This window comes from Pseudomonas sp. GM_Psu_1 (assembly GCF_026544185.1).
GTDB lineage: Bacteria > Pseudomonadota > Gammaproteobacteria > Pseudomonadales > Pseudomonadaceae > Chryseomonas > Chryseomonas oryzihabitans.
Genome location: NZ_JALNUX010000012.1, coordinates 1 through 56,473 on the forward strand (window position 1 = coordinate 1; position 56,473 = coordinate 56,473).

Consider the following 56,473-nt stretch of genomic DNA (forward strand, 5'->3'; position numbering starts at 1 on the left):
CGAGGAGGCGATTCCCGACCGGGTGCATGCCTCTCGGCCCGACCTGCTGGTGATGGGCGCCTACAGCCATTCCGCCGCCAGGCGCTTCCTGCTGGGCAGCCAGACCTCTCACATGCTGCGTCACACCGACATCACCACCCTGGTACTACGCGCCTGACGCTTAATCAGATGGATACCTTTGACCTTCATGAGTCAAACTGGCTACTAAATCGACCGACAGCGTCCACTACCAACTTCGCTGCATCTTTAATTTCAACAATCACCTCGCCCGCTTGACTTGCTAGCCTCAGGCCTTCCTCTACTTGAACACGGCTAGCTTCCATGTCTTTTACTGCATCTCCAGCCAATATCTGATTTTTATCTACAACGGCGACAATATCGTCAGCCGATTTGCTCGCGCGCGCGGCTAACTGACGAACTTCATCGGCAACAACCGCAAACCCTCTACCCTGCTCTCCCGCCCGGGCCGCCTCAATGGCTGCATTTAGCGCTAGTAGATTAGTTTGCGCGGCGATACCGCTGATCGTTCCAACAATTGAGCTGATGAGCTTTGACTGAGCTCCTAATGCCTCAATGCCATTCGAAGCAGAGCTCACACTTGATGCAATGGCTTTCATCGTTTCGACAGTATCGCTAACCACAGCAGTACCACGTATTGCACTATCGTCCGTGCGCTGAGATATTTCGAACGCCACCTTAGCAGCCTCGGTTACCTCACGCTCCCTTCCAACCTGATCTGTAATAACAGTAGCGAACTTAACAACTTTATATAATTTATTACGGCTGTTTCTTACTGGATTATAGGATGCCTCCAACCATACGACCTGGCCGTTTGCATCTATACGTTTAAATCGACCAGTGACAAACTCGCCTCGATTGAGTCGCTCCCAAAAATTGCGATACTCTACAGAAGACGATTCCTGTGATTCGCAAAAAATTCGATGATGCTGACCTATAACCTGTTCGTATCTGTAGCTCATAGCCTGAAGGAAACGATCATTCGCCGCTATGACGTCACCCGCCAAATCGAATTCAATTACGGCCGTAGACCTAAGAAGCGCCGCGATTACGTCTGAATTCTCTTTAGATTTTTCTACCGCGCTTGTTACGTCAGTTCCAGTAAAATCGACCCTGAGCAGACCACCCTTAAGATCCTTTATCGAATGCCAAGCCCCACGAATCCAAGCGTCGCTTCCGTCGCCTCTACAAAAAAGATAAAGATCACTAGCATGTGAGCACGAATCAATTGCCGAGAAAAGCTTCAGATAAATATCTTGCGTCTTAACATCGCTTGGAATAATAAATCCCAGATCTTTTCCAATCAGATCCTTAGACGAATAGCGCATTATTTCCAAAAAATTTGCGTTGACAGATATCACTTTTTTCTGCGAATCCAAGGAAAGTGTCATAGATTCGGACTCTATGGCATCTACCTTTTGCTCGAGAAGCGCAATCTTCGCAAGCGATTGGCTAAGTGCGGCTTTTATTTTCGAAAGGAACATAAAGAATCCAACCCATAGGGACCTGTCGAAACGGTTTTCGGCTCCTTTTCGTCGGACTTTAGGATCCTTCAGCAGGATTTTTCGAGCATCCGACTAAAGTCTAGGAGCAGACTCGACGCATGGCTTGGTGCTTACCGTTCGGACGGCCCCTCCGACGGTGCCGCATTCCGCTGGATGAGAATATCTCTCGATAAACCAGTCTTTTTTTGCGCGGTAGCAGCTACCCAAAGCGACAGTTAGGGATATCCGTCCGCCCAGCCGTTGGCGGCTTTAGATACCGTCGTATCCAGAAGTCCTGGACCTGAAGGGCTTTCACCTCTCCTACTGCATATCGAGCAAGCTAATAGTCGCAGTGGCCTCGTGGCCAAATGCCGGATCCGGCGATTTGACGGTGGAGTGGCGAAAAACGTGTAGTCGGGCACCTACATACTGGAGGTTTGGCTTAAGTGGTATTCCCACATACCGCTTTGGTAGACGCTCCCCACGGAGCGTTCCAGGTTGATTACTCAACCACTTTCGAGATGGACCTCCAGCAATGCGCTCGCATCACGAGGTGGGGCGCGATGATGCCGCAGGGGGTCAAGATAGCCGACAGCCAGTCGTCAGACGACACAGGGTTACGACTACAGATTACGGCTCGTCAAGGGGAGTGACACTCGACTACAGATTCCGGCAAGAGGAACAGCCGTAGGAAATGAACTCGCCGACCACCCACTTGTTGCCTATCACACCGGACACCGTGAAGATGCCCAGCGTCTTGAAAGCGGGCCGAGTACAGACGCTCCCTTCAACGTCCTGGACAGCTCGCGCATAGCCTCTAGGCGACACCAATTTGTGACAGCGTATTAATGGACACGTAGTCATTCGGATCAACGAGTAGCCAAGGGAAGGCCAGCTACACAATTGCCTCATGACGGACGGTGAATGAAGCAGCAGGACGCTCTCTTACCGTTGCCGCTTTTCAAAGAACTTATAGGACAACGGATTACCTGGTCTTGGTCGCCTCAGGGATCAAATTGACGTACTGGACGGCTACGGCTTCTATTCGGAGTCTGGTTATACTCCGGTAAAATGTGCACGGCGTCGCATTGCGAGGTGAGTGCATAGTTTTAGCAATCCAGAAACGGCGCCCCGCCTATGACAAATGTTGTGCCGCTTAAGCCGTGGGTCCGACATGGAATGCCCCTACTGGCGTTCCTTTTTTTTGTCTTACTCGGTTGGGGAGTGGTCGAGCGGCTCGACGCTGAGATCCGCAAGATGGAGAATGTACGTACTGGCGAGGTTGCCACGACGTTCGCCCTATCGGTGGAAAAGGTCCTCGAGCGGGCACTATCCGCTCCTCGAACCCTGGCAGTCATGGTGTATCAGGGCAAAGGCCAGGTCCCTGACTTTACTGACCTCGCCCGTTTTCTTCTGCCGCTGTACAAGGGTGCCTATGCCCTATCACTGGCACCAGATGCAGTCATTCGCCAGATCGAACCCTTGGATCAAAATCTGCTGGTACGTGACCATGACCTGTGGGAACACCAAGACCGAGACCAGCTGCGCCAGCTTATCAACCATAAGGATTCGCGAGTTCTATTTATGGGGCCATTCAGATTGATCCAAGGTCCTATTGGAGCAATCGGCATGCTTCCGGTATTCCTTCCGGATCCCCAGGGCCAGACGCGTTTCTGGGGTTTTACCGTAGTGACCCTGACTTTCCCGGATGCCCTTGTAGATGCCAACCTCGCTGCCATTGAAGCTCAGGGGTTTGGCTATAGATTGACAGGTGTTGATCCTGAAACCGGTGAGCTAAGGGTATTACAGGAATCGACGGTGCCTACAGTCGACGGTATATGTCGAGAGGTACGGATTGAGGCGACGACCTGGACACTTTGCGTCGCTCCACTGCCCAGGTGGCAAAATCTGGCACGTCGCTATGTTGATTTCTGTCTTGTCGTTCTTGGTAGCGCCTCGTTAGCTTGGCTGGTCCACTCGATACTCGGCCGCCGTGAACGTCGAGCTGAACTTATGCGCCAAGCGCTTTTTGATCCTCTCACTGGCCTGGCTAATCGCAGACTAATGGCAGAGCGGTTGGCAAAGGTCCGAGAGCACGCCAAGAGGCAGGGGACTACCTTTATTGTAGCGCTCTTGGATCTGGATGGTTTCAAGGCCATCAACGATTGCTTCGGTCATGCGCAAGGTGATCAGGTACTGGTCACGACGGCTAAGCGCTTGCTCAAGGAAATCCGTAGATCAGATACGCTAGCACGCTTGGGCGGTGATGAATTTGTATTGATTATGGAAGACGTTCCGGAGCGCGAAGCATACGAGCGGATGCTGGAAAGACTCCTGTGTGTAGTTCGCGAGCCTTTAACGCTTGACGGCGGCGTAGGACAAGTCTTTGCTAGTATTGGCGTTGTGATCAGTGACAACATCCAAGCCGATGATAGCGACAGCATTCTTCGCCAAGCGGATGCTGCCATGTACAGCGCCAAGCGTCTCGGCAAAAATCGCTATGTCTTCGCTGAGGATCTATCCGTGCAGGCAGATGCTTTTCCCTCATCGGCAGACATCTAAAGGAGGGAAATTTGCTTACGGAGCTATGGGTGGTGCCAAACGCTGGCAGGCTTTATCGCGATAGATAGCTCTCACTAAAAACCGTCTTCGCGTCACCCACTTCTTAAATACAGATCGACCATGCGCATTAGCTAGGTCCTCTTGGTAGTTTAGTTCAAGTCCCCCTTTAACAGCTATTTTCCGCGACCTTAAACTATTTGCTCAGTACTCTGCCTAGATTTTCTAATCAATGCTATTCTCCTCTTGCCCTGACTTGACGGACACAAAAATTCTCCTAGCGCCACTCCCCTAGAGTCGCTGGCACAATCGATGCCGTGAGATGGATTGAAGACCTGGACGGACGAGATGGTTGCCCTGCCCGGCGCCGAGAGCGATACCGCTCTGGACGACCGGTGGGGTGACCGTGGCGCGCAAGCGGCATTCCTTTGCCATTGAGCCCTACGATCTCAAGCAGGGCGGCTTCCAGCGCGAAACACTGTTCCGGTGGAGCCCAGAGAGCCTCGCCCTCCTTGGACAGGAGACCGATGCGACCGTCGCCAGTCAGCTAGGGATCACCCGGTGCTCGGTCTACAAGATGCGCGTACAAATGCGCCTTCCACTCGCGAAGTGGGCGCTACGGGTGTACTTCCTACCCTCTGAGGCAGTGACTCTACTGGTAAATTGGGCGACGCCGAGCTAGCTAATCAGTTTGGCATCCCTGGCGATTTGGTTTACCGCGAACGAAAGCGGCGTGGCATTCCAAAGCTGAAGGTCGACCATCCTTCAAGCGAGGCGCTACTGGCTGAGCTGGGTACTGATAGCGACTAGGTAATCGGGTGGAGGCACGGCGCGCACTACAGTAAAGTGAGAGCGCTGCGCCTGAAGCGCCAGATCGTTGCATATAAGCGATCCAGCCACACAAAGATAATCTCCGGCAGCAGCACCACTAACGGTGGCCACGATAGATAGCCAGCCGCAACTCATAGCTGCCCACCGCAGCTCTGTCCGCTTCTACCCGCTCAGAGTCTACTAGCTATCCGAGCTACCGCTACACCCCCCAGCGGCGCCACTCACATCGCGGATATACGGTAGTCAGTGCTCGTTTAGGTGATATCAGACCTCCCTCTGAACAAGCGATCCGAGACCTCTATACTTCGGCAGCTAGCAGTAGCCCTTGCGTTGTCCCTCCCTACCCTCTTCTTTGCCGATACGATCAACTGCCGCGATTGGAAGTGCTTGTCGGGGCAGATTGGTACCGCTTAGGACGGACAGCCCGTAGTTGGATAGGATCGTCGGTTCTCATAGACCTGACGTTTGGGGCGGTTGCATATGGTTCAGGCATCCCTACTGACTTTTAACCATTCAGCCATAGCGCTATCTTCTAACGCGTATTCACCGCGGTTAGCCTTCCAGATCAGCTCCCGCTCACGTAACACTTCGAGCGCCTTCTGCACGTTGGGCTTCGAAGCATTTGGCGCCTCCTGCTTATGTTCGAGCTTGCGGTTGATCGCCTCAAGTGTCTCTGACGAGAACGGTGCAAAGGGTTGCTTGCGCAAGGCCCGATCCGCAATCACCTCCAAGACGGCCCGTTGCAGCGGTGATAGATCGTTGCAGGCGCTCTCGTAGTCGCTCCAGACGCCCTGCTGGTGGTTCAGCGCGCCCTCGCGCAGCAGCTCGCCCAGGTTGCCGGCTTCGCCCAGGATCACACGCGTGTCGGAAAGGAGAGCTGTCAGCATCTCCGGCCGGCGGCCGACTAGCTCGAAGGCATACTCCACGTCCTCAATCGCGAACTGGTTGTGCGCGGCGAGGCTGCCATTCCACAGCTCGGTAACGAACGCAACGTAGTCACGGCCCAGACGGGGGAATTCGGAGACCCGAGCCCCGTAGAAGGGCTGGCCGTTCTTAAGCACCAGGTTGGCCAGCTTGTCTCGGCTGGAGCCGGTGAAGAGCATCCGGACGCCGTCCTCCTCCTCGCCGCTGTTGAGCTGGTCGCGGGCCGCCTTGAGGGCGAACATGGCTGCGACGCCGGCCTCGCTGTTGAGCGCATGCTGAGCTTCGTCGATGATCAGCACGATCATGCGGCCTGATACGGTGCGCAGTACATCCAGTGCCTTCGCCAGGGTGGTACCTGCGGGTAGCTGCGGCCGGGTGAAGTCCCAACTCAGGGTGCGCAGCAGGTTGAGCTTTTCAACGCCGGCCTTCTTGGCCACCTTGCTCAGGCCAGACTCGTATTCAGCCAAGGCCTCGCCGATGGCGCCCGCGATCATGTCGGCGGGATCGGTCTGCTTGTCCGCCCATAGGTCGACATAGACAGCGAGCCAGCCACGGGCTTCGCATGCGGGAATAAGGTCGTTCTTGAGGAAGGTGCTTTTGCCGGTGCGCCGCGGCGCCGCCAGGAAGAGTCCTGAGCTATGATCGTGGAAGGTCTCGCCTGCCAGCTCTCGAACCAATGACTCCGCCAGAGCGGTGCGTTTGAAGAGTGGACGTCTTACGGCCATGGCCAGTATCCCGAAGTATCTGCTTTCGGATAACGTATACCTATGAAGATACTTTAGCTATACCGGCCGGCGCTTATCGTCGCTTGGGAAGTTGCGACAATAGCGCGACGCCTGCGCACACTGACGCGGCGCCCGATGGATCTACTGGCCGGGAGTGTTCTCGTACTCGCCCGACCACTGCCATTCGCGCGGCGCCCCTGCCTCCCGGTAGTTAGCGCCGAGCACGTCTGCAAGGTGAGATGGGGTGCAGGGCGTGTCGTACGTTGGCGCAGCCATCCAGTGCTCCAAGGCACCCTGTAGCTCGGCAAACTCATCGGCGCCGATGCCGTCGAAATCCTCAGGCCGGAAAATATTCCCGTCGACGGCTGTTGGACTGAGGTCTGCGGACAGGAACATCGCAAGAGCACCACCCACCGGCGCAACGAACAGGGACTCACTGTCGACTTTGGCAATGGTGCCGGCCGGCGCCGCAGCGAGGATCGGCGCCATCTGGTTCCAAACCACAAGCAGCTGCTGGAAGGCCGGGTCTTCGGCTCTGGAGTAATAGCGGTGGACGCACAGCTGTAGCGCCAGAGCCGGAGTCGAGGAGGTGTTGGGGGTCTGCATGAGGAAGCTCCGTCAGCATCGTTGAGTGATGCCGACCAACGTCCCATAGGTCTTCAGATACGCAAGCCGCGAGGGGCTCAGCAGCTGGCGCACCAGGGTAGCCTGACTCGCCTACTGCGACCGCTTTCAGATTCCGTCGAACCCCGCGATCCCGGATCTGAAGGGCTTCCACTCTTCCTCCGGTGCACCCAATTTGCAGATAGCCACGGTAACCTTCTGGCCAATGGCCGGGTCCGGCGGTTTGACGGCGAGGTAGCGGTAGGGGGTGTAGTCGGGCACCCACACGCTGGAGCTCTGGCTCCGGTGGTATTCCCAGATACCGTACCCGTTGACGGTACTCACCGAGCGCTCCAGGTTGATTACTCGACCACTTTCAAGATGGATTACCAGCATTGCGCACGCCTCACGAGTTGAGGCGCGATGATACCGCGCAGAGCCGGGATGGCCGGCAGCAGGTCGTCAGGTGACGCAGGGTGCGACTACAGATTACGGCTCGCCGGGCGTTGGGGTACCGCGCCGCCCGGTGCTGGCCGCTATCCGCCAGGCAGCAGGCGTTGCAGACGACTACAGATTCTGGCCGGCGGGACAGGCGTAGGAAAGGAACTTGCCGCCCACCCATTCCTTGCCCATCTCGCCCGGTACCAGGGGGATGCCCAGCGTCGCGAAAACCGGCCGAGCACCGACACATTCCTGGACGTACAGGACGGTGTACGCATAACCCTTGGCGTCCGCGATCTGCGCCAGCTCATTGATGGACACAAAGTGGTCAGACTGGAACGAGTAGTCGAGGCAGGACCAGCCATGGCCATCGATCTTTCGCGGCCGGGCGCCGGGCGCGGCGAACCGCTTGAAGGCGGTGGCCAAGGTGTCGTCCCGGGCAACCCTATCCTTGAAGTCGAGGTAGCACAGGAGCGAACAATTCCCGTACCAGAGCGCCTTAATCTGGAAGCCCTGGCGCCAGTTGACCCAGCCTACCTGGCTGGTGATCTGCGGGCTCCACTTCGGAAGTTGTTCCACCGCGGCTTTGAGCTGTTCAACCGGTACCATGTTCGGGTCTCCATCAGGTGATGGCCTACCCTCTCACCGATCCGGAAAACGCAAGGCTTGCCGTGGTCCGCCTGGTGCCATGCCGCTAGACTGGCTGGTGCTGCAGATGCTGTGAGTTGCGATGAAGACCTGGACGGACGAGATGACTGCCTTGCTGGGCACCGAGAGCGATACCGCCCTGGGCGACCGGTGGGGTATGTCGCGCATGACCGTGGCGCGCAAGCGGCAGTCGCTGGCCGTTGAGCCTTACGACCTGAAGCAGGGCGGCTTCCAGCGCGAGACGCTGTTCCGGTGGAGCCCGGAGAACCTCGCCCTCCTTGGACAGGAACCCGATGCGACCGTCGCCAGGCGGCTCGGCATCAGCCGGCGCGCGGTCTACCTGATGCGCCTGCGCCAGGGCCTGGCCCCGGCGAAGAGGGCGCCGCGGGTGTACAGTCTGCCCCCGGCGGCCGTGCCGCTCTTGGGCAAGTTGCGAGACGCCGAGCTCGCTCACCGGTTCGGGATTCCTGACGACCTGGTGTACCGCGAACGCAAACGGCGCGACATTCCAAAGCTGCAGGACGAAAAGCCGCTGAGCGATGCGCTACTGGCTGATCTGGGCACCGATAGCGATCGAGCGATCGGCCTGAGGCACGGGGTCCACTACAGCAAGGTGAGACAGCTGCGCTTGAAGCGCCAGATCCCCGCGTATAAGCGCCCGAACCGCAAAAAGCTGGCCGCCGGCGGTAGCGCCACTGACGGTGGCCACGGCCGCTAGCCCCACCGCCGCCCATAACCGCCTTCCACGCCTCTGTCCGCTTCTACCCACCCAAGGTCTGCCAGTTATTCGCGCCGCCGCTACACTCCCGAGTCGGCGTCGCTGGCAGTACGGAAACGCGGCAGCGCCCGCCCGGTGATAGCGGACCTCCCCTCTTACAACGGATCTGAGACCTCATATGCTTCGGCAGCTAGCAGTAGCCCTTGCGTTAACCCTCCCTACCCTCTCCCTCGCCGAAACGATCGACTGCCGCGTGGTGGGCGTGCACGACGGTGATACCCTGACGTGCCTCACCACCGCCAAGCAGCAGATCAAGGTCCGGCTTGCGGAAATTGACACCCCGGAGAGCAAACAGCCCTACGGCAACCGCGCCCAGCAATCCTTGGCGGCCATGGTGTTTTCGAAGGATGTCCGCCTGGAGGTGCAAGACACTGACCGTTACGGCCGGCGGGTGGCCCGCGTGTACCAGGGCATTACGGACGTGAATGCCGAGCAGGTGCGCCAGGGCGCCGCGTGGGTCTATCGCCAATACCTGAAGGATCGATCGCTGCTGGACCTGGAGGCGCAGGCTAAGGCGCAGAAACGGGGCCTGTGGGCGCTACCGGAACCAGAGCAGGTACCGCCGTGGGAGTGGCGCCGCGCCGCGCGTGATCAGCGTCAAGGCGCGCAAGCTGGAGAGGGCGAGCCGCCGGCGACAGTGCTGCCGAAGCGAACCACGTCCTTTATCTCAGTTTGGCGGATCGGAGGGCGCCAGCACCGCGGGATCCTTCAGCTGCACACCGCTGAAGGCCTGCAGGCAGATGGCGAGCTGTGCGGAGGCGAAGTATCAGCTGCAGCACTGTGGCAACGGCCGGATCGATGGCGACCACGACGGGGTGCCGTGCGAAGCCATCTGCCGGTAGCTGGTAACTAGCGGGCCCGGATGGGGCCTTCTGCCGGATGCTTCGCGGTATGGGCCGCGATGAGCTGTTCGAGGAGAGCGACGACGTCCGGACGACTGAACAGCTCACGCCCCACGACCGCTGCCGGCTTGAACACGAGGCCGGCCTTGCAGATGTTCCAATCGCTGATCGGCTGGCCGACGGCGACTTCACCCAGCGCATCGACCCTGAAGGCCATGATGAGACCGTCGCCCCTCTGCGCGCCATGGACGGCCTTAACCAGCGTCTGTCGCAGATCATCACCGATGTCCTCAGTGGCTCCGGTACCAAGCTGGGGCCTGCATCACATCCTCACGCTGAGCGCAGCCTAACCTGAGCATACTGTGTGTCTGTTTGCGGCCGTAGAAGCTGGCACCAGCAGAGGCTGGTGCAGCGAGCTCGACAACTCGTAAACGGCTAGCCGGGCAGCCTTAAAGCCTGCGCCTCTGAGCGATTTCACAGCACTTCACACCTCTCGCCCACCGATCTGCCCGATGCTTAACCGTGAAATTTGCCGGCAGAGAGGGCACGTCGCCACGTGCTCCCGCGTAGTTCCTGCTTTAGCACTTACTACTAACCAGAAGGAGCCTGAGCATGTCTTTAACAGTCAACAACGTGTCCACGGCTGATTCCACGGGCGGGTCCAATGCCTTGTGGGGCGATTCGGTAGAGCGGGCCAAGGCCAAGGAAGCCGGCATTGAGTGGGAACGTTCCGAAGGTGATAACCGCTCCGCTCAGGACATCATCAATGACACGCCACTGCTGAAAAACCTGGGTAACCAGAGCGGCGTCAAAGACAAGCTCAAGGAGCGAGTGGGCGACTTCGAACATGATGCTGACGCGGCCTACCGTGCCAAGCAGGTCCTCGAACATATCGAAGTGATGGACGAAAGTGGTGGACGCCTCGCCGGCAAAGACGTGAACAACGGTCGGGTGGACGGCTTCACCAAGAGCGGCGAGGCCAAGCACGGTACGGAAGCGGGCCGCCTGCAGGACTTCGGCAAGTACGGTTTTGGCGACCTGAAGGGTGAGCTAAAGCATATCGAAGCCGTGGGCGACGACTCGGCCGCCAAAGAAGCGGGCGAAGCCGCAGGTATTGTGTGGCAGCGCCCTGAAGGCGATGAGCGTTCCGCCCAAGACATCATCAACAACAATCCGCTGTTGAAAAATCTGGGCAACCAGAGCGGCGTCAAGGACCGACTCAAAGAGCAGGTTGGCGACTTCGAAAACGACGCCGACGCGGCCTTCCGCGCCGCCCAGGTGATGGACCGTATCGTCAGTTACGATGAGAACGGTAAGCTGCTGACGGGCAACACGGTCTCTAACAGCAGTGTCGACGGGTTCACCAAGAGTGGCGAAGCCAAGCACGGGACCGAAGCTGGTCGCCTTCAGGACTTCGGCAAGTACGGGTTCTCGGCGCTACCCAAGGCGCAGGCCGCTTCCGACATCGCCAGCTACAAGGATTTTCTCAAGGCCAACCCAAAGGCCGATGAGGGTTCCAAGAAGATTGCGCAGTATGCTGCCATCCTCGATCAGCAGTACGACGTGATCCGCGCCAAGACGGGCAACGAGGGCACCCTCACCGAGCAGGATCTCAAGAACTACCTTAAGGACAATCCTCCTGCCAGCAAGGAGGAAAAGGAAGCGCTGACCTTCTGGTCGCAAAGGGGCGCATTCAAGCTGCTGGACACTGCCAGTAATCCCCTAGCCAAATCGGCCGATGGCAAAATCAACCGCGCCGACTTGCAGAGCTGGTTGAAGACTCAGGCTCCTTCCGACGCGACCGGGCTCGCGAGCCTGCTGTCCAGCGTGGTGTCGGGCAACCTTACCAGCAAGGTCGATACCAGCAAGCTCGACAAGGACGTGTTCGAGCACCCGGAAAGATACACCGCAGAAGAAAAAGCGGCCGTGCTGCTGGACCTTCAGAACGCGCAGAAACTGGTGGTGGACGGTGCGAATGCCGGCATGTGGGGCGATGATTACGGCAAGGTCTCGATTGCCAATCGTTCGGGTGCCTTCTGGGAGCCGGACAAGGTGTTGCAGGACATCAATGACCACATCAGCCTGTTGCAGAAAGACCCGGACACGGCTGAGTTCCTCGAAAAGAGCAGCGCGGACGCCATGAAGTCGCTGTTCGACACCACGCCGGGCCTCAAGGATGCGGTCACCAAAACCTACGAGGATCAGATCAAGTCCGGAAAAGCCCTGGACGTGGCCTGGGACGCCGCTACCAAGGACGGCAAGACCGATCAGACTGCCGCGCTGACCAGCTTCTACGCTACCGCGCAAAGCCTGCAGTCGATGCTGGGCATCAACAGCGCGGCAGATATCCAAGGCGCAGTGGGCAAGTCCTCGCATGGCGACGCGTTGAAGACCTATTACAAAGATTCCCTGGCGTCGGGGGAGCGCCTGCGCGAACTGCTCAAGACTAATACGCCGGAAGCGGCCGCCAGCGCCTTCAGCATGGAAGTTGCGCTTTACAACGCCACGCTGGATCCGAAGTTCACCGCCGAGCTGGACAAGCAGCTCAACGACAACTTCTCCACCATTGCCCAGGAAAACCTGTTTAAGGGCGCCACCTTCGACGACATGAAAGCCGCCTTCGGCAAGAATGGTGGCGACGAACTGGACGAAGACAAGGTGCGCACGCTGATCGACCAGATGCGCAAGGAATCCCCTGAACTGCTGATGAACAAGGACGGCACGGTCGCTACCACTGACCAAGTGCTGTCGGGCTTCCGGGGCAATTGGGACATGTTCCGCCAGGGCACCAAGGCACTGGACAAAATGGGCTCGCTGGCCGACTTCGACCTCAGTGGCAATGCCAAGGGTGCCTACGACAGCGGCACACTGCACGGCGTGAGCGGCCTGTTCCTGGCCGGTATGACCATCGCCCGCGGCGCGCAGAGCGGCGGCAAGCTGACAGACCGCAACATCGTCGACATCTCCACCGGTTCGGTACAGGCGGCGACCGTGCTCACTGAGGGTGGCACCAAGGCCTACCAGCAATACCTTGATACCGCCATCAAGAACGGTGAGCAGTCCCTGACCGACATGAAAAACGGCAAGCTGCCCAGTGACCTGCTCGACCAGATAAAGGACAACGTCAAGGACGGCAAAAATTACAAGGTGGTGGCCAAGAAGTTCGAGGAAGGCGCCAAGGGCTTGGGTGGGTTGGCAGGCATTGCGGTGGGAGCCTATGGCATTTTTGACGGTGTGGCCGCCATCCGGCGCGGTGATCCGCTCACTGGTGGCTTTGGCGTTACCGCGGGCTCTCTGGGTGTGCTTGCCGGTGCTGCGTCGTCCGTGGAAGGGACCTTGGGCCTGATCGGCGCCAACCTGCCACGCTTCCTGCCGGCCCTGGCCAGCGCTGCGGGAGTTCTGGGCTTCCTGGGAGCTGGCGTCGCCGTACTAGGCGCGATAATTCCAGGGCTGGTTAGAGAAGGCCAGCAGCAAGCAAAAGCTGATGACTTCGGGCAAGTACTGGGCGACAGCCTGGAGCGCTACGCTGTGGATGGCGTTAAGGACGGCACTATCGACGACATTCCCACGAGGGACTGGCCGGGGGGCGAGGACTCAACCGTGGCGTCTTGACAAAGTCTTTAACGCTCAGCCTCTAATGCGATCAACCTGGCGATCAGGTTGATCGCGCTCATCTATTAACTCGACAGCGCGCTCATTACGCCTACCCTCGCTTTCCCAGCAATCATTGGTAGGGAGGCGAGGTGTGACCTGCCAGATGCCGCCTGCACTGACGTATCAAAGTTACCGCTCACCGAGCGTGAGACCAATGACATGGATCCAGCCCCGCTGCGCAGTGAAGCATACTGGACTACAGGAAGATTATCGTCGGCGTTTCCCAATCGCGGCGAGCCGACGCGCTGGTCGCGGCTCGGCTCATCTAGCCCGAGCTGCAGCGACAGTCAGATGGGGCGGGTGGCTATCTCGTTCTCGGGGCACCGGCAGGCCGAGTACCGCGTGACTCAGTTCATGGCCTACCGCTGGATCGCCTTGGACGGAGCAGGCCCAGGTCAAAGCCGAGCGCACGGTATCGCTTTCAGCTCCATAGACGCGTTGCCACAGCTCGGGAGCAACCTGCTGCATATGACTCGCAGTTAGTCTCACCACATCCATGGCAAAGGCGGCGCGCCGACTTTGCAGCGTGGCCATCAAGCCGGTCTGTTCAAGGAGTTCGCGGGAAAAGATGCGCTGGCTATGCAGTAGGCGATACAGCCGTTTGGTAGAGTCGGACTGGACGATGAGCATGGATTTCTCCACCAGGCTATCGATTAGCGGCAGATGTTGCTGGGCGAAGCCAAATTCGTCGGCTATCACAGATCGTGCCGCGTCCAGGGTAAAGCTACCGTCGAACACCGACAGCAGCTGCAGCATTCGTTGCTCATCCTCGTCGAGAGCGGCATAGGCTAGACTGAGCGCGGCTCTCAGAGAACGATGCCGTGGTGCTGCTGTGCGCAGGCCCTTCATCTCAAGGCGATAATCGGTTTTCACCAGGATCGCCACCTGCTGCATGCCAAAGGCGAGCATGCGATTGGCCGCTATCTCAATATCTAGCGGCACGCCATCCATCGAGCGGCATATGGCCACGGCCGCCCGCAGATCCTCGGGCTTGATCTCATAGAGCAGGTCCTGGGCACGAACCCGCTCGATCAGCAATTGCAGCGAATGGTAACCCAGCGCCTCCTCGAGGCAGCCTACATCACGTGGCGGAACCGGTAGTGGCAAAAGACGTTCGACGCGCTCGCCCCGGGTGCGCAGTGGTTCCCGACTGGTAGCGATTACCGTGCAGCCAGGCGCCCAATGTGTCAGATGGTCGACAAACATCGCAGCGGGCTCAAGCAGCGGATCGCAGTTGTCGAGCACAAGTAGCAGGTTGCGGTTGCTTAGGTGCTGGACTATGGAATCGAAATCTACCGTTGCCGGGAGATTTAGCACCTGCGCCAGAGCGTGCGCGAGGCCTTCTTCCGGCTCCACCCTGGCCAGGTCAAGATAGCAGACCCCATCACTAATGCGCCTCCCGACCTCGTTTGCGAGGGCGACAGCAAGGGTGCTCTTGCCGATCCCCACCGGGCCTACCAGGGAGAGCAGAGAGCCCGGGGCAAGCTGCTCGTCGAGCCGGTCTAGGATTTGTGTGCGTCCTAAGGGGGCGGTGACCAAACTGGGTAGGCGACCAGTTTGCAGATCGTGGGAATCGGTCTGAACCTCTTCCTCCCCGCCGGTGGCGGAAGCCGTGAAACAGTAACCCCTTCCGGGAATGTTCACGATGTACTCGGCACCATCATCTTCGCGTAACGCCCTTCGCAATGCGGCGATCTGCGCCCGCAGATTGCATTCCTCCACCACTAGCTTCGGCCAAGCACAGGCGATCAGCTCCGCTTTCTCCAGCACTTCCCCTGGACGCTCGGCGAAAGCTATCAGCAGATCAAGAGCGCGGCTGCCAACCACAATGGGAACTTCGTTACGAAGGAGTAGGCGCTGTTTTCGATGGAGACTGAAGCAGCCAAAGCGGAAGGTATCAACAAGCGAAGACGGTCGGGCACTTGGCTGCTTAGCGTGAAAGATCGAATTCATGCCTAGGCTCCTGACATTGGAAATGACGGCATTGGGGGCCCGAGACCTCATCGCTCGCTTATCGATGATCGCCACTGTTGGACAGGCGTTATCGATACGGGCAGAACTGCAATCGGATGTGGAACAGAAAGGCCGGCTCAAGCGTTTTGTTGTTAGCGCCATCAGAAACTCATTGGAGGAAGAGGACAGGCTTCAGACGGTGCTGGGTCGCGGGACAATAGGTGGTAACTCGGAGCTGGAGCCTTGCATTCCTCTATGACGCTTTTTTGAAATCAAGGAATGCGACGTCCGATATCTTCGTTAAAAGTCTTACTGTTCACAGTTTTCTGCGTTGGGTAAGGAGCGATTGGCTTGTGGTGACCTGAACCTTGATGCCAGTCGGACGAGTCAGCTGTGCATCGTCGTGACACGTTGCGAAACGTCGAGCCACGACATGTTCCTGTCATGACGTCCGCTGCTTGTGTGCCGGACGAAATTAAATTGCTGCTCGCCGGTGCTGCCCCCTTTAGCCTGCTCCTATAGATAAGCTAAAGCGATCGCGCCTAATTCGCTGCTCCTGATCGCAACAGCTCACCTACCGGCAGCATTGGCGCCAGGCGATCACTGGAGCTGAGCAAGGTAATACCAGTGTTTACTCGGTCGTTATTGCCGCCGGCTGAGACCTGGTCATGACATCGGGTACAGCTGGTCGCGATTGGTGGCGACCGATACCCGTTGGTTGCTGATGGTGTAACCGCCCAGCTGAACGAGATCCGCGGCCGCGCATCATCGACGGCGTGATCGGTGCGCTGCAGTTGCTTGGTGGCGACGAGAGATATGTGCAGGGGTGGTATCAACCTAATCGCCTTTTTGTTCATTTTCGGAATTTCAGCCTAGGCGATAGCGCGCGGCGTCTACTGTTCTCCACGTGCATATCCCCTGGTACCTCACGCATAAAGCGAGTAGTCGTCTATTAGTCCTGCAGCCGCCCGGCCAGCCGGGACAGGTCCTGGGAGACACCATGCAGGCGTTCACTAGCGCTCTGGGTCCGTTGCAGGTCCTCTTCGTTGTGACGGGCCACGGTGACGATCTCCGCCAGGTTGCGGGCGATGTCCTCGGCCACCGAGGTCTGCTCCTCGGCCGCCGTGGCGATCTGCCGGTTCATGTCGCGAATGGCTTCCACGGCCAGGGTGATGCTGCGCAGCCGCTCGCCCGAGGCCACCACCTGATCGCGTCCGGCACTGCTTTCGGCGGCGCCCGCACGTACCGCTTCGGCGGCTTCATGGGCGGCGCCCTGCAGCGTCGCGATCAGCTGATGGATCTCGCTGATGGAACTGGCCGTGCGCACCGCCAGACTGCGCACCTCATCGGCCACCACGGCGAAGCCACGCCCGGCGTCCCCGGCCCGAGCGGCCTCGATGGCGGCATTGAGCGCCAGCAGGTTGGTCTGGTCGGCGATGCCGCGAATGACCTCCAGCACACTGCCGATACGTTCGCTGTCGTGTTCCAGGCGGGCGATGACGGCGGCGGTGCGGGTGATCTCGGCATGCATCCGCTCGATGGTGGCGATGGTCTGGGTCATGCTCGTCTCGCCTTCCTGAGCCGCACGATCCGCGTCGTTGGCTGCCGTGGCGGCGCTGCCGGAGTGGCGGGCCACCTCTTCTGCCGTGGCGCTCATCTCGTGCATGGCGGTCGCCACCTGATCGGTACGGGAAAACTGGTCACGAATGCCTTCGCCGCTGCGCTGGGCGATGGCGCCCAGTTCCTGGGTGGTGGCATCGAGCGCCCCGGTGCCCTGGCGCAACTGGCCGGCCAGATCGACGAAAAAGTCGCGCAGGCGATTGGCGGCGCGGGCCAGCCGACCCACCTCGTCGCGCCGCGACTCGGCCAGGGGCTGCCCCAGGCGCCCCTCGCTGAGCTGGACCAGCTGCTCGGTGACCCGCGCCAGCGGCCCGACGATGCGGCGATTAACCAGCCAGGCACTGAGCAGGGCGATCAGGGCGGCGAAGGCGAGCATGGCGCCCACCGCCAGCAGCACGGTGCGCCGCGCCTCGCCGCTCAGGGCCTCGGCCTGGCTGTTGGCGCGCGCGTGCAACGCGGTGACCAGACCGGACAGCTGCTCGCTGGTGGCCCGGTCGATGCCCTTGACCGCGGCATCGCCCTGGGCAGCGGCATAGTCCGCTGCGACATAGGCCGCCAGGCCGCGTCGATAGGCTTCGCCCATCTCCCGGTGGCTCTGGGCGAGTTGCTGCAGGCGCTGGCGCAGTTCGGATTCGTCGGCCCGCCGCTGCAACTGTTCCAGTGCGGTCTGGACCCGCGCCTCTTCTTCCTGGAATTGCTTCCAGTAGCGCTCGCGCTGGTCGGCGGCACCGCCACGCAGCAGCACGTTCTTCCACTCCTGCACCTGGGACTTGAAGGCCAGGTTGGTGGCGTCCACCAGCCGCGCTTCCTCCAGCGGGCCGGTGAGCAGTCTTTGATAGCCGTCCAGTTGGCGGGACAGCAGGCCGAAACCGGCCAGGGCCAGGGCCAGCAACAGGAGCAGGCCGCCGCCGATGAGCAGCAGCAGTTGAGCACGCAGGGAACGAGAGGGATTCATGTGAAGTTACCGGGAAGATGGCACGGGCGGTTACTTCACTACAGATTTATTGCAATAACGTTGCAAAGATTTGAAAGGCTGGCGGTTTCTGCAAAGGTCCGCCGCACGGTCGCCGCGCGGCTACAGAAGGTGCTGTTGGTAAGAAGCCTGCCTTGGTCAAAAGCATCTCAGCAGCTTGTATCGGCAAGACCCCCACACTTGCTGCTGAGATACCTGCCTTCCACCGCCAAGTGATCGTAGTTGGCGATGAGATGTGGCTGTTCACCAGCGCGCTCGCTTCCTAAGTGCACGCAGCACTACAGCACCTCCGGCAACAGCTCTTCGTGCAAGAGATCGTGTGGAGCAGCGATCCGCTCCTGGAGCTGATTACCATACGCCTGAGCTTCCGATTGCGAGGCGAAGCGCACCTTCATACCTGCTACAGAAACACACCAAGGCTGTGGGTGAGCCTCGGTGTCCCGTTCCACCGTGACTTCTATCATTATATCCTCCAATTAGTGACTATTCAGTCATTATTCTGTCATTGCTCAACGCGCTGGGGAAATAGCAGCAACGTTCTATATCTTTCCGCAGTCCTGTTTCGTTATGTCTTCTGATGAGGCGCTTACCAACTCAAAAGTTCTGACGCTTGGTCGCCTAGATTCTTTGCGTACGTCTGTAGTGACCACAGATATGGCATCTAGAATGGCAGATCGCTGATCGGCCGAAGATCTCGGCATCTGTTCGATTCCCTGGCAGAACAGGCTTGCCGGGTGCGTACCAGCGATCGGATCCGCTGCGTACAGAGTCATGCGACCACTTCTGTCGCACCGCAGGGGGTGTGACGATCATGCTGGATGTGCAGACTCCCGGACGCCCACACCCAAGACCTCGGCCGCCGAAGCCACAAACAATGGAACGTACCGGTGGGCGAACCACTGGACGAGGTGCCCTATCGCTTGGCCAATGGGCTACGAGGGCCACCGCTGTATTGCCTTCGTCGCTGCTGTCTTGCTATGACCGGTATGGACTTGGGTGCGTCGCTGGGTGCTGGTACTAGGGTGAGACGCTAGCAACCTCGTATCCCAGGACGGTGCTCATTGTCTTGCTCCGTAGGAGAGGCACGCAAACGGACCGGGATTTTAGCGACGGAGGCGCTGCTCCGAGGTAATGGCCACAGCAGAGGTTCAGCAGTGGACGGGATGGAGATGAACAGGCAAACCTCCTGGATTTGAGCGTGCCAACGTCTTGAGTCGTCGATCCTGCAGCCCCCCGGTAGCCTCAATTGATAGCAACGCGAAAAGATCTATGGCCGTACCCGAGTGGAGTGCTATAGCGCCCAAGGGTGAAGGTCGTATCGAAGCTAGCCGGCTATATAAGCACGCAACAGCGCCACCCGTAGGGGAGGAGGCGATATCCGCCGAAGAATTGAAACGAAGCGGTTGACCATGTAGACATAGTATGACCATATAGTCTGAATGTTTCGTAAGCCCGTGTGTCCGCCATTAGGCTTTCTCACTCGATGACTTCATGAAGACAATCTTGGTCGTGCTGTTCGACGATGTACTGTTGTTGGATGTCGTTGGGCCGATCGAGGTGTTCTCACTGGCCAATCGCTTCCTGGCGGAAGACCAGCGTTACCGCATCAGCACCGTCAGTGATAGTCAGGGCAGTATCACCGCCAGCAATGGCATGCGGATCCAGACCGACTGGTGCGTGGACAATGCGCCCACCACCGGTCACTACCTGCTAATTCCAGGCGGGCCAGGCGCCTACCAGCAGGCCCCGCCGGAACGCCTACAGGCCTGGCTTCGCCGGACCGCTGCAGAGGTCGGGGTCCTGGGCTCGATCTGCACCGGCGCCTTCGTCTTAGCGCACGCAGGACTGCTCGACGGCTATCACGTCACCACCCATTGGAATTACACCGAACGGCTGGCCCATCTGTTCCCCTCCCTGTCGGTTGAAGCCGATCACATCGTGTTGCGCGACCGTGCCATCATCAGCTCCGGCGGCATCACCGCCGGCATCGACCTGGCGTTGACCCTGGTCGCGGAGACCCACGGTCAGCGCATTGCCACCGAGGTGGCCAAGACCATGGTCGTCAGCCTGCCGCGGCAGACCAACCAGCGCCTGTTCAGCCCCCTGATCCAGCAGCATGGGGCGGTCACGCCCGCGGTGAGCGCTGCTTACGACGCCATGGTCGAGCGGTTGCACGAACCTCTGACCATCGAACGTCTGGCCTCCGCCGCCGCTATGAGCGCCCGGCACTTCGCCCGCGTTTTCGTGCGGGAAACCGGGCTGACGCCCATGGAGTATCTGAAACGGGTGCGGATCGACCATGCCCGTACCCAGCTGGAGAGCACCACCCTGCCGCTGAAAGCCATTGCCCACGGCGCAGGCTTCGGCACGGTTCGCACCATGCGCCAAGCCTTCATTGAAAGGCTTGGTGTCTCGCCGAACCAGTACCGGAAGCAGTTCACTTAATCGGCGATATGACCGTCTGATGTACGTCTGTGGCCGGATCACTACCCATTTGTAACTCACAGGACACATCTGGTGATAGATCATAGGGTTAGCCCCTTAGCCAAAGGTCGTAACCGTCGCAAGACGCCATTGGCAGGGGCAATCCGTGCAGACGCGAGAACCACAGACAAGACGGCGAAGGCATCGCCGCTGCAGAACAAAGGTTCTCCGAAAAATCAGGTACGAGCCAGGGGCCTTGCCACTGCCTTTCGCTGTCGGGACCAGGGCTCAGTCAGGCAAAGGGGTGATTCATGCTAGACACGATAGGTGCTTACGGCCTCCGTCATGAAGAGACCGAAGATTCAGTCGTCAATCTGTCAGCCGAGGCAACGGGATGGGCGTTCGGCCCCTTCCTGCTGATGCCGCAGCGCCAGCAATTGCTCAAGGACAACGTGCCGATTCCCCTGGGCGGACGGGCCATGGAACTGTTGGGTGCCATGGTCGCCCAGGCCGGGGTGCTGCTTTCGAAACAGGAACTCCTGACCCGCGCCTGGCCGAACGCCTTCGTCGAGGAGTGCAACCTGCGCGCCCAGATGGTCGCCATCCGCCGCCTACTGGCGGAGCATGATCCCGGCACGGATTACATCGTCACCGTACCGGGTCGCGGCTATCGCTTCGTGATACCCGTCGTGGCCTGCACCCTCGAGTCCGACGCGCGCGAGGTCACGCCGGCGTTGGGCGGCGGCGCCGAGCTGTTCGGCATCGACAGCCTGCTTGCCCGACTGCTCGGCACCCTGGCCAGGCAACGCCTGCTGACGCTAAGCGGACCGGCCGGCGCGGGCAAGACGGTGGTAGCACAGGCGCTGGGACGCGCGCTGAGCGAATCGCTAGGTGGCCGTGTCTACCTGGTCGACGTCGGCGAGGCGGCGGATGCCGAGGTGCCCACCCAGCTCGTCCTGCGTACCCCAGGCACCACGCCCGGCGCCACCCTGCAGGAGCTGCTGGCCCGGGCCCAGGAGGAATTCCTGTTGATCCTGGATGGTTGCGACCAGGTGCTGGGTAGCCTGGCGTTGTTTGTCGAGCGCTTGCTGGAGCAGTGCCCGCTAGCGAAGGTCGTTGTGACCTCGCGTGAACCCCTCGGCGCCCTGGGTGAAGTCATCGAGCGGATTCCGCCCCTGGGGTTTCCCGAGCAGGCCACGCCGGAGCGCCTGTGCTGGGCCGACTACCCTGCCCTGGCGCTGTTCGAGCGACGGGTGCGCGCCGTCGATGCCAGCTTCCAGCTAGACGAACACAACCTGGCGCTGGTACGCGACCTCTGTGCGCGTCTGCATGGCAACCCCCTGGCGCTAGAACTGGCCGCGGCCCGGGTGCCCAGCTTCGGCCTGGAGCGGCTGCTCACCCTGCTGGAGACGGATTTCCGCCTAGACATGCGCGGACGGCGGACCGCCATCTGCCGCCATCGCTCCCTGCAGGCGGCGCTGGACTGGACCTATGATCGCTTGGGCGACCAGGAGCGGGCGATCCTGAACCAGCTGGCCCTGCATGGCAGTCCCCTGCCGCTGGAGGCGCTGACCACCAGCTTGCCCCACGTCGATAGCCTCGGCGGCGACCTGCTGCTGTGCATCGAGAGCCTGATCGAAAAATCCTGGCTGATCGCCGACAACGTCAATGGCATCCATCGCTATCTGCTGGATAGCACCGTCCGCGCCTTCGTCCTGCGCCAGGTCCGGCAACGGCTGGATGAGCCCCTGAGCGTGGCGGCGCCGGTCACCGGCATCGCGCTACGCTCACGCATTCTGACCGGCTATGCCAACACCGGCCCGACTTCCTACCGGTTCGAGGCCTGGCCGCTATCCTGAGCAGCCCAACCCTGCGCCCCGGGCCCGCCTCGCGGGCCCGGTAGCGCACGTCGTCCTAGACCAGCCGCGCACCGGCGCCGCCACCCCCGCGGGTCGGACGCTCCGGCTGCTTATCCTGCTCCTCTTCGGCCTTGGCCTTGGCCGCCGCTTCTTCGGGCGAGACGTAGTCCTTGTGCAGCGTGCCATCCAGGCGATTGCTGGAGCTGCCGCCCTTCTGCGGCGTGTCCTTGAAATGCTCGAATTCACTGGACTGGTAGCGGAACAGACTGTCGTCGTCCGGCGTATCGCGGCCACCGTAGTGGTGGATCTCGTAGCGGGCGTACTCCAGCTTCTCCGCCCAGTCCGCCTGCATCAGACCGTCCTTGGCCAACTCCTTGTACCAGTCGCCCTCGCCGTCGGTGACCTTCTGCTTCTTGTTGTGGTTGATGAAGATACCGGCGATGGCGGCAATGCCGCCGAGGATCAGTGCTCCCAGGAACAGCGGGCCGGTGAGCGCCGACGCCGCGCCGACGCTGCCGAACAGCCCGGCGATGCCGATGCCACCGGCAGCCATCCCCATGGTCCCGCTGACCACCTGCAACGAGCCCATGGCGATGCCAGCCTTGTCGTTGCTCGCCACGCTGGACTTGAGCGAGAAGGCGCCCAGGACGATGTCCGCCACGCCGCCGACACCGTCGCTCAGCGCGCCCAGGGTCTTAAGGGCGGAACCGGCGATCCGGGTCCCGGTGGAACTCTTCACCGGTGGAATCTTCGAGCTGTTGGCGAGGTCGTCCATCAGCCCCTGGATGCCCTTGGCATCGTTGCCGACGGCCGCACCACTGCCACTGCCGGTAGCCGGCACGGCGGGCGCCGCTGGCGGTGTCGCCTCGCTGAGCACACGATCGGCGATCGCGTTGCCGTCCCGGCGCAGTTCGTCCGCCACCCCGGTGGTCACCTCAGGCAGCTCCGGGACATAGAGGGGTACTGAGGAAATCTGGGGCGGCTTGTCCCAGGTCGGAATCCAGGAAGCGCCGAGGTTTTCCTTGAGCGTCTTACTGACGCCCAGCGCATCGGCCACGCCATTCTTGCCCAGTACCGACAGCCCCTGGTCGAACAGCTTGGCGAACTGCGGCCCCATGCTGAGGAAGTTAATGAAGTCGCGGGCGACCCCGAGACGCGCCAGCGGATCGCTGGCCAGCGCCTCACCGCCCTTGGTCAGGGTATAGATACCCGACACCAAGCTCAGGGCGCCGGAGAAGGAACCCAGGATGCCCGCATTGTTGAGTGTCCCGAGGAAACCGGCGATCTTGCCGCGGTCTTCCAGGGGGACATAGGGCTTCTGTACCGCCTTGCTAATGTCGTCGGCGGTGACCATCTCGCCGTTCTTGAACTTGGTCTGCAGCTCCTCGATGGCCTTGGTCACCTCGGTGAGCTTGGCGTCACCGGCGAATTCCTTGATGAAGCCGTCGATGGAGTTGTAGGTCTGCCGGCTGATGCCGGCCGAGGAACTGAGGATGCTCTTGATCAGGGTGAAGAGATCGCCGGCGGCCTTGTTCTTCACCGACTGCTCGATCTTGCTGGGATCGTCCACCAGCTCGTTGAGATCGCTGGTCAGGGCATTGACCTGCAGCCGCTGGGCCGCCTTCTTGCCCTCCTCGGGGTCGAGCACGTTGAGCGCCGCCAGCATTCGGTTGACGTCCTGGCTGGCTTCGTTCTGCCGCCCCTGCCCCTTGAGATCATCGAGGTAGCGGGTGTAGGCGTCGCTGTTGAGCGTATCGATCAGGTTCTGCTTGATCTTGTCCTTGTCGGGGATACGTTCGAGCGCGCCAGTGAGTTTGTCGGCGTAGTCCTTCTGGATGGTCGGGTCGTCGAACAGCGCCGTGAGGCGCTCCTGCAATTTGGGTCCGTCGATGAAATCATGCATGTCCGCCGAGGTGAGCTGGGTCTGCTTGTCGTCGGACTCGCGCCAGGTGGTGTTGAAGGGGCGCGTCGCCTCCTCGTAGCCGGTCACCCCGCGGCCGTTCTGGTACGCCGCCTGGGCCTCCAGCGCGCGGACCAGCTGGGCGCGCGGATCGTCCTTGCCGATGCTGCCGTCCTCCACGCCCTTCTTGTAGCCATCGATCAGGTCCTTGGTGGCCAGCTCCTGGACGTTGAGTTCAGGGGCGTTGTCGCCGTCGCCGTGCTGGCCGGTTCCCATGGCGAGGATGTCCAGTTCGCTCTCCGGCTTGAGCTCATAATTGGCCCGGGTATCGTCCACCGGCTTGGTGCTCATGGTGTCCCAGCGATCCAGGACTTCCTGGTAGAGCTGGGGACTCAGGTCCCGCGAGACGATCACCTTGCCCTGGTCGGGCGTCTCATAGCGGATCAGGCCGTCGGTGAGTTCGTCCGGGGGGCCGATCGTCCAGGAATCGCCCTTCATGAAGTCATGGGGACCGGCCAGCTTGTAGCCCTCGTTCTCGCTGGCGTGGATCTTGTCCCAGCGCAGCTTGTCGGCCTTGACCTGTTCGAACAGTTCCGGGGTGAGATCGCGGGAGACCACCACGTTCTGGCCATCGTGGGTCTGGTAGCTGAGGACGTTGCCCTCTTCGCCCACCTGCCAGTGGAATTCCTGGTAATCGTTGAGCTTGGGCGCCTTGGCGTCCAGGCCGGCGAGGCTAGCACCGCCGTCGAGGGCGCCCTGGACGGCGCTGGAGCGTCCCGGGTCCGCCTCGATGGTCCGCATGCCCTCGAGGTAGGCGTAGAGCGCGGGATTGGTATGGGGGTCCACCACCACCTTGTCGTCGCCATGCCGGTAGCTGAGGGTGCCACCCTTGCCCGGGGCCTCGATGTCGGTACCGACGTAGGGCGGCGGCGCCTCGTCCGCTGCGGCGGCGCGATAGCCTTCCGCCTGGCGCTGGTTGACCTCGGCGAGTGCCTGGTAGGCCTTCTTCGCCGCGGCGTAGGCCTCCGGGTTCTCGCGCTCGGCGATCACCACCTTGTGCCCGTCCTGGGTTTCGTAGCGGATCACCCCGGGGCCGGTTTCATCCGGCGGCCCGATGTTCAGGTAGTTGTCTGCGGCTTCCGGGGCCCGCTCGCTCCCCGCGCGCTCATAGCCCTGGGCCACGCTGCCGTCGAGCGCGGCGAGGGTCTCGAGATCAGCCTTGACCTGCTTGGCGAGTTCGGGGCTGCGCGCGACGTCCACCAGCACCTTGCCCTCGGGGGTGCTGTAGGCCAGCAGGCGATCGCTCAGGCGCTCGGGAACCCCGGCATAGCCGGCCAGCGCAGCCGGTGCCTGCCCATCGGCACCGGCCAGGGTATAGCCCTCCGCCAGCCGCGCCTGCACGGTGGGCAGCGCCTTGGCATCGGCCAGTACCTGCTCGTAGAGGTCGGGATTAGTGGAACGGGCCACCAGTACCCGCTCACCGTCGGCGGTGACATAGACGACCGTATCGGCGCCCTGAGCCCCGGGCTTGCCGATGCTCGCGTAATCGCTCAGCGCCGGCGCCTTGTCACCCGGTCCGGCCGCCCGTGGCGGGGTGGTGCCGCTGTTCTTCAGGGCACGCAGGAACACCCCATGCTTGGTACTGGGGGCGTCGGGGGTTGGCGCGGCGGGACGATCGGTCTTGCTGGAGACGGGTGAGGTCGACATTTCGGGAATCCTTCAAGGCGACGGTGGGGACAGGGTGGCCTCCTCCAGTCTAGGAAGCGGCTCTGGCGCTCAGGGTTAAATGGCTGCGAAATGTTGTGAAATTGCCGATTTGTGACGGTATTCGTGGCGCTTCTAGATCAAGCCTGCCTGTACCAGCAGGTCGGCCACTTCTTGGAAGGTCGCCTCGGGAATGGGCTCGCCCGGCACGCTGCGGCGGGTGATGCGCGCCGCCAGGTCGCCCACCGCGGCGATTGGCAGCGCCGCCGCCCGCGCCTGCTGGCGCAGTGCCTGGGCACCCTCGCCCTGCGCGGAGCAGACCACCACGGGCACCGGTGTCTCGCCCCGGCGATAGCGCAGGCCGACCACTTCACCACCGGCGCCTTCTAGCACCAGGGTGGCCGCCACCAGCCCGGTGCGGCGACTGGTAAGGGTCTGGGTCTCGCGCCGCAGGCGCTGGCGCTCCTGGCGGATCGCTGGATCGCCTTCGAGGTCCTTGCGCTCGCGCTTCTGTTCGCTGCGGGTCATGCGCTGGTCACGGCGGAACAGCCAGCGTTGCAGCAGGATGTCCGCCAAGCCCAGCGCCAGGTAGACGATGATCAGGGTGATGGCCAGCGGCTTGAGGACGGCGATGAAGGTGGCGTCGACGCAGCCGAGGCCGCACCGCGACGACTCCAGCAGCGCCTGCAGGCCCAGCCGGCCGACGACATAGAAGGCCAGCGACAGCACCCCGACCTTGACCAGGCCCTTGAGAAACTCAACGAGGTTGCGCAGGGCGAACAGGCGCTTTAGGCCCTCGACCGGATTGATGCGGGAAAATTGCGGCTTGAGCGGCTCCAGGGAGAACACCGGTCCCCGGGTGATGAGCCAGTTGGTGAGGATCACGGTGACCACCACCAGGGCGAACAGCGGCAGGCAACCCTGGAGGATCAGGCGCTGGGCATCACCCAGCAGGCGCGGCGCCACCTCAGCGAAGGGCTGCACATAGAGGTCGGCGACCTGCTCGAAGAAGGCCCGCAGCCGACCGACGAAGCGCGGGACCAGCATCAGCAGCGCGAGGCTGGCGCTGAGCAGCACCACGGCGGAGACCATGTCCTGGCTGCGCGCGGTCTGGCCCTTGCGGCGCCCTTCGCGCAGCTTGCGGTCCGAGGCGGGCTGGGACTTCTCTTCCGAGGTATCCGCCACCCCTCAGCCCTCCGCGCCGGCCAGGGTCTTGAGCAGCTCCACGGTGCCGCGGAATTCCGCCAGCTGGTCCAGCATGAGCGGGACCAAATAGACGCAGTACAGCACCATGATGACCGCGAAGATCAGGTTCTTAACCGCCAGCGACAGGTCGAAGATGTGCATGTTGGGCGCCATGCGCGCGAGAAAGGCCAGCATCAGGTCGGCGATCAGCAAGGCGATCACCAGCGGCGCCACCATCAGCAATCCGGTCCGCATGACCTGGTCGAGCACCGCGAGCAAGCCTTCCAGGGCCGGCGCCACCACCACCGGGGTGAAGGCGGTGGCCGGCCAGAATCGGTAGCTGTCGTAGTAGCCACCGACCATGAGCATGAAGCCCCCGGACAGGAAGAACAGGGTGATCAAGGCGACCGACAGCAGCGTCGAGGAGATCCCGGTCTCCCCGGACTGCGCCGGGTCCACCAGCTGCGCCATGGTCGAACCCCGCTGCAGGTCGACCAGCTCGCCGGCTACCTCCGCCGCCCAGAACGGAATGCCGAACAGCAGGCCGACGGTGACGCCGATCAGCAGCTCCTTCACCAGCAGCCCCATGATCAGCCAGCCCGAGTAGTCGGCCAGCGCGGCGAGGCCCTGCTGCACCGGCAGCATCATGGGGACCGCGATTACCACGGCAACGCTGGTGCGTAACAGCCCGGTCAGGCCGAGCCGGTTGAAGGCCGGCGTCACCAGCACCAGGCCGGTGGCGCGACTCGCAGCCAGTGCCACGCCCTGCAGCAGCGGGACGACCTGCTCCAGCACATCGGGCGCCAGGGCGAAATCCATCTAGCGCGTCCAGGCCGGGAAGTTGTTCAGCACCTCGTCCGCCAGGCCCATGACCTGCCCCGCCAGCAGCGGACCGAGGAAGATGACCACCAGCAGCACGGCCACTAGCTTGACGCCTTGCGGCAGGGTCTGGTCCTGCACCTGGGTCAGTGCCTGCAGCAACCCCACCCCGAGGCCGATGACGATGGCCACCAGCAGCGCCGGTGCCGACAACAGCAGGACCGTGAGCAAGGCGTGCTGCATGAGGCCCTGGAACAGCGCCTGGTTCATGGATCAGCTCCCATAGCTGAGGATGAGGCCGTGCATCAGTCGCGACCAGCCACTCAGGGCCACGAACAGGAAGATCTTTAGCGGGATGGATATCAGCGTCGGCGACACCATCATCATCCCCATGGCCATTAGCACGTTGGCCACCAGCAGATCGATGACCAGGAAGGGCAAGTAGAGCAGAAAGCCGATCTCGAAGGCGCGGGTCAGCTCGGAGCTGACGAAGGCCGGCACCAGGATCACCAGATCGTCTTCCTTGAGATCCTGGCGGGCGGCCTCAGGCCAGACCGCTTCGGTGGCCTGCAGGAAGAATTGCCGCTCGCCTGGATTAGCGAAGCGACCCAGGTGCTCCTGCAGGGGGGTGCGCAGGGTGGCTCCCAGCTCCTTGAGCTGCTCCACCCGCTCCAGCTCCAGCGGCCGGTCGGCCACCGCGCCATAGAGTTGCGTCATCAGCGGGGTGGTGACATAGACCGAGAGGATTAGCGCCAGGCCGTAGAGCACCAGGTTGGGGGGCGTCTGCTGAACGCCGAGGGCGTTACGGATCAGGAACAGCACCACGGAGATCTTAAGGAAGCCGGTTAGGGTCACCACCGCCAGGGGTATTAGCCCGATGGTGGCGACGACCAGGATGATCTCGACCAGATTGGGCTGGTAGCCAGTCATGCGCGCTCCACCCGCAGCAGTCGCACGCCCAGGCCGTCGCCGAGCCTGATCAGTTCGCCCAGGGCCAAACGCCGTCCATTGAGCAGCAGCTCCACCTGGCCGGGCGGATTGGCGTTCAGCGGCAGCACGCTGCCCTCGCCGAGGCCGCGCAGGTCGGCCAGCGTCAGCCGCAGCTGGCCGACCTGGCAGATCAGTTCCAGGGGCAGCTCATCCAGGGTCGCGTCGAGTTCGGAGTCGAGCATGGGCGGTGTTCTCGCAAGGTCAAGGGATCCAAGGGGTTCGCTAAGCAGCCAGCCGTCGTCGCTCTGGCGTACCCGCGCGCCGAGCCGGTCACCGATCACCAGACGGGCGCTGTCAGGCGCTGGCGTCTCCAGCAGCACCACGTCACCGGGCTGCAAGGCACGGCACTCAGCGACGGTCAGCCACTGGCGACCCGCCTCGACCCGGGCCTGGAGCGGCACACCGGCGAAAGCCGGCGTACTGGACGCGGGCAGACGCTCCAGGTAGCGCCTCAGGCAGGCAGCGGCCTCGGCACCGAAGGCGCAGTCGGCGACGGTGACCTGCTCCCCGACCAGGATCCCCAGCGCCAGGCGATAGGCGGGTGGCTCTTGCGGCGCCGTCACCAGGGCGACCGGCCGTTCGAGGGCCGCGCCGAGGGCGTCCAGCCAGGGCGCCAGGCGCAGGTTCAGCAGGAGCGTCCGCGCTCGCGCGGGCAAGGCCAGGGTCGCCGCCAGGTCGACGGGGCCCAGCCGCGCCGCTACCCACGCCTCCGGCAGGCGGATCCAAGCGCCCTCTCCGGCAATAGCCACGTTCAGGCACAGCAGCCGGGCAGCAGCCGGTGGCTCGGCCCAAGGCCATTGCAACACGACGTCGCCCACCGCTAGGCGGCCGGGCCGGTGCAGCCGATTGTGCAGCCGCCAGTCGCACGCGGGTGGCCATTCGGGCAGGGCCAGCTCGGTCAGGGGCATCGCGATATCTCCACAGCCTCGTTCATCCGCTCCTCCCGGCGCTGCAGCTCCGCCTGCTGCGCCGCGGCTAAGGGCTCGCGCAGAGCGTCCAGCCGGCGTTGCTGGCGCAGCAGCTCCTGCCGCAGGTGGTGTTCCTGTTGGCGTTCCTGCGCCAGCTGCGCTTCCAGGGCTGCGCAGCGGGCGGCCAGGGTTTCGGCCGTTCGGCGATGCTCTGCCTGCCGATGGCGTTCGCGAGCGCCTTGGGCCTGCCCTGCGCCTTCCTGCGCCAGGGTGGCGAGAAAGGCCGCCCGCGCCGCCCGTCCGGCCTCGGCCTGGGCATCCTCGGCGCTTCGCGCCTGGTGCAACGCCTGCTCGGCCAGGCGCACGCGCTCGACCTGAGCCGCCCTGCCCGCCAGGGCCCGGCGCTCTCGTAAACCACGCAGCCGGTGCAGATCAGCAAGACCGGACTTCATGCCAGCACCTGCGCCAAGTGCCGCCAGGTAGCCGCCGGCGTGCTCGGCTCCTCGGCGCGCTGTTGCAGAAAGGTCTCGATCGCCGCACGCCGGGCGATGGCCTCATCGCTCAGGGCGTCGCTACCGGGGCTGTAGTCGCCGGTGGCGAGCACCAGCTCCAGGTCGGCATGGCGCGCCAGCAGCGCCCGGATCCGACTGGCCTGGGCGCTCTGCTGTGGCGTTACCACCCGTTCCATGAGGCGGCTACGACTGCGCAGGATGTCGATGGCGGGGAAGTGATTGCGTTGCGCGAGGGTGGCGCTGAGGACTAGGTGGCCATCGAGCAGGGAGCGTACTTCCTCGGCAATCGGATCGAGATCGGCCTCGCCCTCGGTCAGCACGCTGTACAGCGCGGTTACGCTGCCAGACGCGGTAGCACCGGCGCGCTCCAGCAAGGCCGGCAGGCTAGCGAAACAGGACGGCGGATAGCCGCGCCGGGTGGGCGGCTCGCCAGCCGCCAGCCCCAGCTCGCGCTGAGCCCGGGCGAAGCGGGTCAGGCTGTCGATCAGCAGCAGGACGTGGCGGCCCTGGGCGCGATGGTATTCCGCCTGGGCGGTAGCCATCAGGGCGGCACGGACCCGTTCCGCAGCCGGCCGCTCGGCGGTGGCCACCACGGCGATCGTCCGGGCCCGACTGGTGGCATCCAGCTGGCCTTCGATGAAGTCCCGAACCTCGCGCCCGCGCTCACCGATCAGGCCGATCACCAGCACCTCGGCTTGGCAGTGCCGCATCACGCTGCCCAGCAGCGACGACTTGCCCACCCCGGGCTCGCCGAAGATCCCGAGCCGCTGGCCCTGGGCGACGCTCAGCAGGCCATCTATCGCCCGCACGCCGAGGCTTAGGGGGCGCTCCAGTGGCTCCCGGGCAAAGGGCGCCGGCGGCGCGGCGCGCAACGGCCAGCGACTGAGCGCCGTGGCGGCGACGGCAGGGCCACCGTCGAGGGGCGCGCCGAAGGCGTCCACCACCCGCCCGAGCAACGCTTCGCCCACCGCGACCTCCTGGGCCCGACCGGTTCGGCGGACCGCCGTGTGCCGCGACAGCCCCTCGAGACTGCCCGCGGGCGCCAGCAGCGCCTGGGCGCCGTCCAGCCCCACCACCTCGGCCGGCAACGGCGCTGCGCGGTGGGGATCGAGCAATTCGCATTGGTCACCGACCCGGGCGCCGGGCAGGCTGGCCTGGATCACCAGGCCCCGCACCCCGAGCAGCCGTCCGAGCAGCGGCCGCGGCTGGGCCTGGTGCAGCCGTTGGGACAGCCGTGGCAGGATGGCCTGGAGTTCATCGGTCATCGCCGGCCTCCGCGGGTCGCAAGGCCTGGCGCAAGGCCGCCCACTGGACGTCCAGGGTGACCTCGACGCAGGCCGCCGGACTGCACAGGCGCGCACGACCCGCCGCCAGCTCGTCGTCGACCTGCAGCCGCAGCGGTAGATCGGCGAGCGCCTCGGCGATGGCGGGGGTGAAGCTCTCGCCAGCCAGGTAGAGCACCAGCTCCTGCTCGTCGTGAAAGGCGGTCAAGGCCCGCCGCGTCGCGCCACGCAGCCGGTCGGCGAAGGGCCAGTCCGCCACCACCTGCTGCGCGGTGCCCACGGCCAGGTCCGCCAGGGCTGGTTCGAGGCCAGCTAGGTACGCCTGTACGCGGCTTTTCAGCTCAGCCAGTTGACCGACCGCCTCGCGCTCGGCAGCGCGGCGACCTTCCGCCAAGCCCTCCTCATAGGCTAGGGCGCGTGCGGCCTCGGTGATCGCCTGCTGCTCGGCCAGCATCAGGCGTGCCGCCTCCAGCAGCGCGAAGCCATCGCGCCAGGCGTCGGCTTCGGCAGCGCGGATCACCCGCGCCGTGGGTTGCCGGGGTAAGTCAGACATCACCACCCTCCTCGGCCAATCGGCGGAACAGCTCGGCATCACCGTCCTGAGCGCCGGCCACGGGGAGCGCCAACCCGAGCCGCACCCAAGCCAGGGCCGGCGGCGGGAGGCTGGCGAGCCAGGCGTCAAGACAGGCGGCTCCCTCCGTCCGCACCGCCTCGATAACCCGGGTGGCGGGCAGCGGTGGCCGCGCGTCCGGGGGCGCCGGATGGCGCCGCGCGCAGCCCAAGGCGTCGGCGCCCAGCTCGGCCTCGAACAGCCGGCGATACTCGCCGCGAATCTCGGCGTTGAGCACGCTCGCCTGGCGTACCGCACCGCAGCGCAGGGATACCCGCTGCAGTCCCGTGGCGCCGCTGCGGAGCAAGGCGATATCGCCACTCGCCAGCGGGCCGCCTGCCCAGGCCGGCAGGTCATGACTCTCGGCGATGACCGCTGCCGCCTCGGTGCACCAACGCGCCTGACGCAGCACGCCCGCCTCTGCCATGGCCAGCGCGCCAGGAAAACAGGCGGCGAGGAAGGCATCGTCGAACAGCTCCAGCGGATCAAAGGTCGCTGCCGGTGCAGGGGTCATTCGCGGGGCTCCAGGCTGTAGACGACCGGTGCTGCGGATCGCGACCGGCGTCGCCCCAGGCTCCATGCCAGGGCCGCCGCGAGACCGAGCACCAGTAGCAGTACACTGCTGGCCAGGGTTCGCGCCCACGGCAGGCTGGACGCCGTCAATTGCAGCCCAAGAAACTGTTGGATGACCGGCGCCTTACTCGGCTGCGGCTCCACGGCCTCGATGGCCGTCACTGAGACGTTCTCGTAGGTCAGACCAGCGATCCCTCGCGCCACCAGCGTCTTGATCTGCGGCAACAGCAGGCCGATGTCGGTGCCCTTGCCATAGCGCACCAGTACCGAAGCCGACGACGGCGAAATCACTCGTTTGAGCAGGTCGTTGTCCGGCAGCACCACGTGAACCCGCGCCGAGCGGATACCGTCGATCTCGGAGATGCTGTGAGCCAATTCCTGGCTCAAGGCATAGATCATCTGCGCCCGCTCCTGCATCGGCGAGGACACCAGGCCATTGTTCTTGAACACCTGCCCGAGGTTATCGAAGCGCGACTCGGGCAGCCCCGCCTCGTTCAGGATATGGACCGCCTCGGCCAAGCGGGCTTCGTCGACCCTCAGGGTGACCTTGCCGTCATCCTGGGCCTGCCGCTCGACGGCGATACCGGCGCGCAGCAGCGCGGCGGCCATCGTATTGGCTTCCCGCTCACTGAGATCGGTGTAAAGCGTGGTACCGCCGCAGCCATGCAGCGCCAGGCAGAGCAACAGCAGACATCTACGCAACCAGGCGGTACTCATGCGTCATTGCCCTCGCATTAGGGTGTTGGCCGAACCCGACACCTGGGTCGCGCCGCGTACCACCATCTGGGTCTCGATGGCGTAGTCGAAGAGGCGGCTCAGGTTGCCCACCAATTGACCGACGTCAGCCGCAGGCTGCTGCCGTGGCGACGCCTGGGGCGCGGCCGCCGGTACCTGCTCACCCGCGTTGGCCTGGCTCGCGAAGGCATGGGAGCGGTCGAGAAAGCCATCCAGGCGCTGCAGCAGACGCTCGCCGAGCTGGGCATCGGGCGAGGGTGCGGCCGCCGCCCGTTGCGCCAGCTGCTCGAACAGGTTCTGGGCGTGCAGGGTTTCCGGCGCCATCGCGGGCGCCGGAGCGACCGCCGGGGCGGCCACCGCAGGCAGGCTCATGCTGACCTCCTACTCTTCATCGTCCGAGGACATGGCTTCCTGGAAGATCTCCTGCGCCCTGGGCATGATGATGAACTGCCCGCCGATGCTCACGGCGTTGCTGATCAGCTCATCCTGCAACTGGGCGTCGGAGGTCTGGCTCTTGGCCGAGTCGACGGCGGCCTCGAAACGCTGGGTGGTGTCGACCGGAACGTCGCTGGCACCTACGGGGGTAACGGACATGGGAAACTCCTGGTTCAGGGGGACGAAGCGGCGCGGACCGGGACGGTTTCTTCCCGCGCCGCGCCACGGAATACCCGCACGCCACCCTGGGACGGCGCCCGGGTGGGGATGGCGGGCGGGGTCTCCAGCCGCTGCCGGAGCCATTCGACGAAGGCCGGCGAGCCGGAAGCGAGGAGGCCGCTAGCCCCGGGCAATGCCCGCAAGGCCAGGGGATTACCGGAGACGCCATAGGCATCCAGGCGCTCCTGCACCTGCGCCACCGCCAGGCCGCCGGTGGCGATACGCTGTTGCTGATTACGCGCGGCCGGCGTCACGTGCAGCGTGTTGCCGTCATAGAACCAGGCGAGCCGCGCGCTCCGGGCCAGCGCTTCGAGGAATTCCCCGGCGGTCGCCGCCTCCAGCCGCGCCGGGGCCTGGCCTTCGACGGTCGCATCCACGTCTAGCGGTAGGCCGAGGTTGCGGCCGAACGCCTCCAGCACCTCCTGCAGCGGCTGGTCCACCACTACGTAGGGGTAGGGTTGCGGCCACCAGGCCGGCTCGACCCGCGCCTGAGCCGGCAAGGCCAGGAGCAGGACGAGGCAGGCTGGCAGCCAGGCGCCTGGCACCGTGATTCGACGCCCGCGCCTGTCCCACGACGGGCACGCTACGGCTACACTGGCGCTCCTCGTCCACCGCCAAGAGGCTGTCCGGTGCCCAGTCGTCGCGCTTTCGCTCTCGCTCTCGCTCTCGCTCTGCCCTTGCTGCTCGCGGCCTGCAGCCACACCCCGCGGGATGATGAACAGACTCGTCTTACCCAGTTGGCCGATGACGTCGCCCAGCGCGGCGACAACGCCACGGCAGCGGCGCTCTATCAGCGGGCCAGTCAGCTGCCCGGGGCGAATGCCGATCTCTGGCGCCGCCTCGGCGACATTCGCCTGGCCGGCGATGACCTTTCGGGCGCCGCGGCGGCCTATCGTCAGGCCCTGAGCCTGGCGCCGGACGATGCGCGCAGCCAGCTCGGCCAGGGCACCCTGTATCTGCGCGAGGGTCAGGCAGCACTTGCCGTGCCCCTGCTGGAGCATGCGGCGCAGGCCTTGGACGACGGCAGCAGCTGGAGCCGGCTGGGCCTCGCCCGGCTGTTCGCCGGCGACGCCACGGGAGGCCAGGCCGCCCTGGGCAAGGCGCTCGCCCGCGAACCCGGCAATGCCGATATCCGCGGTAACCTGGCCCTGGCCTACGCCGTCGCCGATGACCCCAGCAAGGCGCTGCAGACCCTCGGCGATCTCGGGCAACAGGCAGATGCCCTGCCCCGCCAGCAGCGCAATGCCCTGATGGTGCTGGTCCTGGCCGGCCAGGAGACCCGCGCCGAGCAGGTCCCCCTGGGCGCCCGGGATGCCGCGCAGCGAACGCAGCTGCTGCACCAGGCACAGCGCATCGCGGGGCTGCCCAGTCTCCAGGAGCGGATCACGGCGCTGGGTCTTCTGCAACCCTGAGTTCCGACTCATGGCTGCCCCCGGGTCGTGGCCTGGGCATCCTGGTCACGCTCGCGCTGCCGCTGCTGCAATTCGTCTCCTTGCAGATACCGGTGGGCCGCACGCCCTACCGGCGCGGCGAAGGCCGGACCGGTAGCGCGACCGACCCGCAGATCGTCCTGGCGCTCCACCATCTCCAGCAGGTTCAGCGCCGAGGTGCAGCCCGGCGGCAAGGCCGCTGGCGGCTCGCTGGTATCCCAGGCCGCGCAGCGTCGCGGTAGCAGTAAGGTCTCACCGTTGGCGGTGAGCACCGGCCGGTAGCCGTGGGGCAGCGGTGGCGTCTCCAGCGACGTGGCACAGCCAGCCACCAGCGCCAGTCCCAGCGGCAGGATAATGCTAGCCAGACGCCTGCTCATCGGACGTAGAACCCGAAGGGTTGCCCGGCGGCCTGGCCGCTGGACAGGCGCTGCGGCGGATCCAGCGGTGTGCGCAGACGCTCGGGATTGCGCACCGGCTCGACTAGGTAAGGGGTGATCAGGATCACCAGCTCGGTCTCGTTGCGCTGGAAGCGCTTGGAGCGAAAGAGGTTGCCCAATACCGGTAGGTCACCCAGCCCCGGCACCTTCTCCAGATCCTGGGTGTTGTTGCGCTGGAACAGCCCGGCGATGGCGAAGGTCTGGCCACTGCCCACCTCGACCCGGGTATCCGCGCGGCGTACGCGGAACGAAGGCACACTGATACCGCCCACGCTGACCGCTGTCTCGCTCAACAGGTCGCTCACCTCAGGACGCACCTGCAGGGCAATGCGCTCATCCGGCAGCAGCGTCGGCTTGAACAGCAGCGACACCCCATAGGACTTGTATTCGATACCCACCAAGTCGCGGTTCACCGGCACCGGGACCGGGACCTCGCCACCGGCGAGGAAACTGGCGGTCTCGCCGCTGACGGCGGTGATGTTCGGTTCCGCCAGGATTTCCAACACTCCCTTGCTCTGTAGGGCTTCGAGGAGCGAATCGATATTGACGTTGCCCGAGGTCAGGCCGGCGCTGATCAGGTTGGAGGCGCCGCTGGCCGCCTGGGCGGGCAACGCGCCCCCGGTCAAGAAGCCGAAGGAAAAGGTGCCGTTATTGAACAGCGCATTCCAACTCACGCCGTAGCGCAGCAGTTCACTGCGCGACACCTCGGCGAAGCGCACGCGAATGTTGACCTGAGGCGATCCCGCGTAGCGCACCGTGTTGACGCTGCCCTTCCAGGTCTGTTCCCGCTCGTCGAGCAGGGCATCTAGCTCCAGGGCTTCACCGACGTCCGCGGTGCGTCCCCGCGCCGCCAGGCGATTGCCCGCACCCCGGACCTGCACGTCGCTGCCAGGGTGAGCCTGGCGCAGAGCCTGGGCCACCCCGGCCGCATTGGCGGACACTTCCAGCGCGATGTCGGCCAGGGTGTCGCCCGACGCGTTGACCGCGGAAAGGGTAGTACTACCGGGACGCTTGCCAAACACATAGATGACCCCGGCCGAGACTACCTGCAGATCGGCGATCTCAGGGTCGGCTACCAGTACCGTATCCACCGGAGCCTTGAAATGCAGCAGGCGACCCTGGCCCGCCTCCAGCGCCAGTTGGCGCGGCAGGCCAGCCGCCTCTGCGCCAGCGTGATAGCCCAGAGTCAAACCCAGCAGCGCCATACCCAGCCAGAGTGCCCTCGTCATCCGCTTCATACGGGGCTCGCTCCCGCCAGGGCACGCGCCCGGCGCGGCTCCTGCAGCTCGCCACCCGCTACCACCCGAGCGGCATGCAGGCGATAGTCGTCGGCGATCTCGGCGAACGACAGCACCGCGCGCAAGCCACGCAGTCGCTGGCGGGCCAGCCGCCGCACGGCTGGGCGCAAGCCGGGATGCACCACCAGCAGGGGCGGGCGGTTCGCCTCGCGACAACAGGACGCCAGCGCCTCCACCAGCACGTCCGCCAGTTCGCTCGGGATCTGCTCGCCCGGGCCACGGCGAACCGCCGCCAGGAGCCGCTCTTCCAGCGCCGGAGCCAGGACCAGGGCACTGATCAGGCGCTCGGGATCGGCATGCCGATGGCTGATCTGGCGGGCTTGGGTCCGCCGGAGTCGTTCCACCAGCAAGGGCGTCTCGGTACCGGCACCGCTCTTGACCACCCCTTCCAGCACGCCACGCAGATTCCGCAGCGAAACGCCCTCGGCGACGAGCAGCCGCAGCGTTTCGGCCAGGCGCGGCAAGGGTACGCAACGCAGCGCCTCGCGCACCAATTCGCCATAGTCCTGCTCCATGGCCGCCACCAGCGCCTGGGTCTCCTGCAGCCCGAGAAACTCGGCGGCCTGCTCCTGATAGAGTCGGCGCAGGCCCTCGGCGAGCCAGTCCGGCAGGGACCAATGGGCCAGCTCGGCTGCGTCGAGCAAGGAGCCGTGCTCGGCAGCGACCCAGAAGGTTCCGGCCTCCCCCGCCGCCTCGGCGGGAATCTCGAACAGCGCGAGGCGTTCCGCGTCGCCCCGCACCAGCAGGACGCCGCTCGGCCAGGCGCGGCCGTCCAGCGGTACTTCGTCCAGCTCGAAGCCATAGGCGTCGACCGCCGCCGGATCCCGGACCAGACCACAGCGCGGCAAGGCCAGGCCCAATTGCTCCTGAACACTAAACCGCGCCGCCTCCAGGCGCTGACGGAGCGCCGCGCGATCCATGGCCGCGTCCAGACCGCCGGCGAGGCGCAGCCGTAGCCGCCCCTGTAGGTCTTCCGCTGCCGCCGGCTCCTCCACGTCGACAAGGGCAGGATCCTCTACCTCCACAGCCGCGGCGGGCACGCTTGGTGCAACGGCGCGCGCGCGCCGACCCGCGGCATAGCCGCAGGCGCCCAGGATCGCCGCCAGCACCAAGAACACCAGGCTGGGGAAGCCAGGTACCGCCGCCAGCGCGAGCGTGACGGCCGCCGTGAGCAGGAGCGCAGAGCGACTGGCACCCAGCTGCTGGAAGATCTCGCCGCCCAGGCTGGTAGTGGCCGCCTCGTTGCGTACGCGAGTCACCACGACCCCGGCCGCCACCGAGATCAACAAGGCTGGAAGCTGGGCGATCAGGCCGTCGCCGACACTTAGCAGGGTATACAGGTGGGCCGCTTCCGCAAGGCTCAGGCCCCGCTCCAGCATCCCGATCAGAAGGCCGCCCAGCAGGTTGACGGCGAGGATGACCAGGCCAGCGATGGCATCGCCCTTGACGAACTTCATCGCCCCGTCCATCGCGCCGAACAGCTGGCTCTCACGCTGCAGGTCGGCCCGGCGGCGGCGCGCCTCCTGGGCATCGATGTCGCCGCTGCGCAGGTCGTTGTCGATGCTCATCTGCTTGCCCGGCATCGCATCCAGGGAGAAGCGCGCCGCGACCTCGGCGACCCGCTCGGAGCCCTTGGTAATCACCACGAACTGGGCCGTGGTGATGATTAGGAAGATGACCAGGCCGATCACCACCTCCCCGGCGATGACGAATTCACCGAAGGCCTTGACGATATGGCCGGCGTTGCCCTGGACCAGGATCAGACGCGTGGTGCTGATGGCCAGGGCCAGGCGGAACAGCGTACTGAGCAGGATCAGCGGCGGCAGCGCCGAAAGCTCCACCGGATTGGTGAGGTAGAAGGCCACTACCAGGATCAGCAGGCTGAAGGCGATGTTGATGGCGATCAGCACGTCTATCAGCGCCGTGGGCAGGGGTACCACCAGCATGACCACCGCCATGATCATGAACAGGGCAATGATGATGTCGGTGCGCCGCGCGGCGACCTGGGCGAACCCGCTCAGCCGCTCAAGCATGGATGGCCTCCTGGCGAACCCGGGCAAGCCAGGGTTGCAGGCGCTGGCGGGCTTCGTCACGCCGACCAAGCGCCCAGAGCGCCTGGCTGGAAAGAAGAAGCACCTCGGGCCGGTCGGCCGCCTGACCCGCCAGCTGGTCCAGCGCCGCCAGGGCGCGCGTCGCCTGGCCGCTGGCAAAAAAAGCCGCGGCCAATGCCAGGCGTAGCTCGGCCTGCGCCGGGGCGAGCCGGTCGGCTAGTAGCAGCAAGGCCAGCGAACGCTCGGCATCGCCCGCCTCGCGGTAGAGTTCCGCCAGCCGCTGGAGCAAGCGCGTCGTCAGGGCATCATCATTCATGTTCGCTCTCCAGGGGATGACGTTGGTCCGCCAGCCACTCCAGGGTTCGCAGCTCGTCCTGCAGCAGCTGTTGCGCCTGCTCCAGAGTGATGGGATCGAGGCCGAGGGCGGGCAGGCGTCGCTCCAGGAGATCCCGAAGCAACCGGGGCGCCTCGGCAAACACGCTGGCGTGCTGGGAGGAGCCGCCCGGACGGTCGAGGCTGGCCGCTGGCGGTGGGGTCGGCTGGGCTCGCGCCGGTTGGGCAGCCGGCGTCGCCAGGGGGTGGTGGGCAGCGGCGCGTGGCTCGACGAGCCTGGGCAGCGGCTCGTTGCCGACCCTCATCGACGCGCCTCCAGGCGCGGGACATCCAGCAGCACTCGGCGCTCACCCTGCGCCAGCACCAGTTGCCGGTCGGCGATTCGCGCCAGGGTCCAGCCATCGCCGAGGGCCGCACCTTCCAAGAGGCGCTTGCCCTGATCGACGACGACATAGGGCGCAGGTCCGAACCAGACCGCTCGCACCGCCAAGGCGGGCGGCGTCGACAGGGCCTCCACGCGCACGGCGTCGTGCCAGGGGTAGCGGCCTCCGCTCACCTCGTCGAAGCGCCGCTGGACCGCGATCCAGGCCGCCTGTTGGGCGGGCGTGATGACCCCGCTGGCGATCAGGCGATCATCCTGCCACCCCAGGCGAATCGTACCGAGCTGCCTGGCGTCCAGAAGGGGCTGCATGAGCGCCTGCGGGTCCGGCGTTGGCGTGGCCAGGGCCGGTAGCGCAGCGGTGGGCGCCGCCTGGGACGTCGGTGCGTTCACTGCTGGCCACATGGCGTAGGTGGTCAGACAGACGCCCATCAGTATCGCGGCGGCGCCCCACTGCCAGGGCAGGCTGACGGACGCTCCAGCCGGCGCGACCGGGCCCCTCAGCACCAGGCGTGCGGCGCCAAGGGTCAGTTCCACCGGCAGTGCCAAGCGGCAGCCCTGCCCCGCCTGGAGCGTGAGACCGGCACCGCCCTGCAGCAGTTGCACGGCGCCGCGCCGGGCCCGTATCTCGACATCGCGAGTGGTGAGGTCCAGCTCCAGATGGCCTTCGACTACCCCCTCGTCGAGCAGGACGACGTCGGCGCCCGGCTCCGCGCCGACCCGGTAGCGGGCGCGGGATAGCGGCAACTGGACACCCCGGTGCCGACCTTCCAGCACAACAAGCTGGAGGGCATCGACGAGCGTGGTGGGCAATTCGATGGCGGCGGCGGTCATGATCGGAGGACTCCCACTACACCGGCGGCTGGCCAGGCAATCCGAAGATCAGGCGCTCGCGGACGGCAGTCGCGCAAACGCCGGGAATTGGAGGCGCAAGCGGCGCGCAGCGCCACTCGCGCAGACGGCTAGTTCTGCGGCCGTTGCTTGGTCGCGTCGAGCTCAGCCTTCTTGGCAGTAGTGAGTTCGGTGATCTTGGCGGATTTCTCGATGGCCATGTCGAACACCGCGGACATCTTGTCGATAGCGGCGTCGGTACCGCCGCTGCTTACCGGGGGCGTATTGCTCATGGTTTAGCTCCAGAAACGAGGTCATGGTGGGCGACGTAAAGTGTCGCTTGCGTAACCGAACGACTGCCTGATCCGAGCGAGGTCGGGATGGGCATCGGCGCAATCCATGCTAGGCAGGCCCCCGCCGTGCGGGTGTTAAAAGTTGTGAAGTGGGATGAAGCCCCGACTAGGTGTGATGCAGTCGGCGTTCGGGCCACAGGTTGGGTCTGGCAGGTCCAGCCCATCTCGCGGCGATCAGATGACGTAGGGTGCCGTACCAACCATCTTGTGCGGCCGCCGGGTGGCGCCCGCGTACCAGGACAATACAGATGTGAATGCCGAGCAGGTGCGCCAGGTCGCCGCGTGGGTCTATCGCCAATACCTGAAGGATCGGTCGCTGCTGGACCTCAAAGCGCAGGCCAAGGCGCAAAAGCGTGGCCTGAGGCGGAGCAAGTACCACCGTGGGAGTGGCGCCACGCCGCGCGTGATCAGCGTCAAAACGCGCAAGCTGGAGAGGGCGAGCCGCCGGCGGCAGTACCGCCGAAGCGACCGACATCCTTCTCTCAATTTGGCGAATCGGAGGGCGCCAGCGCCGCGGGATCCTTCAGCTGCACACCGCTGAAGGCCTGCAGGCAGATGGCGAGCTGTGCGGAGGCGAAGTATCAGCTGCAGCACTGTGGCAACGGCCGGATCGATGGCGACCACGACGGGGTGCCGTGCGAAGCCATCTGCCGGTAGTTGGTGACTAGCGCGCCCGGATGGGGCCTTCTGCCGAATGCTTCGCGGTATGAGCCGCGATCAGCTGTTCGAGGAGAGCGGCGACGTCTAGACGGCTGAGCAGCTCACCCCCCACGACCGCTGCAGGCTTGAACACGCGGCCGGCCTTGCGGGTGTTCCAGTCGCCGATCACCACGTGGATGCCCTGCACCTGGCCTACCGGGGGAAGCATGCCCCAGGTCTTGGTGTGGCTGGCGTAGGCTAGCAGGGCGCCCGCGAGCTCTTCGTGCAGCGCCAGGCGCGCCGCGTGATCCTTCGCCGCCTCGTAGTTGGTCAGGGCGTATTGCAGCACGTCCCACGCCTGGACGCCCTTGGGCAGCGGTAGCCCGCCGCGCTGGCATGCGGCGCGGTAGCCCTCGACCGAGAGCTGTGTGACCAACCGGGCGCCGTGCTCCGGATTCACCGAGTAGATCCAGACCGGCACCGTGTTGGTGGGGTTGCCCTGCACGACAGCGTTCCAGTCTGCCTGCTGGGTGGCCGCTTCGAAGCGCCTTCTCTCCGCTTTCTTGATGTCGTCCATTGCCAGGCCTCCTACTCATCCAGCCCAGTAACGCCGGCGCCTTTCCACAGCCGCTCAGCGACCTGGCGGATCAGCACGAGATCGTCCTGTGTGCTTGGCGAGTCGGGTAGGTGACCGATGAACGCCAGCTGCGCGATTTCGCGGCAGAAGTCCGCGCGCGAATAACCGGATGCCAGCAGGCCCTGGTAGGCCGTTTTGCCGAGCAGCCGCTCGGCCGCGGCGTCGAAGTGTTTCTGGGTAGCCATGTTCCAAATGCCTCGAAAGTTGTGGGAGATCCGTTCCACGCTATCGAGCATTTGAAAAATGCAACTTGCTGTAGGGTGGCCTTCCCTGGCCTGCTGCTACAGGCGGTCTCCGCTCGAAGCCTAGGCCGCACTGCGCGCCAGATTCCTCAGGCTACGGCCGCCGCACGGGCCCACTCTACGGCATCCTCCCCGGCCGGAAGCATCGACGGGCAGGTCGGGTCGGTTGCCGCGCGCCATACGCCTTCGGCGACATCCTCGGCATAGGTCACCGCCGAGGTATCCTCGCGCATGGCTTTGAAGATAGGCGCGGCGAAATCCCGATACTCCGCCGGAAAGTCCCTGGGCATCCGCGCTTTGGCGTTCTCTCCGAAGCGCGTCGTCGGGCTACGGCCTGGCAGTACTACCCGTACCTGGACATTGAAAGGCTCGAGCTCCAGGGCTAGCGAGGCGCTGAAGGCATTCACCGCCGCCTTTGACGCTGTGTATACCGCCAACAAGGGCAGTGCCTTGAGGGTGACGGTGGAAGTGACGTTCACCACCACTCCCGACTGGCGCTGGCGAAATTGCGGCAGGAAGGCCTGCGTCAGCGCTATCAAACCGAAGGTGTTGGTCTCGAATATTTCCCGGATGGAATCCATCGACATGGCCTCGACGGCACCGGCGAAGCCGATCCCGGCGTTGTTGACCAGCACGTCGATCGGCCCGGCGGCTTCGACCAGCGCTTCGATGCTTTGCTGCTTGGTGACATTCAGCGGCAGCACGCGCAAATGTTCGCTGCGGGGCAAGACCTCCTGGTTAGGGGTACGCATGGTGGCGATGACCTTCCAGCCGCGATCGAGAAAGTGCTTTGCGGTCTCCAGACCAAAGCCAGACGAACAACCAGTGATCAGAATGGTTTTCATGGGGGTGACGCTCCATTGAATAGCGGAAGGGCTACGATAGGCGTCGACGCCTGGACTTTACACAATAGGAAGTCGCTAAAACATTTGTCAGAGTCCGAAAACTGATGGATCCACTCGCCCAAGTCGTTGCCTTGCTGCAGCCCGGCGGCGCCCATACCAAGCTGGTCACCGGTGCAGGGCAATGGACGGTGCGCCAGCCCGCCGGTGGGCATGCCTTCTTCTGCGCCGTACTCGAGGGCGGCTGCTACGCCGAGTTCGATGGTCACGAGCCCATGACGTTGAAGGCTGGCGATTTTGTGCTGATCCCGGCCAGCCGTGGCTTCACCATGTCCAGTGTGGAGCACACCTCGGGTATCACGATCCCCATGGCCCCGGGCGAAAAGCGCTTCGGCACTCCCACCGGCCCATCGGAATTGCGAATGATGGGCGGCTATTTCCTGTTCGGTTCGCCGGATGCCGAACTGCTGGTCTCGCTGCTACCGCGATCTATTCATGTCCAGGGCGAAGAGCGGTTGCGAACGTTGGTAGCCCTGGTTCGTGATGAGTCGCACCACGAACGGCCGGGGCGGGAGATGGTGATAACCCGTTTGCTGGAGGTGCTACTGATCGAGGCGCTGCGCTCGTCCCAAGGCACCGCCGCCTCACCGGGCCTGCTGCGCGGTCTGAGTGACCCACGCCTCTCCGGCGCCATACGCGAGCTACATGAGCACCCTGCAAAACCCTGGACAGTGGCGGACCTGGCGAAGATCGCCGCGCTATCACGCTCGACATTCTTTGAACGCTTCAGCCGGGTGATGGGCATATCGCCCATGGAGTACCTGCTGGCCTGGCGCATGTCGCTGGCCAAGGATCTGCTGCGACGAAAGGCAGCCAGCATCGGGGAGGTGGCGGAGCGGGTAGGATATGCCTCCGCCAGTACGTTCAGTACTGCCTTTTCCCGCTACGTGGGGCTGGCGCCGACGCAATATGCTGCCGAAGCATGACTGCGCTGCGCACGGGATATGCCGCAACCCTGGACTGGAAGAAAAAAGGCCTTTCGACTGGCTCGTGCAGAAGCCACGTAGGGCCCGGCCACAGCTCCAGGATCATGCTCACTCGGAGGATTCCAACAGTCGGGACAAGCCCTCGGGTTCTATCCCCCATCCCTCCCCCAGCGTGAAAGTTGGGTGATCGTGAAACCGGTCAGCTTTACCCATGCTGACACTCATGGCTTCACCGGTGACTCCATGGAAATCGCTACAGGCGTCATAGTCGACGGAGATTTCCGCGTCGTATCGCTGTAGGAGGTCTCGTAACTCGGTGAGGAATGCGATCCGTGTGGTGTTATCCATCAGTTCGACTCCTGTAGGCGTGCGCAGGAAGCAACGAAATGATGGGTGTCACCGAGCAGCGCGCTCCGTGCAGACGCGTCACACAGGTGCCAGTGCTCGTCGGCCACCCGGAACCGGCCCAAGTAATCCAGTCCCTCGAGATCTGCGGCGGCAATCTGCTCTCCGTCGCCCAAGGCGGCAACCGCACGCTCCCGCTCCGCATACAGTTCCTGTAGGACTTTGGGGTGCCTGTTCATCTTGCGCTCGCTCAATACTGATGGAATCGCCTCCTAGGCTAGCGGCCTTCTGGAAAACGCAAACACCGGGCACCTTATCGCTTGTCGGGGACCGCACATCGAAGGATGGCCAGGTCTGGGCGCCAGCTGCGTTTATCCTGGCACCAGTAGGTCAGGCACCGCAAAGTGACACCGCCAGGGCCGCCCTGGATGCAAAGGAAAAAGGACTTTTGAACATGGCAATGAGTGCTGAGCCTGATGATGCGCCTGACTGGCTGGTGCAGAAGCCGCGTAGGGCGCGGCCGGTCGCTTTAATCGTGTGCCTTGCCGTCGGCGGCCTCGCGACATTCGCTGCCCTGGAGCTGGCCAGCCGGGCGCTGCCAGGTCCATCGGCATCCGTAGGTACTGACCACCCCGCCCTTCGCGCCGCGACTGCAGCTCATCCTGCCCCAGAGCCGGCCGATACCGTCCGCGGCACGGTCCGCCGCGCCACGCCTTCACCCGTGGAAGAAAATGCGGCAGCCGCGGCGATCTCACCCTCGAACAACCATCCGCCGGCAGCGGCGATCGGCAAGCAGACCGTCTTCAACGACCGGAACTTCACGCCACGCGGCGCCGATAACGTGGTGAGCTTCAGCGAAGCCCCTTGAACCCTGGCGCCAGAAGAGTCGCCCCCGCAGCCGACAAAGGTCACGGTGGTGCACCAGACACCGAGCATGAAGGACCGCGCCTGCTGGCCGTATAAGGCTGGCAGCCTGGAGCATCGCAACTGCCGATCTGCCGTGGGTCTTCAGTACCGGGACTAGCGCGAATGCCGACCGCCGGCCAGATCTACGGGGTTCACACTCGGGGTGTGCTCAATCCGGCGTTTGCCTAATCAGTTGCCGTGTTGTACTGACAGTGATGTCTCCTTCAGCAGCGCCGGCAAACAGCGCTCGCTCTTGGGTCGCGATGAGGAGATAGCTGCCACTTCGGCTTGGAGGCTTTTGCCTATGCTCAACAACCGCTATCGAATCGCCCTGGGCGGGAGGTCATTTTCACCTAAGTTCCAAACGGATCCTCCGTACGCCGCGGCTTGGAAGCGCGGTCGGGGCCTCGCGCAAGCACCGGGATCTTTCCAAGTCGAGGTCACCGCGCGCATCGGTATCAGCCAGTCCGCGTACGCGCAGCAGGAACGGACCGCGAAGCCGCGTAAAGCTACCCGCGAGAACATCGCGGCAGCTTTGGGCATCGCACCGGACCTGCTGGACGTCTGAAAAGATATGCTCAATTTCCACCGCTTGCGCTTGATCGAAGCGTACCTCTTGCATGGAGACTGCGCCCTCAACTGAGAAGGGACGGAGCTATGCGCGACGAAGTGGAACGGGTGAGCCTGCACGCCTATGTCCAGGCGTTTTTCCCATCCAATTTTGAGGTGACTCTAAGGCGGAGCCTTAGGGACCCAGATGACCGGGTTCTCATGGTTCGTAACGCTATTACCGGCAAATCCGCGGGCTACGAGGGCTCGGCTCTGTCGATACTAGACATCTGCTCGATGGGAAACATCGCTGTGGTGCTATGTCAGCGCCTTAGTGACCAAGCTGCTGGTGGTCACGGAAAAGTCAGCGAGCGTGACAGTAAGGCCTAGACCGGCCTGGACCAGGCAACGATTATTTCCGGAGGTACTCGGGGAATCGAGTACTCGCGTCAGTCAGGTACTGCTTGCCGTCCTTCCCCATGCACCAGGTACTGCCGTACTGGCGGAAGCTGATGAACTGACTGCCTTCGATATCCATCCTCGCTGCATGCCGGAACTTGCGATGCCATGTGGCCTTGTCAGCCTTCTCGCTTTCGCAGGTCGTCATGCCAACGATGGGCGTCTTTCTTCGGCTTCGACTCATAGCTGCCACCCTGGGGCATCAGCACGCCGCTCTTGCATGGTCAGCATGTGGAAGTAGCGGCGAGGGTTGCCGCACATGAAGCAAGAACAGACCTTACCGTGATTGGCAAATATACCTGCCATCCTGGCGTCATTCGTCCACGCCTCATGGGCACTCTGCTTTCGGTAGAACTTGGCCTTCACGCGTTGCGCGTGATGCCTTCTCTCGGATCGATCCATGGTCATCTCCAATGGCCAGATCCAAGAAAGCCCCGGAGACAAATCTGATGAGGCTTCTGATGGGGTGCTGCTTAATGAGCTGAGTAGGTCCTGCTGCTAGCCGTACACTTGAGTCAAGCCGCACGCCTCCTCGCCCTGAGGCGGTCTGCTAAGGATACCAGCGCCATAGTATCGAGGTCGTTGCAAATGGCAAAAAGGTCCTGGAAAAATTTATCTCAAGGCTTCCCGAATCGGCAATAAAGCTGACACAGCGCTCTACCGCTATGGTGTCAGCGCCGCTGCTGAGTGCGCGCGGCCTTGTCGGCTATCTAGATTTCAGCGAACTTTTCCACTTACATCCAAGTGCTAAGCTGGCGCAGGAAGTGGACCACAAGCTCCTCGGAGGCCTACCACGGCTTCTCGGCCCGATCAGTCGGCGCAGCCCTGCAGGTCCAGATAGCTTGCGTTCTTCACCAGCGTAAGCAACAGCTTGAGCTTGATTGATGCGTTCTGCTGGGATTCTGCTGGACACGGCGATGGTCAGCAAATCGCGTCGGGACCGCTGCATAGGGGCGCTCCGTGGCGCCCTAGATCGGGAAACCGAGCTGCAGGCACTGCTACCGTTGTTATCCACCATATTTCTTGCCACCCGCGCTGGCTATGCTTGGCGCCGATCCAGGCGATCCGCCGCGGCGAGCAGGTGCTTTCGAACAAGACGCCGCTCAGGGAAATCACCGGCCTGCTGGGTACCTGGTCAGATGAGGACCTGGCGGCGCAGCATGGAGTGACCCCTGCCCGCTATGCCAGCGCCCGTCAGCGCCGGACTATCCCTATGCGCCGGCGCGCACCTGAAGCACCAGCCGAATCGGTGCGATAATCCCCCCCTCCCCTACTACGTCACCGCCGCCCACTACCGATGCAGTTTTCTTCCAGCCTCCTCGCCCCCCACCAGCTCGAAGCCCGTGCCCGCATCCTGGACGGATTCAAGCGGCGCGCCCGGCTACAGGTGCATATGGCGTGCGGAACCGGCAAGACTCGGCTTGCGCAGGGTGTCGCCGCGGCGCTCGATGCCCGCAGCATCGTCATCTTCCTACCCTCGCTCGCGCTGGTCAGCCAGACGCTGCAGGCCTGGGTCAGCAACGCCGAGTTGGATCTGGAGCGCGTACTGTGCGTCTGCAGCGACGAGAGTGTGGCCACGCTCGACGATGAGCACGAGGTGCTCGAGGATCTACCGGTGGCGGTCACCACCTCCCCTGAGGAGATCGCGCTAAAGGTCGGTACCCTGAGTCGAGACCTGATCGTGCTGTGCACCTACGCCAGTGCTCCTACCCTCGCCCTGGGCCTGCCGCCCGGCTTTGCCTTTGAGCTGGGGATCCTCGACGAGGCGCACAAGACAGCCGGCGCCGCCGGCCGGCGGAACAGCTTCGCGCTGAACGATCACCCTACCCTGCGCATCGACAAACGCCTTTTCCTCACCGCGACGCCGTTGGCCATCGCCGAGGAGGAAGGTCCGGCCGGGACCGGGCCCACCTACTCCATGACGGACTAGGCCGTCTTCGGTCCCGTCGCCTACGAGCTCAGCTACTCCGCCGCTGTCGCCGCGGGGATCATCTGCGATTTCCGCGTCATCATCTCCGTGGAGGAAGCGGACGACGAGCAGCTCGCCGAAGCGCTGGACGACGAGGAGCGCCGCTACGCGGTGCATGCCCAGGAGCTGCTGCGGGCGATGACCGACGTCGGCGCCCGAAAGGCCTTCGCCTTCTACTCGCGGATCTCGCAGTCGAAGCGCTTTGCCGCCGCGCTGCGGGAAGCCGTCGGCGAGGGCGAGTTCTGGGCTCGCCACATCGATGGCTCTTTCCCCTCGTGGCAGCGCACGCGGTTGCTGCACCAGTACGGCCGGGCTCCGCGCGCAGCGCTGTCTTGCGCACGCTGCCTGGCTGAAGGGGTGGACGTGCCGGATACCGATCTAGTCGCCTTCATGCACCGGCGGGAAAGCCACGTGGACATCGTCCAGGCGCTTGGCCGTGCCGTGCGCAAGGCGCCGGGCAAGCGCTACGGCTTTGTCCTGATACCCTTGCGCCTGAAGCAGAGCTCCGGCGAGTCCCTCATCCAGGCCGTGGCGCGCAGCGACATGTCCACGGTCTGGCGGACCCTGGCGGCGCTCGCCGAGCAGGACGACGCCATGCTCAACGAGGTGCAGCGCGCCGCAGTGGACCAGGGCGAAACCGGACAGCCTGCCTCCCCCGGCTGGTTCGACAAGCTGCACGTCATCGCGCCTGCTGGCCGTCCCGACGCCGGCGCCTGGGCCGCCAGCCTCAAGGCTGTGCTTTCCACTGAGCTCGTTGGGCGGATCGCCGGCAGCTGGCCGCACTTTTACGGGCTCCTGCGCGCGTTCGTGACTGACCGCGGCCACGCCCGGGTCGCGCGCAGCTATCGCACACCGGGTGGGCACACCCTGGGCGCCTGGTGCTCACGCCAGCGCGCGCTCCACCGGCTAGGCCGGCTTGCGCCTAACCGTGCCGAGCAGCTGGAGGCCATCGGTTTCGAGTTCGATCCGCGAGAGCATGCCTGGGAGCGAGGGTACGAAGCCTTGCGCAGCTATCTGGCTGACACTGGATCGCCCTCCCCCGCCGTCGACGTCGTCACCGCAGACGGGCTCGCCCTGGGCCACTGGTGCAGCGAGCAGCGCAAGGCCTATCGCCTCGGCCGGCTGGCGCCGCGGAAGAAGCAGCTGCTTGAGGCCCTGGGCTTCATCGTGAGCCCCTCCGACGACGCCTGGGAGAAACGGTATCAGGCGCTGGTGGCGTTCAAGGAGGAGCATGGCCACCTGCGCGTTGCTCAGCGCCAGGTGCTGGTAGACGGTACGGATCTGGCCGACTGGTGCCGGAACCAACGCAGCCGTCAGATCGACCTGTCCAGGCGTGATCGGCTGGCCGCCCTAGGCTTCGACTTCCACGCTGGCGTGCTAGATGCCCGCTGGGAAGCCGCCTATACCGCGCTGAAGGAATTTGGCGCACGGCAAGGCCATGTGAATGTGCCGCTAGACTTCGTGCTGCCTGATGGGACAGCGCTCGGTACCTGGGTGGGGAATCAGCGCGCGCGCTACCGCGACGGCCAAATGGACCAGCAGCGCATTGAGCTCCTGAACCAGCTGGGTTTTGTGTGGGAGATGTTCGGTGCGGCCTTCGATCAGGGCCTGCAGCACCTGGAGCAGTTTAAAGCCGCGCATGGCCACTGCGATGTGCCGATCGCCTACGTGACTGGCGATGGTTACAAGCTCGGCAGATGGTGTTCGAATCAGCGTACGCGGCTGAAGGAAAAACCGGACGATCCGGACCACGGCCGTCTGTTGGCCGCTGGGTTTTCGTTCGATCCTGCTGAAGCTGCTTGGCAACAGCACTATGCAGCGCTCCAAGACTACCTGGCTGCCAATGCCGGCGCCTCGGTACCGGTGAAGCATGTAACTGCCGACGGGCTGCGGCTGGGTTCGTGGGTGTCTCGGCAGAAAACCCTGCTGAAGGCCGGCAAGCTCGCCCATACGAAGCATGCTGCGCTGCGCGGCTTGGGCGTTTTCTCGTAGCAGTCTGAGCAGCGAGATGACTCACAGCTGCCGGCAACCCTTTTTAGCTCACGTTCAAAATAGGAACGCGGGAGCTTCCAAACGCCCTCAGCATTACCCCCTGCGCAATCTGGTACGCACGTAAGTGCTTACGCACTTACGTATTTATGCGCTTACTCGCGGAAGCATGGGCTCACTTTCAAAACGGTAGGAGCTGAGCGACGCCCCTCGCCTATGCAGATCAGTTCTTGCCGGGAGCCTGGCTTCCCAGCAAATACAGGGCTCCCATGTGCTAACAGGTGCGGAATGCGCAAATGCGCACACACTTAAGCAAGCACCTAAGCACCTAAGCGCTTAAGCCCTTAAGTGAGCGGCTATTCCAATTTGTTTAATGAGTGATCAGGTCGCCGCTAAGAGCGCACCGTAGATATCCGTGCTCGCATAAGCACCCAAGCACCCAAGCACCCAAGCATGTGTGGGGGTCGCCATTCCGGCAAGCTTGTTGGCCACCGGTCTCTACGGGAACGACGAAAGAGTCGCCGCATTGATTTCGGTGCATGAACCGTTACTAACGGGCGGCCTAGCGATACCCGTTATGGCTTACATCTATCTGCTTACACCGGTTAACTATCTCCGACTTCAACGCAAAACTACCGTTTGTGACGCGAATGCTTATATAAGCAAATGCTTGGTTACGCACGTAGAGGGTGTCGATACTCGGGCCTCAGACTTGATTATTTCTAAGCGGCCCAAGCAACCACCTGGAAATCATAGGACACATGCAAGCATTTACGCATTCAAGCACATGAGTGCTTACCTACGCACGCGTACGCTTGAGCGTGCGAGCATGCAAACGTATACTCGCACGAATTGCTTGCATGAACGCTCGCGTAAGCACGTACGTAAGCAAATGAGCAAACACGCACATAAGCGGGCGAGCGCGTACTTAAGGAGATCTCTAGTGAAAACAGTGGTGATTGCGTCGAGGAAAGGCGGTGTTGGTAAGACCACTACGACGGAAGTCCTGGGAGTGGAGCTGGCTCGCCGTGGAAATCGGGTAATGCTGATAGATACGGATCCGCAAGGCAGCCTTACCGAATGGTGGCAAGAGCGTGAAATTGAAGAGCCGCAAATGTCAAACGTCCCATACGAGAGCTTAGGGGCGGCACTCAACGTGCTGGAAGGGGAGGGGTACAACTACGTCCTCATCGACACACCCCCCGAGTCTAACGACGTTATCACTGCGACTGTAAAATTCGCTGACCTCGTGATCATTCCGGTTAAAGCAGGCCCACACGATTTGCGTGCAGTAAGGCAGACGCTGACGTTGGTGAAGGATGAGAACAAGCCCTTTGTGTTCCTTCTGAACGAAGTGACGCTCAACACGAACATTACTAAAGACGTGATGGTGGCTCTGTCTCAGCACGGCAAGCTTTGCCCACCGATGCCGCGCCGTACCATCATGGTCGAAGCCGGTATTGACGGTAGGGTACCGCAGGAGCTTCGACCAAGCTGCTCGGCAGCGCGGGACATCAGAAAGCTGTGCGACTACGTTTTGGAAGAGTTAGAATCCCAGCAAGCACGTGCTTAAGTGCTTGCTCAAGCACTTAAGCACTCGCATGCATGTCTAAGAATTTGCATAGAAGGTAGGACCCAATGGCTCGCACTCCTCGAGATCTCGGCTCAATGCTCAACACCTCCAAAGCGGCGGAGCCTGTCACATCTGCAGCACCGTCAGTACCTAGTGTTACTCAAAGCAACCCGGTCGCTACACAGCATACGACCGAGGAGCCTGCGCCAGCAGCGAAAGCTGGACAAAACAGGACGCTCAGCGTGAAGTGCGACGCTGACCGATACAGGAAACTCCAGTTGGCGCGTATCGACCTAGGGCTGACAGGCCAGGACATCTTCATCGAAGCTTTCGATCTTTGGTGCGAGAAATACGGGCGATAGACCGCACGTTGCCTGAAAGCGATGTCTGGCATGCGATATCTCAACGCTTCTGCCAGATATCATGAAGTAGGTCAGCGCAACTTGATGCATATCCTCAGCGCCTACACCTTCAGTCACAGCGGTGAACGTCTCAAGCTTGTTGGCCGCGTTAGGCTGATAGCTGCTTACAACGTAATTCACCGACCGGTGTGTCTAGTGCTGGCTAGCTTTAAGCTGGTGTTGTTGTCATTAGCTCGCTTGCCAGCGCGCCGCACCTAGGATCCCATCCTCAAAGCCTCCCAGGACTGCTGCTGATAGCTGTATTGGGATTCGTTGCCAGCGTTCCGCGCGCTCCTGCGGCACCAGATCATCAAACCCCTTAAACCCTAATGGGGAGCTGGTATTCGTGGCAGGCGAGGGCGGGGCGACTGTGCATCGTGGCTGGTTAGCTGCTTGAAGCACTCATCAGGTACTGATCGCCCAGAGCTGCTCGAAACTTGCTAAACCTCCATGGTTGCGCACCTAAGTTAGCCAACCTGGTCGTACCAGCGTTTTTTGGTAGGTGCAAAGCTGCCGAGACCTCGATCAGTGAGGAACCTTAGTGCGTTAGGGTCAATATCCGGTGCTTAGGCTGTATGCCTTGGACATCAATGAATTTGGCGATCGGTGCCCTTCTGAGCAGAAGGTGATCACGTGCCATCTAGGAAGCTTGCTGTTTTGTGTGTGGGGCGACGTCGACTCTAGAATCGGGCGCATGGCGCTAGTACGGCCCGTTTTCGGTGTATTCCCATCAGGATCACAGCGTTAGGTATTTGACGAGGGTCTTAACAAGGTCTCGATGGTTTGCGAAGCCGGTTGGATCCCCTGGACCTGCTGTCGACGAATATTTCGTTGGGCTGCCATCCGGTGGAAAGGGTAGGTGCGCAGACGTACAGGACCTTCACTACGCAGGCTACGGTCCCTCAGCCGTGATCTGTAGTCGATTACAGATCAACGTCTATGCCGAGGCGTGCTTATCCACAGCTGCCTTCCCTTTAAGAGCTTTTTAGATCTTTATTTCTTGTTTTTCTCTTGTTTTTAAGACGCTGGAAGCCGCGCCAGCAAAGGGTTCCAAGGGGGGTATCGACTACAGAATCCGGTAATGCGACTAGGCATTACGGCTGACGCGACTACGAATTCCGGGTCGGTCGACTACAGATTCCGGCAGTCACGACTACGGATGCCGGCTGTTATCCACCGGTGAGCAGTCCCACCTGCTACAAATTGCGGCTGTCCAGATGCACAGCGCTAGCACGAAGGCGATAAAACGCGGGGTTAAGTTCGCTCCCCCTCGAGGCGTTCAATGTGAAGACCGCAGGAAAACCTTACTAAGTTACTGATTTTAAACGATAAAATGTGAGATCGTGCCTATCCGAGGCGGGCTTGCAGGTTGCACCTGCCATCGTCATCAAGCGCCTCGTACCAGTGGCGAGAAAATGCGTCCATCATGTCTAGCGACTACAAATTCCGGTAGTCATCGCAGCAATACTTCTCGGTCAACGACTACAGATTACGGCTTGGCCGTCCTCTAACCTGCTGAAACGACTACAGATTCCGGTATCTCATACCGCATGATCGAGTGACCCTCCTCCTTACGACTACAAATTACGGCACTAAACAGACGCTTAGGGAGCAAAAAATCGTTTTGCTCGGCCGATCGACTACAGATTGCGGCTGTTTAAGGGCTGACCTCTCCTAATGACTACAGATTGCGGTATAGGCGCAGCTAGACACCTATTCCGTGGTTCGAGCACGGTCACCGCCCACCCGATACGACTACAGATTACGGTACCCAGCCGCTCAGACCGATCACTGCGAGCCTAGAACACGTGTCGGCCATGCAATGCGACTACGGATTACGGTAGTGCAGCGGTCAGACCAGCTATGCCGCACTAAAGGGATTTCTAAGGTGGGCGTTGCGACTACAAATCACGGTACAAACGCCTCTCAGCAGGCCTCTCGGTAGCACGCTACGCTCCCTCTGATCGATCCGACTACAAATTACGGTACTCGCGTGTCCGCTCGGACGATGTTTTACTACCTGCCAATGCGTCTCCTCGAGACGACTACAACTCGACTCTGCCTGATCGCCAAGGCAGTTGATTGTCGCGCGGAAAGCGCGCCGTGCGGGCTTTTGACTCTTTTTTCGCTTGACCCGGTATCGACTACAGGGGAAGGCACTAGTAGGGTTTAAGGCTTCCTACCAGGTCCCTCCATGTCAAAGGTATCCACCTCCGTTCCTGATCAAGCTGACCCTCGGCCGATTCGGGTAACGAAGTCAAATACGCTCATCACAGCGTCGTATCGGCTTACCCTCAACGAGCAGAGGCTCATTTTGGCTGCGATAAGCCAAATCGACCCTCGGAAAGGGATGCCGAAGAAGATTTCTGTGTCTGCACTGCTCTATTCAGAGATATACGGTGTGCAGCTTCGTCATGCCTACGAGCAGATGAAGGAGACGGCCGACGTTCTGTTTGAGCGCGAGGTGAAGACCTTCGATGGATCTGCAGTGGAACGTAAGCGCTGGGTCGATGCTGCGCGTTACATCGCTGGCGAGGGGAGGGTGGAGCTGTCCTTCACGATCCACGTTATGCCGTACCTATCCCGACTTCACACCAAGCTCACCAGCTACGACCTCCGCCGGGTCGCACGTCTCGACTCTACTCACTCGTTTCGGCTCTTTGAGATGCTCATGCAGTTCAAGAAAACCGGATGGGCATACATCGAGATCGAGACACTCAGGACCGCTTTAGGGCTTTCTGACGCCTACCAGCGCTTTAACAATCTCCGCCAGCGCGTGATTGATCCTGCTGTGGAAGAGCTGCGTACCAAGAGTAGATTGGATGTCACCTACGAACTGAAGCGTGAGGCGAGAAGAGTCGTTGCGATCAAATTTATGTTCAAGGATCTCGCTCAACAGTTACCGCTCAACCTGGGTGACGAGGAGCTTGTGCCCTTGACTGAAATTGATCTGCCGGAGGATCCCAGCTTGCTGCTGGCGTCCGCCTTCGAAGATTTGAGCGAGGACGATCCGAACTTCACCTTCCCCATTGATGTAGATGAGTCCGGTGGCGCTTAGCCGAATTCTGCATCGGTTAGCGTGGAACCCTGTCGCTCACGATCCGCAGGTCTTGCCAAAGGTGTTTCACCGACAGCTCAGCATTAGGCGACCTGCGTAGAAAGCTCATCATCGCGCGATCCTGCCACCCAGGTTGTGGAGTGCCTTTGCGGCTTGCGGGTCTCCTTAACACCCCTTTCATTCCAAATGGCGCTAGACCTCCCACAAAATGGCGTCGTACTGGTCGTTCGGCAAGCCATGGGGGCTCGGCTTGCAAAGGACGCTGACGGCTAGGGTTAGCCACGTCGGCTATAGGCTGGGGTACTGCCTTGGTCGCCGCTGTTTCACGCTGAGCAGCACTACTTCTCATCCTTCCATCAGTACCTACTCACCTTCCTGTGAGGCTATCCAAAAAAACCACATATTCCACAAAGCCTAATTTTCTATGCTTGACCGTGACCTCGCTTCGCTGTTCAATGCCGCTTAGACACCTGAGCTGCGAAATGGTCTGGAATTCTATGCAAAAGCTGGATTTAGAGGGATTTTTACCCGATGTAATCAGCTCCGCCCAGCGCATT

Annotated in this window: 52 protein-coding genes and 1 pseudogene (1 of these 53 cut by a window edge); 19 read left to right on the forward strand and 34 right to left on the reverse strand. The window is 62.8% G+C overall.

What is annotated here, in order from left to right; genetic code table 11:
* The first annotated feature begins 10 nt into the window (after positions 1-10).
* Positions 11-157, forward strand: coding sequence for a universal stress protein (locus OXS31_RS18425; protein WP_267401382.1), 147 nt, complete (start codon positions 11-13; stop codon positions 155-157).
* Positions 158-185: 28 nt separating this feature from the next.
* Here the strand turns inward: OXS31_RS18425 and OXS31_RS18430 are convergent, their stop codons facing one another.
* Positions 186-1,502 (reverse strand): methyl-accepting chemotaxis protein, encoded by a 1,317-nt coding sequence (locus OXS31_RS18430; RefSeq protein WP_267401283.1) that lies wholly within the window; start codon positions 1,500-1,502, stop codon positions 186-188.
* Positions 1,503-2,681: 1,179 nt separating this feature from the next.
* Here OXS31_RS18430 and OXS31_RS18435 point away from each other — a divergent pair.
* Positions 2,682-4,064, forward strand: coding sequence for a sensor domain-containing diguanylate cyclase (locus OXS31_RS18435; RefSeq protein WP_267401285.1), 1,383 nt, complete (start codon positions 2,682-2,684; stop codon positions 4,062-4,064).
* 1,313 nt (positions 4,065-5,377) lie between these two features.
* Here OXS31_RS18435 and OXS31_RS18440 read toward each other — a convergent pair.
* From OXS31_RS18440 to OXS31_RS18455, 4 genes are all read right to left on the reverse strand, one after another.
* Positions 5,378-6,541 (reverse strand): hypothetical protein, encoded by a 1,164-nt coding sequence (locus tag OXS31_RS18440; protein ID WP_115946906.1) that lies wholly within the window; start codon positions 6,539-6,541, stop codon positions 5,378-5,380.
* Between the two features lie 141 nt (positions 6,542-6,682).
* The gene (locus OXS31_RS18445; RefSeq protein WP_115946907.1) at positions 6,683-7,147 is read right to left on the reverse strand and encodes a hypothetical protein; all 465 of its coding nucleotides are present in this window, start codon (positions 7,145-7,147) and stop codon (positions 6,683-6,685) included.
* Positions 7,148-7,273: 126 nt separating this feature from the next.
* A complete protein-coding gene (locus OXS31_RS18450; RefSeq protein WP_115946908.1) occupies positions 7,274-7,540 on the reverse strand; it encodes a hypothetical protein in 267 nt (88 codons plus the stop codon).
* Between the two features lie 171 nt (positions 7,541-7,711).
* Positions 7,712-8,194 (reverse strand): hypothetical protein, encoded by a 483-nt coding sequence (locus OXS31_RS18455; protein WP_115946909.1) that lies wholly within the window; start codon positions 8,192-8,194, stop codon positions 7,712-7,714.
* Between the two features lie 142 nt (positions 8,195-8,336).
* Between OXS31_RS18455 and OXS31_RS18460 the strand changes: the two genes are divergently transcribed.
* The 5 genes and pseudogenes from OXS31_RS18460 (at position 8,337) to OXS31_RS18480 (ending at position 13,465) form a co-directional block, all read left to right on the forward strand.
* On the forward strand, positions 8,337-8,951 hold the full coding sequence (locus OXS31_RS18460; protein WP_258874373.1) for a hypothetical protein: 615 nt from the start codon (positions 8,337-8,339) through the stop codon (positions 8,949-8,951).
* 178 nt (positions 8,952-9,129) lie between these two features.
* Positions 9,130-9,489, forward strand: a pseudogene (locus tag OXS31_RS18465) (thermonuclease family protein); the annotation flags it as partial.
* Positions 9,490-9,751: 262 nt separating this feature from the next.
* Positions 9,752-9,853, forward strand: coding sequence for an excalibur calcium-binding domain-containing protein (locus OXS31_RS18470; RefSeq protein WP_258874379.1), 102 nt, complete (start codon positions 9,752-9,754; stop codon positions 9,851-9,853).
* Positions 9,854-9,902: 49 nt separating this feature from the next.
* On the forward strand, positions 9,903-10,208 hold the full coding sequence (locus OXS31_RS18475) for a methyl-accepting chemotaxis protein (RefSeq protein WP_147302593.1): 306 nt from the start codon (positions 9,903-9,905) through the stop codon (positions 10,206-10,208).
* A gap of 257 nt (positions 10,209-10,465) precedes the next feature.
* The gene (locus OXS31_RS18480; protein ID WP_115946912.1) at positions 10,466-13,465 is read left to right on the forward strand and encodes a type III effector HrpK domain-containing protein; all 3,000 of its coding nucleotides are present in this window, start codon (positions 10,466-10,468) and stop codon (positions 13,463-13,465) included.
* Positions 13,466-13,768: 303 nt separating this feature from the next.
* Here the strand turns inward: OXS31_RS18480 and OXS31_RS18485 are convergent, their stop codons facing one another.
* From OXS31_RS18485 to OXS31_RS18495, 3 genes are all read right to left on the reverse strand, one after another.
* A complete protein-coding gene (locus tag OXS31_RS18485) occupies positions 13,769-15,460 on the reverse strand; it encodes a winged helix-turn-helix domain-containing protein (RefSeq protein ID WP_267401286.1) in 1,692 nt (563 codons plus the stop codon).
* A gap of 952 nt (positions 15,461-16,412) precedes the next feature.
* Positions 16,413-18,035, reverse strand: coding sequence for a methyl-accepting chemotaxis protein (locus OXS31_RS18490; RefSeq protein WP_115946914.1), 1,623 nt, complete (start codon positions 18,033-18,035; stop codon positions 16,413-16,415).
* Positions 18,036-18,331: 296 nt separating this feature from the next.
* The gene (locus OXS31_RS18495) at positions 18,332-18,517 is read right to left on the reverse strand and encodes a hypothetical protein (RefSeq protein ID WP_115946915.1); all 186 of its coding nucleotides are present in this window, start codon (positions 18,515-18,517) and stop codon (positions 18,332-18,334) included.
* Between the two features lie 1,027 nt (positions 18,518-19,544).
* Here OXS31_RS18495 and OXS31_RS18500 point away from each other — a divergent pair.
* Positions 19,545-20,498 (forward strand): GlxA family transcriptional regulator, encoded by a 954-nt coding sequence (locus OXS31_RS18500; RefSeq protein ID WP_115946916.1) that lies wholly within the window; start codon positions 19,545-19,547, stop codon positions 20,496-20,498.
* Positions 20,499-20,788: 290 nt separating this feature from the next.
* Positions 20,789-22,336 carry a winged helix-turn-helix domain-containing protein gene (locus OXS31_RS18505; protein ID WP_267401287.1) on the forward strand — a complete coding sequence of 516 codons (1,548 nt, stop codon included), beginning with the start codon at positions 20,789-20,791 and terminating at the stop codon, positions 22,334-22,336.
* A gap of 55 nt (positions 22,337-22,391) precedes the next feature.
* Here the strand turns inward: OXS31_RS18505 and OXS31_RS18510 are convergent, their stop codons facing one another.
* From OXS31_RS18510 to OXS31_RS18575, 14 genes are all read right to left on the reverse strand, one after another.
* Positions 22,392-25,943, reverse strand: a complete 3,552-nt coding sequence (locus OXS31_RS18510) for a hypothetical protein (protein WP_115946918.1) — start codon at positions 25,941-25,943, stop codon at positions 22,392-22,394.
* A 132-nt stretch (positions 25,944-26,075) separates the two neighbouring features.
* Entirely contained in the window at positions 26,076-27,125 is a 1,050-nt protein-coding gene (locus OXS31_RS18515) for an EscU/YscU/HrcU family type III secretion system export apparatus switch protein (RefSeq protein WP_115946919.1), read from the reverse strand.
* Between the two features lie 3 nt (positions 27,126-27,128).
* The gene (sctT, locus tag OXS31_RS18520) at positions 27,129-27,944 is read right to left on the reverse strand and encodes a type III secretion system export apparatus subunit SctT (protein WP_115946920.1); all 816 of its coding nucleotides are present in this window, start codon (positions 27,942-27,944) and stop codon (positions 27,129-27,131) included.
* Complete coding sequence (locus OXS31_RS18525) at positions 27,945-28,214, reverse strand: flagellar biosynthetic protein FliQ (protein WP_115946921.1); 270 nt, start codon at positions 28,212-28,214, stop codon at positions 27,945-27,947.
* A 3-nt stretch (positions 28,215-28,217) separates the two neighbouring features.
* Positions 28,218-28,874: a type III secretion system export apparatus subunit SctR gene (gene sctR / locus OXS31_RS18530; RefSeq protein WP_115946922.1), complete on the reverse strand. Its 657-nt coding sequence runs from the start codon at positions 28,872-28,874 to the stop codon at positions 28,218-28,220.
* On the reverse strand, positions 28,871-29,842 hold the full coding sequence (gene sctQ, locus OXS31_RS18535) for a type III secretion system cytoplasmic ring protein SctQ (RefSeq protein WP_267401293.1): 972 nt from the start codon (positions 29,840-29,842) through the stop codon (positions 28,871-28,873). Before sctQ ends, sctR begins: the two co-directional genes overlap by 4 nt.
* On the reverse strand, positions 29,833-30,294 hold the full coding sequence (locus OXS31_RS18540) for a hypothetical protein (RefSeq protein ID WP_267401295.1): 462 nt from the start codon (positions 30,292-30,294) through the stop codon (positions 29,833-29,835). Before OXS31_RS18540 ends, sctQ begins: the two co-directional genes overlap by 10 nt.
* The gene (locus tag OXS31_RS18545) at positions 30,291-31,619 is read right to left on the reverse strand and encodes a FliI/YscN family ATPase (RefSeq protein ID WP_115946925.1); all 1,329 of its coding nucleotides are present in this window, start codon (positions 31,617-31,619) and stop codon (positions 30,291-30,293) included. The genes OXS31_RS18540 and OXS31_RS18545 overlap by 4 nt, the downstream gene beginning before the upstream one ends.
* Positions 31,609-32,190, reverse strand: a complete 582-nt coding sequence (locus OXS31_RS18550; RefSeq protein WP_267401297.1) for an HrpE/YscL family type III secretion apparatus protein — start codon at positions 32,188-32,190, stop codon at positions 31,609-31,611. The genes OXS31_RS18545 and OXS31_RS18550 overlap by 11 nt, the downstream gene beginning before the upstream one ends.
* Positions 32,183-32,761, reverse strand: a complete 579-nt coding sequence (locus OXS31_RS18555) for a hypothetical protein (RefSeq protein WP_267401298.1) — start codon at positions 32,759-32,761, stop codon at positions 32,183-32,185. Before OXS31_RS18555 ends, OXS31_RS18550 begins: the two co-directional genes overlap by 8 nt.
* The gene (sctJ, locus tag OXS31_RS18560) at positions 32,758-33,537 is read right to left on the reverse strand and encodes a type III secretion inner membrane ring lipoprotein SctJ (protein ID WP_115946928.1); all 780 of its coding nucleotides are present in this window, start codon (positions 33,535-33,537) and stop codon (positions 32,758-32,760) included. The genes OXS31_RS18555 and sctJ overlap by 4 nt, the downstream gene beginning before the upstream one ends.
* Before the next feature lie 3 nt (positions 33,538-33,540).
* Positions 33,541-33,927 carry a hypothetical protein gene (locus OXS31_RS18565; protein ID WP_258874375.1) on the reverse strand — a complete coding sequence of 129 codons (387 nt, stop codon included), beginning with the start codon at positions 33,925-33,927 and terminating at the stop codon, positions 33,541-33,543.
* A gap of 9 nt (positions 33,928-33,936) precedes the next feature.
* Positions 33,937-34,149 (reverse strand): hypothetical protein, encoded by a 213-nt coding sequence (locus tag OXS31_RS18570; RefSeq protein ID WP_145003622.1) that lies wholly within the window; start codon positions 34,147-34,149, stop codon positions 33,937-33,939.
* A gap of 14 nt (positions 34,150-34,163) precedes the next feature.
* Positions 34,164-34,754, reverse strand: coding sequence for a type III secretion protein (locus OXS31_RS18575; RefSeq protein WP_267401300.1), 591 nt, complete (start codon positions 34,752-34,754; stop codon positions 34,164-34,166).
* 84 nt (positions 34,755-34,838) lie between these two features.
* Between OXS31_RS18575 and OXS31_RS18580 the strand changes: the two genes are divergently transcribed.
* A complete protein-coding gene (locus tag OXS31_RS18580) occupies positions 34,839-35,621 on the forward strand; it encodes a tetratricopeptide repeat protein (RefSeq protein WP_267401301.1) in 783 nt (260 codons plus the stop codon).
* Positions 35,622-35,629: 8 nt separating this feature from the next.
* On the opposite strand, the gene OXS31_RS18585 is transcribed toward OXS31_RS18580, so the two are convergent.
* The 7 genes from OXS31_RS18585 to OXS31_RS18615 form a co-directional block, all read right to left on the reverse strand.
* On the reverse strand, positions 35,630-36,016 hold the full coding sequence (locus tag OXS31_RS18585; protein WP_267401302.1) for a hypothetical protein: 387 nt from the start codon (positions 36,014-36,016) through the stop codon (positions 35,630-35,632).
* Positions 36,013-37,314 carry a type II and III secretion system protein family protein gene (locus OXS31_RS18590; RefSeq protein ID WP_267401303.1) on the reverse strand — a complete coding sequence of 434 codons (1,302 nt, stop codon included), beginning with the start codon at positions 37,312-37,314 and terminating at the stop codon, positions 36,013-36,015. The genes OXS31_RS18585 and OXS31_RS18590 overlap by 4 nt, the downstream gene beginning before the upstream one ends.
* Positions 37,311-39,407: a type III secretion system export apparatus subunit SctV gene (sctV, locus tag OXS31_RS18595; protein ID WP_115946934.1), complete on the reverse strand. Its 2,097-nt coding sequence runs from the start codon at positions 39,405-39,407 to the stop codon at positions 37,311-37,313. Before sctV ends, OXS31_RS18590 begins: the two co-directional genes overlap by 4 nt.
* Positions 39,400-39,741 carry a tetratricopeptide repeat protein gene (locus OXS31_RS18600; protein ID WP_115946935.1) on the reverse strand — a complete coding sequence of 114 codons (342 nt, stop codon included), beginning with the start codon at positions 39,739-39,741 and terminating at the stop codon, positions 39,400-39,402. The genes sctV and OXS31_RS18600 overlap by 8 nt, the downstream gene beginning before the upstream one ends.
* On the reverse strand, positions 39,734-40,063 hold the full coding sequence (locus OXS31_RS18605; RefSeq protein ID WP_115946936.1) for a hypothetical protein: 330 nt from the start codon (positions 40,061-40,063) through the stop codon (positions 39,734-39,736). Before OXS31_RS18605 ends, OXS31_RS18600 begins: the two co-directional genes overlap by 8 nt.
* A complete protein-coding gene (locus OXS31_RS18610; RefSeq protein ID WP_267401304.1) occupies positions 40,060-40,971 on the reverse strand; it encodes an FHA domain-containing protein in 912 nt (303 codons plus the stop codon). Before OXS31_RS18610 ends, OXS31_RS18605 begins: the two co-directional genes overlap by 4 nt.
* A gap of 128 nt (positions 40,972-41,099) precedes the next feature.
* Positions 41,100-41,261: a hypothetical protein gene (locus OXS31_RS18615; RefSeq protein ID WP_181902077.1), complete on the reverse strand. Its 162-nt coding sequence runs from the start codon at positions 41,259-41,261 to the stop codon at positions 41,100-41,102.
* 615 nt (positions 41,262-41,876) lie between these two features.
* Here OXS31_RS18615 and OXS31_RS18625 point away from each other — a divergent pair.
* A complete protein-coding gene (locus OXS31_RS18625; protein ID WP_258874379.1) occupies positions 41,877-41,978 on the forward strand; it encodes an excalibur calcium-binding domain-containing protein in 102 nt (33 codons plus the stop codon).
* Positions 41,979-41,985: 7 nt separating this feature from the next.
* Here the strand turns inward: OXS31_RS18625 and OXS31_RS18630 are convergent, their stop codons facing one another.
* The 3 genes from OXS31_RS18630 to OXS31_RS18640 all read right to left on the reverse strand — a co-directional run bounded on the left by OXS31_RS18630 (position 41,986) and on the right by OXS31_RS18640 (position 43,684).
* On the reverse strand, positions 41,986-42,537 hold the full coding sequence (locus OXS31_RS18630) for a hypothetical protein (RefSeq protein ID WP_115946938.1): 552 nt from the start codon (positions 42,535-42,537) through the stop codon (positions 41,986-41,988).
* An 11-nt stretch (positions 42,538-42,548) separates the two neighbouring features.
* Positions 42,549-42,782 carry a hypothetical protein gene (locus tag OXS31_RS18635; protein WP_115947020.1) on the reverse strand — a complete coding sequence of 78 codons (234 nt, stop codon included), beginning with the start codon at positions 42,780-42,782 and terminating at the stop codon, positions 42,549-42,551.
* Positions 42,783-42,928: 146 nt separating this feature from the next.
* Entirely contained in the window at positions 42,929-43,684 is a 756-nt protein-coding gene (locus OXS31_RS18640) for an SDR family oxidoreductase (protein ID WP_115946939.1), read from the reverse strand.
* A gap of 104 nt (positions 43,685-43,788) precedes the next feature.
* Between OXS31_RS18640 and OXS31_RS18645 the strand changes: the two genes are divergently transcribed.
* Positions 43,789-44,667: an AraC family transcriptional regulator gene (locus tag OXS31_RS18645; protein WP_267401307.1), complete on the forward strand. Its 879-nt coding sequence runs from the start codon at positions 43,789-43,791 to the stop codon at positions 44,665-44,667.
* Positions 44,668-44,775: 108 nt separating this feature from the next.
* Here OXS31_RS18645 and OXS31_RS18650 read toward each other — a convergent pair whose 3' ends face one another.
* Positions 44,776-45,015: a hypothetical protein gene (locus OXS31_RS18650; protein WP_115946941.1), complete on the reverse strand. Its 240-nt coding sequence runs from the start codon at positions 45,013-45,015 to the stop codon at positions 44,776-44,778.
* A complete protein-coding gene (locus OXS31_RS18655) occupies positions 45,015-45,251 on the reverse strand; it encodes a hypothetical protein (RefSeq protein ID WP_267401308.1) in 237 nt (78 codons plus the stop codon). Before OXS31_RS18655 ends, OXS31_RS18650 begins: the two co-directional genes overlap by 1 nt.
* A 215-nt stretch (positions 45,252-45,466) precedes the next feature.
* On the opposite strand from OXS31_RS18655, the gene OXS31_RS18660 reads away from it, so the two are divergent.
* The 7 genes from OXS31_RS18660 to OXS31_RS18690 form a co-directional block, all read left to right on the forward strand.
* The gene (locus OXS31_RS18660) at positions 45,467-45,880 is read left to right on the forward strand and encodes a hypothetical protein (protein ID WP_267401309.1); all 414 of its coding nucleotides are present in this window, start codon (positions 45,467-45,469) and stop codon (positions 45,878-45,880) included.
* Between the two features lie 342 nt (positions 45,881-46,222).
* A complete protein-coding gene (locus tag OXS31_RS18665) occupies positions 46,223-46,486 on the forward strand; it encodes a hypothetical protein (RefSeq protein ID WP_115946943.1) in 264 nt (87 codons plus the stop codon).
* 1,737 nt (positions 46,487-48,223) lie between these two features.
* Positions 48,224-48,856, forward strand: a complete 633-nt coding sequence (locus OXS31_RS18670; RefSeq protein ID WP_267401310.1) for a DEAD/DEAH box helicase family protein — start codon at positions 48,224-48,226, stop codon at positions 48,854-48,856.
* Between the two features lie 87 nt (positions 48,857-48,943).
* Positions 48,944-50,887, forward strand: coding sequence for a DEAD/DEAH box helicase (locus OXS31_RS18675; protein ID WP_267401311.1), 1,944 nt, complete (start codon positions 48,944-48,946; stop codon positions 50,885-50,887).
* 940 nt (positions 50,888-51,827) lie between these two features.
* The gene (locus tag OXS31_RS18680) at positions 51,828-52,457 is read left to right on the forward strand and encodes a ParA family protein (protein WP_267401312.1); all 630 of its coding nucleotides are present in this window, start codon (positions 51,828-51,830) and stop codon (positions 52,455-52,457) included.
* Positions 52,458-55,052: 2,595 nt separating this feature from the next.
* A complete protein-coding gene (locus OXS31_RS18685; RefSeq protein WP_108576311.1) occupies positions 55,053-55,916 on the forward strand; it encodes a replication initiation protein in 864 nt (287 codons plus the stop codon).
* Positions 55,917-56,413: 497 nt separating this feature from the next.
* Positions 56,414-56,473, forward strand: the start of a protein-coding gene (locus OXS31_RS18690) for an amidase family protein (protein WP_267401313.1). 1,371 nt of this gene lie beyond the right edge of the window; only the first 60 of its 1,431 coding nucleotides appear in the window; its start codon is at positions 56,414-56,416; the stop codon falls past the right edge of the window.

What these genes read in the sequence shown, in the direction of transcription:
- OXS31_RS18590 (WP_267401303.1), bottom strand. Translation starts at nt 37,314, where the DNA reads ATGAAGCGGATGACGAGGGCACTCTGGCTGGGTATGGCGCTGCTGGGT.
- OXS31_RS18640 (WP_115946939.1), bottom strand. Translation starts at nt 43,684, where the DNA reads ATGAAAACCATTCTGATCACTGGTTGTTCGTCTGGCTTTGGTCTGGAG.
- sctR (WP_115946922.1), bottom strand. Translation starts at nt 28,874, where the DNA reads ATGACTGGCTACCAGCCCAATCTGGTCGAGATCATCCTGGTCGTCGCC.
- OXS31_RS18650 (WP_115946941.1), bottom strand. Translation starts at nt 45,015, where the DNA reads ATGGATAACACCACACGGATCGCATTCCTCACCGAGTTACGAGACCTC.
- OXS31_RS18460 (WP_258874373.1), top strand. Translation starts at nt 8,337, where the DNA reads ATGACTGCCTTGCTGGGCACCGAGAGCGATACCGCCCTGGGCGACCGG.
- OXS31_RS18480 (WP_115946912.1), top strand. Translation starts at nt 10,466, where the DNA reads ATGTCTTTAACAGTCAACAACGTGTCCACGGCTGATTCCACGGGCGGG.
- OXS31_RS18550 (WP_267401297.1), bottom strand. Translation starts at nt 32,190, where the DNA reads ATGTCTGACTTACCCCGGCAACCCACGGCGCGGGTGATCCGCGCTGCC.
- OXS31_RS18605 (WP_115946936.1), bottom strand. Translation starts at nt 40,063, where the DNA reads ATGAGGGTCGGCAACGAGCCGCTGCCCAGGCTCGTCGAGCCACGCGCC.
- OXS31_RS18540 (WP_267401295.1), bottom strand. Translation starts at nt 30,294, where the DNA reads ATGAAGTCCGGTCTTGCTGATCTGCACCGGCTGCGTGGTTTACGAGAG.
- OXS31_RS18500 (WP_115946916.1), top strand. Translation starts at nt 19,545, where the DNA reads ATGAAGACAATCTTGGTCGTGCTGTTCGACGATGTACTGTTGTTGGAT.
- OXS31_RS18565 (WP_258874375.1), bottom strand. Translation starts at nt 33,927, where the DNA reads ATGAGCCTGCCTGCGGTGGCCGCCCCGGCGGTCGCTCCGGCGCCCGCG.
- OXS31_RS18510 (WP_115946918.1), bottom strand. Translation starts at nt 25,943, where the DNA reads ATGTCGACCTCACCCGTCTCCAGCAAGACCGATCGTCCCGCCGCGCCA.
- OXS31_RS18440 (WP_115946906.1), bottom strand. Translation starts at nt 6,541, where the DNA reads ATGGCCGTAAGACGTCCACTCTTCAAACGCACCGCTCTGGCGGAGTCA.
- OXS31_RS18445 (WP_115946907.1), bottom strand. Translation starts at nt 7,147, where the DNA reads ATGCAGACCCCCAACACCTCCTCGACTCCGGCTCTGGCGCTACAGCTG.
- OXS31_RS18670 (WP_267401310.1), top strand. Translation starts at nt 48,224, where the DNA reads ATGCAGTTTTCTTCCAGCCTCCTCGCCCCCCACCAGCTCGAAGCCCGT.
- OXS31_RS18665 (WP_115946943.1), top strand. Translation starts at nt 46,223, where the DNA reads ATGCTCAACAACCGCTATCGAATCGCCCTGGGCGGGAGGTCATTTTCA.
- OXS31_RS18625 (WP_258874379.1), top strand. Translation starts at nt 41,877, where the DNA reads ATGGCGAGCTGTGCGGAGGCGAAGTATCAGCTGCAGCACTGTGGCAAC.
- OXS31_RS18455 (WP_115946909.1), bottom strand. Translation starts at nt 8,194, where the DNA reads ATGGTACCGGTTGAACAGCTCAAAGCCGCGGTGGAACAACTTCCGAAG.
- OXS31_RS18545 (WP_115946925.1), bottom strand. Translation starts at nt 31,619, where the DNA reads ATGACCGATGAACTCCAGGCCATCCTGCCACGGCTGTCCCAACGGCTG.
- OXS31_RS18655 (WP_267401308.1), bottom strand. Translation starts at nt 45,251, where the DNA reads ATGAACAGGCACCCCAAAGTCCTACAGGAACTGTATGCGGAGCGGGAG.
- OXS31_RS18505 (WP_267401287.1), top strand. Translation starts at nt 20,789, where the DNA reads ATGCTAGACACGATAGGTGCTTACGGCCTCCGTCATGAAGAGACCGAA.
- OXS31_RS18555 (WP_267401298.1), bottom strand. Translation starts at nt 32,761, where the DNA reads ATGACCCCTGCACCGGCAGCGACCTTTGATCCGCTGGAGCTGTTCGAC.
- OXS31_RS18490 (WP_115946914.1), bottom strand. Translation starts at nt 18,035, where the DNA reads ATGAATCCCTCTCGTTCCCTGCGTGCTCAACTGCTGCTGCTCATCGGC.
- OXS31_RS18435 (WP_267401285.1), top strand. Translation starts at nt 2,682, where the DNA reads ATGCCCCTACTGGCGTTCCTTTTTTTTGTCTTACTCGGTTGGGGAGTG.
- sctJ (WP_115946928.1), bottom strand. Translation starts at nt 33,537, where the DNA reads ATGAGTACCGCCTGGTTGCGTAGATGTCTGCTGTTGCTCTGCCTGGCG.
- OXS31_RS18475 (WP_147302593.1), top strand. Translation starts at nt 9,903, where the DNA reads ATGGGCCGCGATGAGCTGTTCGAGGAGAGCGACGACGTCCGGACGACT.
- OXS31_RS18470 (WP_258874379.1), top strand. Translation starts at nt 9,752, where the DNA reads ATGGCGAGCTGTGCGGAGGCGAAGTATCAGCTGCAGCACTGTGGCAAC.
- sctT (WP_115946920.1), bottom strand. Translation starts at nt 27,944, where the DNA reads ATGGATTTCGCCCTGGCGCCCGATGTGCTGGAGCAGGTCGTCCCGCTG.
- OXS31_RS18585 (WP_267401302.1), bottom strand. Translation starts at nt 36,016, where the DNA reads ATGAGCAGGCGTCTGGCTAGCATTATCCTGCCGCTGGGACTGGCGCTG.
- OXS31_RS18660 (WP_267401309.1), top strand. Translation starts at nt 45,467, where the DNA reads ATGGCAATGAGTGCTGAGCCTGATGATGCGCCTGACTGGCTGGTGCAG.
- OXS31_RS18525 (WP_115946921.1), bottom strand. Translation starts at nt 28,214, where the DNA reads ATGAACCAGGCGCTGTTCCAGGGCCTCATGCAGCACGCCTTGCTCACG.
- sctV (WP_115946934.1), bottom strand. Translation starts at nt 39,407, where the DNA reads ATGCTTGAGCGGCTGAGCGGGTTCGCCCAGGTCGCCGCGCGGCGCACC.
- OXS31_RS18430 (WP_267401283.1), bottom strand. Translation starts at nt 1,502, where the DNA reads ATGTTCCTTTCGAAAATAAAAGCCGCACTTAGCCAATCGCTTGCGAAG.
- OXS31_RS18630 (WP_115946938.1), bottom strand. Translation starts at nt 42,537, where the DNA reads ATGGACGACATCAAGAAAGCGGAGAGAAGGCGCTTCGAAGCGGCCACC.
- OXS31_RS18495 (WP_115946915.1), bottom strand. Translation starts at nt 18,517, where the DNA reads ATGATAGAAGTCACGGTGGAACGGGACACCGAGGCTCACCCACAGCCT.
- OXS31_RS18600 (WP_115946935.1), bottom strand. Translation starts at nt 39,741, where the DNA reads ATGAATGATGATGCCCTGACGACGCGCTTGCTCCAGCGGCTGGCGGAA.
- OXS31_RS18485 (WP_267401286.1), bottom strand. Translation starts at nt 15,460, where the DNA reads ATGAATTCGATCTTTCACGCTAAGCAGCCAAGTGCCCGACCGTCTTCG.
- OXS31_RS18570 (WP_145003622.1), bottom strand. Translation starts at nt 34,149, where the DNA reads ATGTCCGTTACCCCCGTAGGTGCCAGCGACGTTCCGGTCGACACCACC.
- OXS31_RS18635 (WP_115947020.1), bottom strand. Translation starts at nt 42,782, where the DNA reads ATGGCTACCCAGAAACACTTCGACGCCGCGGCCGAGCGGCTGCTCGGC.
- OXS31_RS18610 (WP_267401304.1), bottom strand. Translation starts at nt 40,971, where the DNA reads ATGACCGCCGCCGCCATCGAATTGCCCACCACGCTCGTCGATGCCCTC.
- OXS31_RS18615 (WP_181902077.1), bottom strand. Translation starts at nt 41,261, where the DNA reads ATGAGCAATACGCCCCCGGTAAGCAGCGGCGGTACCGACGCCGCTATC.
- OXS31_RS18685 (WP_108576311.1), top strand. Translation starts at nt 55,053, where the DNA reads ATGTCAAAGGTATCCACCTCCGTTCCTGATCAAGCTGACCCTCGGCCG.
- OXS31_RS18645 (WP_267401307.1), top strand. Translation starts at nt 43,789, where the DNA reads ATGGATCCACTCGCCCAAGTCGTTGCCTTGCTGCAGCCCGGCGGCGCC.
- sctQ (WP_267401293.1), bottom strand. Translation starts at nt 29,842, where the DNA reads ATGCCCCTGACCGAGCTGGCCCTGCCCGAATGGCCACCCGCGTGCGAC.
- OXS31_RS18450 (WP_115946908.1), bottom strand. Translation starts at nt 7,540, where the DNA reads ATGCTGGTAATCCATCTTGAAAGTGGTCGAGTAATCAACCTGGAGCGC.